This is a genomic window from Micromonospora sp. NPDC049645 (assembly GCF_040675155.1).
Lineage (GTDB): Bacteria > Actinomycetota > Actinomycetes > Mycobacteriales > Micromonosporaceae > Micromonospora.
In genome coordinates this window covers 1-54,921 of sequence record NZ_JBFAOI010000022.1, presented here as the reverse complement: position 1 = coordinate 54,921, position 54,921 = coordinate 1, and the positions used below count along the sequence as shown (strand labels likewise).

Here is a 54,921-nt window from a genome sequence, read left to right as displayed (position 1 = left end):
CCCAAATTGCCCTCGCGGAATACCGTTCGGCTGGAGCCGCGTCGTGCCACTCGCCGAGAGGCGACCTGCACACCGACGTCAGCGCCGCCCCCGGCTCACCGGCCGGGGGCGGCGCTGTCTGTCCCGCCTGTCGTCGGACGGCGGCGGCACAATGTTCGGGTGACTGACGTGCAGCCGTGGCCCGAGCAGTCGGGAGTACTCGCACTGCCCAGTGGCGTCGTGGTGCGTGGGCGCCGCATCGCTGCGGCGACCTCGCCCGCCGACTTCGCCGTGCTGTTGGCACCCGGCCCGGAGCCTGCCTGGCCGTACCGGCGGGTCCGGTGGCCCGATTTCTGGGTACCGCTCGACCGCGCCGAAGCGATCGATGCCCTGCGGGAGGCGCTGCGGCGGGCGCATGCTGGCGAACGCGTCGAAGTGGCCTGCCGAGGCGGGGTGGGTCGCACCGGAACGGCCCTGGCCGCGCTGGCGATCCTCGACGGGCTGCCGGTCGAGCGGGCGGTGCCGTGGGTTCGGGCCGGCTACCACCCGAAGGCGGTGGAGACGCCCTGGCAGCGGCGCTGGCTGCGCCGCGTCGCCTGACCGTCACCGCACCCCATCGCCGTCGCCGCAGCGGTGTCAGCTCTGGGCGGCCATCGCCGGTTCGTTGACGTACTCGCGTAGGTGGTTGGCGGTGAGGGTGTCACCGGTGGCGACCAGTTCGGCCGGGGTGCCGGTGAAGACGATCCGCCCGCCGTCGTGGCCGGCGCCGGGACCGAGGTCGATGAGCCAGTCGGCGTGTGCCATGACCGCCTGGTGGTGCTCGATGACGATCACCGTGTTTCCGGCGTCGACCATTCGGTCGAGCAGGGCCAGCAGTTGGTCCACGTCGGCCAGGTGCAGGCCGGTGGTCGGCTCGTCCAGGACGTACGTGGTGGCCCTCTCCGCGAGGTGGATGGCGAGCTTGAGTCGTTGCCGTTCCCCGCCGGACAGCGTGGTCAGCGGCTGACCGAGGCGGAGGTAGCCCAGCCCGACGTCGACCAGCCGACCGAGGATGAGATGCGCCGACCCGCTGGGGAAGAAGGCGTACGCCCCGGTGACGGACATGGCCAGTACCTCGCTGATGTTCTTGCCGCGCAGCGTGTACGTGAGCACCTCGTCGGTGAAGCGTCGCCCTTCACATCGTTCGCAGACACTCGCGACGCCGGCCATCATCGCCAGGTCGGTGTAGATGAGCCCGATTCCCTTGCAGGCCGGGCAGGCGCCCTCGGAGTTGGCGCTGAACAGCGCCGCCTTGACTCCGTTGGCCTTGGCGAAGGCGGCGCGGATCGGGTCGAGCAGCCCGCTGTAGGTGGCCGGGTTGCTGCGGCGTGAGCCACGGATCGGGGACTGGTCGACGATGACGACCCCGGACCGGCCGCGCAGCGACCCGTGGATCAGTGAGCTCTTGCCGGAGCCGGCCACGCCGGTGACCACGGTGAGGACCCCGAGCGGGATGTCCACGTCGACGTCGCGCAGGTTGTGCAGGTCGGCCCGGCGGATGGGAAGTTGCCCGGTCGGTCGGCGTACCGCCTCGCGCAGGGTCACGCGGTGGTCGAGGTGCCGACCGGTGAGCGTGTCGGAGCGGCGTAGCGCGGGGACGTCGCCGGTGAAGCAGATCCGTCCACCGTCGGTGCCGGCCCCCGGCCCGAGGTCGACCACGTGGTCGGCGATGGCGATGGTCTCCGGTTTGTGTTCCACCACCAGCACGGTGTTGCCCTTGTCGCGCAGCCGCAGCAGCAGGTCGTTCATCCGGGCGATGTCGTGCGGGTGCAGGCCGACGGTGGGTTCGTCGAAGACGTACGTGACGTCGGAGAGGCTGGAGCCGAGGTGCCGGACCATCTTCACCCGTTGCGCCTCACCACCGGACAGGGTCGCCGACTCACGGTCCAGGCTGAGGTAACCCAGCCCGATCTCGACCAGGGAGTCCAGCAGGTCACGGAGGTTGGCGATGAGGGGTGCCACGCCCGGGTCGTCGACGCCGCGGACGAACGCGGCCAGGTCGCTGATCTGCATCGCCGAGCAGTCGGCGATGGTGTGGCCGGCGATGCGCGAGGACAGGGCCGCCGCGTTGAGTCGGGTGCCGCCGCAGTCGCCGCAGGTGGTGAAGGTGACCGCCCGGTCGACGAACGCGCGGATGTGCGGTTGCATCGACTCGCGGTCCTTGGCGAGAAGAAGCCGCTTGACCTTGACCGCGAGGCCCTCGTACGTCCAGTTGTTGCTGCCCACCTTGATCTTCGTGGGCGGCTTGTGCAGGAGGTCCTCCCACTGTTGGGGGGTGAAGTCCTGGAGTTTGACGTCCGGGTCGAACAGGCCGGAGCCGACGATGGTCTGCCAGTACCAGGAGCCGACCGCGAAGTTGGGCGCGGTGATCGCGCCGTCGTTGAGGGAGCGCTCGACGTCCACCAACTCGTTGACGTCGAGGTCGGAGACCCGGCCGAGCCCCTCGCAGGTGGGGCACATGCCCTCGGGCAGGTTGAAGCTGAACGCCCCGGCACCGCCGATCGACGGTTGCCCGAGTCGGCTGAAGAGGATCCGCAGCATGGCGTACGCGTCGGTGGCGGTGCCGACGGTGGAGCGGGAGTTGGCGCCCATCCGCTCCTGGTCGACGACGATGGCGGCGCTGAGGTTGCGCAGCGAGTCGACGTCCGGCCGGTTGAGGTTCGGCATGAACGACTGGAGGAAGGCGCTGTAGGTCTCGTTGATCATGCGCTGGGACTCTGCGGCGATGGTGCCGAACACCAGCGACGACTTGCCTGATCCGGAGACACCGGTGAAGACGGTCAACCGGCGCTTGGGGATGTCGACCGAGACGCTGGCGAGATTGTTCTCCCGCGCCCCGCGTACCTCGATCATGTCGTGGCTGTCGGCGGCGGACCATGCTGGCTGCGACATGCGAACCCTTCACGGAATCGTGGCGGGACTTCTCCCGCCGAACACTGGCGGGTTCCATTGTCTCATTCATCCCCATGTAGAGAGTTTCGACGGAATCCCAGCGCGGACGGCAGCAGCGTGTCCTAGAAAGTCTCAAATCACGTCGTAAGCGCTAGGGTGCTCGGGTGGACGTCGCCCCGAAGGACCGGCTGCGCGCCGTGGACCTGGCGGCCACCGTCGGCATCTCGGTGCAGCAGGTGCGCAACTACGTCGAGCTGGGGGTCCTGCCGCCGGTGCGGCGCACCGCGAGCGGCTACCGGATCTTCACCGGCGAACACGCGCGGGCGCTGACCGTGGCGCGACGGATGGCCGAGGGGCACGGCTGGATCCGTACCCGGGAAGTCATGGCGGCGGTGCACCGGGGTGACCTGCCGGCGGCGCTGGCGGCGCTCGACGGCGGCCACGCCGAGCTGGACCGGGAACGCGCCGAGATCCGCCGGGTGCTCGGCGCCTTCGAGACCGTGCTGGCCAGCCCACCTGCGGCCCGGCCGGCGCCGCGCCACGACGCCCGCATCGGCGAGGTCGCCACCCTGGTCGGGGTCCGGACCTCGCAGCTGCGGCTGTGGGAGGAGCGCGGGCTGCTGCGCCCGGGGCGCACCCCGGGCACCAACTACCGGGTGTACGACGAGGCAGAGCTACGCGCCGCGCAGGTCATCGCGTTGTTGCGCCGGGGCGCGTACCCGTTCGAGATCATCGCGGCGGTGCTGGGCGAACTGCGGACCACCGGCAGCGCCCAACGAGTCCGCGCCGAGTTGGCCCGTCGCGAGCAGGAGCTGCACGCCCGCAGCCTGCGCCGGCTGCGGGGCAGCGCCGCCCTGCACGACTACCTGCGCGGTCGCGGCGACGCGGGTTGACCGGCATCCCGTCCCGCCGGGCGATCCTCCTGACTAGGGTCGGGCACATGAGAGCTGCGCTGCTTGCGGCCACGACGTCCGCCGTCCTGCTCGCTCCCGTGCCGGTGGGCGCGGCGGGAGCGTCCGCCGCGCCGACGGTGCGCTGCCCGCGGGTCCCGGCGCCAGCGGCGTCCCGCCCGCCCCGGCCCTCACCCCCGCCCGCCGTGCCCGAGCAACGGGTGGTCGGCGGCGCGGCACTGGACACGGCCGGCCTGGTCGTGCCGGCCGGCGTCGGCGCGCCACCGGGGGTCACCGCCACCTCGTGGCTGGTCGCCGACCTGGACAGCGGCCAGGTCCTCGGCGGCTGCGGCCCCCACGAGTACGGCACACCGGCGAGCGTGCAGAAACTCCTGCTGGCGGCCACGATGCTGCCCAGGCTCGACCCGAAGCAGACGGTCACCGTCACCGACGCGGACATGGACATCGAACCCGGCTCCTCGGCCGTGGGCCTGGTCGAAGGCGGTCGGTACACCATCGAGACCATCTGGCTCGGGTTGCTGCTCAACTCGGGCAACGAGGCCGCCAACGCGCTGGCCCGACTCGGCAGCGGCACGGACAGCGCCGCCGGCGTACGCGCCATGAACGAGAAGGCCCACCACCTCGGCGCGCTCCAGACACACGCGGTCACCCCGTCGGGACTTGACGGCAGGGGGCAGTTCACCAGCGCGTACGACCTGGCACTGATCGCCCGGGCCTGCTTCGCCGAGCCGACCTTCCGCCGCTACGCGCTGACCGAGCAGACGTCGATTCCGGCGCAGCCGGCGCAACGCACCAAGGGCTTCGAGATCCAGAACGAGAACCAGCTCATCTACCGGTACCCGGGGGCGCTCGGCGGCAAGACCGGCTTCACCGATCTGGCCCGGCACACCTACGTGGGGGCGGCGGAACGCGGCGGACGGCGGCTGGTGGTGACCCTGCTGGGTGCCGAATCGGCGCCGGTACGCGGCTGGGAACAGGGCGCGGCCCTGCTGGACTGGGGCTTCACGCTGCCCCGGGGCGCCTCCGTGGGCCGGTTGGTCGAGCCCGGCGAGCTGACCGCCACGCCGTCGGTGGCGCCGTCCGCGTTGGCGGCACCCGGCGCGCCCCGGCCGGCGGCGGCCAGTGGTCCCGCGCGGAGCGACTCGGGCTGGCTCTGGTCGGTGACCGCCGTCAGCGGCGCGGCGGTGCTGGCGTCGTTGGGCGGGCTGCTGTGGCGGCGTCGCCGTCGGATGCTCTGACGGATCGACATCGGGCGCCACCGTCCATAGACTCCGGTCTTTCTGGCACCACCAGTCCAGGAGGATCCCTGTGTCGAGTGAACCCGAAACGCGCCCCGCACCGGCGGCACCCCGCCGGCCGGTTCGCGCCCTGACCCGCCTCGCGGGCGTGACCGTGCTCGCCGGGGCGCTGGTCGTCGGCGCGTCCGCCACCGCGCTCGCCGCACCGGGCCCGTCGGCCGACGCGGTGCGCCTCTCCACCGCGCCGCAGAGCGCCGCCGTCGACACCGCCGCCCGGCCACCGCACACCACTCACGGCCCGTGCGCGTACACCGAGACGCCGGACGAGCCGGCCGCCCGGCCGGTGCCGCTGCCGCCCGACCCGCGCCGCACGCCGTCGCGGGGCACTGTCCGGGTGACCCTGGCGACCAACCACGGGCCGATCGGGTTGACCCTGGACCGGGCCGCCGCGCCGTGCACGGTGCAGAGCTTCCTGCACCTGGTCGGCAAGCGCTTCTACGACCGCACCCCGTGCCACCGGCTCACCGCGTACCCGACGCTGAGCGTGTTGCAGTGCGGTGACCCGTCCGGCACCGGCGAGGGTGGCCCGGGATACCGCTACCGCGACGAACTGCCGACCGACCTGCCGCCCGCGCCCACCGACCCGACCGGGGAGCGGCGCGTCTATGCCCGGGGTGTGCTGGCCATGGCCAACGCCGGACCGGACACCAACGGCAGCCAGTTCTTCCTGGTGTACGCGAACTCCGCGCTGCGTCCCAACTACACGATCTTCGGCGAGGTCGACGCGCCCGGCCTGGCCACCCTGGACCGGATCGCCGCCGGGGGAGTGGCTCCGACCGCCGAGGACCCCGCGCCGGTCGACGGCGCGCCCGCGTTGCCGGTGACCATCCGCAAGGCCACCCGCTGGCACCACCACCACTGACGGTACGGCGCGGTGGGTGACCGTCGGTCGCCCACCGCGCTGGCCGGAATTTTCGGGAACCGACCGGAACCGGTCCATCCGGTCTCCGCCGCAGTTCCGGCCGTCACGCCGGGTCGGGCGACCCGGTCGGCGGGGCGGCGGTGCTGTCCCGAACGACCAGTTCGGTGGCGAGTTCCACCCGGGGGGAGTCGATGCCCTCACCCTGGGCCAGGCGCAGCACGGTGCGAGCCGCCAACCGTCCCATCTCGACCAACGGTTGGCGCACGGTGGTCAGCGGCGGTGAGGCCCAACGGGCTTCCGGCAGGTCGTCGAAACCCACCACGCTCACGTCGTCCGGAACGCGTAGCCCACGACGCCGGATGGCCTCGTAGACGCCGAAGGCCATCTGGTCGCTGGCGGCGAAGATGCCGGTCGGTGGGTCGGCGAGGTCGAGCAGCGCGGTGCCGCCGGCGAACCCGGAGGCGTGGTAGAAATCGCCCGGGTAGATCAGCGCGTCGTCCACCGGCACCCCGGCGGCCTCCAGCCCGGCCCGGTAACCGTCGAGGCGCGCGCGGCTGCACAGCAGGTGCGTCGGCCCGGCCACGAAACCGATGCGCCGGTGCCCGATCGAGAGCAGATGCTCGGTCGCGGCGAGCCCGCCGGCCCAGTTGGTGGCGCCGATCGTCGGCACGTCCATGGCCGGCACGCCGGCCGGGTCGACCACCACCACCGGCACGTTGAGGCGACGAAGTTGCGCGTGCAGCGGCGGGCTCAGGTGCGAGGTCACGAAGATGACGCCGTCGGTGGCCCGGGTGCGCAGGTTCTGCAGCCACTGCCGGGCCGCGGTGGGCTGCCGGTGGATCGCGGAGACCACCGTGCCGACGCCCGCGCCGTGCCCGACATCCTCCACACCCCGGATGATCTCCACCGCCCAAGGGCTGTCCAGGTCGTTGAAGACCAGGTCGACCAGGCCGGCACGGCGAACGCTGCGGCTGGTGCGACGCCGGTAGCCGTGGTGGCGCAACAACTCCTCGACCCGCTCCCGGGTGTCCGGGGCCACATCGGAGCGACCGTTGAGCACCCGGGACACGGTCGGCACCGACACCCCGGCCTCCCGTGCGATCGCGGTGATGGTCACCCTGCGTCCGTCGTCCGCGCCCACCCGCGTCTCCTTCACCGAGCCGGAGGAACGACGACAGGTCGTCGTCCGCCGTGTGTCCCGAAACGGCGTGCCCGTTCCACGCGCCATCTTGCCTCACCGATGCGGGTTGACGACATGCGAGGTCGGCTGAAGATTCGCCGGAGTTGCGGAAAAGTTCCGGAAGCCTATCGGCTCCTTGTCGAGGTCCGGCTCGTCATCGGGCTCCCGGAGGTCGTCCGCCGAGCCGTGATCGACTCGGGTTTCCTGATGTCGGGCTGTCCGACGGCCCGGACACCCCGGAATCCCTGAAGCCGAGTGGATCATGGCCGAGGTGCTGATAGACAGGACTGGTGCGAATCCGGATCGCCGTCCTGCTCGCGCTCGTCGCGCTGCTCGGCGGATGCTCGCGGCCGGACCCCCGCCCCGCCCCGGCCGCGCCGCAGCCGACGCCGGTGCCGTCCACGCCCTCGCCCTCGCCCACACCGGTCGAGCGGTTGCCGGGGTTCGTGGTGCTGACCGACCTCGACCCGCGCATCCACGCCGACATCCGCTACGGCACCCCGCACAACTTCGTCGGCCGACCGATCACCGGCTACCGTGAGCCGCTGTGCCTGCTCACCCGGCAGGCGGCCGAGGCGTTGCGCCGCGTACAGGACGCCGCGCTGGCCGGTGGGCACAGTCTCAAGGTGTACGACTGCTACCGCCCGCAACCGGCGGTCGACGACTTCGTCTCCTGGGCGAAGAGCCCCGGTGAGCAGCAGACCAAGGCCGAGTTCTACCCGGACGTGCCCAAGACGCGGCTCTTCGCCGACGGATACATCGGGGCGCCCACCGCGCACAGCCGGGGCAGCACCATGGACCTGACCCTGGTCGACGAGCCCGCCGCCAGCCAACCCCCGTACCGGGTCGGGCAACCGCTGGTCGCCTGCACCGCGCCGCGGGGGCAGCGCTTCGCCGACAACAGCATCGACATGGGCACGGGCTTCGACTGCTTCGACCCACGGGCGCACACCGCCGACTCGCGTGTCACCGCGGCGGCGCGGGACAACCGTCGGCTGTTACAGCGGCTGATGACCGACGCCGGGTTCGTCAACTACGAGCGGGAGTGGTGGCACTACAGCCTGCGCGTCGAGCCGTACCCGGACACCTTCTTCGCCGCCCCGGTCGCCCGCTCCTCGGTCGGGTGATCAGGTCCAGTAGAGGATCCGGCAGGCTGGTACCCGGGCGGTCAGCTCGGTCGTGAACCAGTCCCGCAGCTCGGCCATCTGCTCGCGGGGGTAGACGTACTTCACCGCGCCGAACCTGCCGTGCTTGCGGGTGCGGGACTCCTCGTCCATCTCCAACCGGGTACGCGGGTACCAGCCGAGCAGCACCTCCTTGCTGCCCGGGGTGAACCGGTGGGTGATCAGCTCGGCGGTCAGGTCCAGATCCGGCACCCCGTCGACCGCCGCGCGGACCTGGTCCAGCAACTCGCCGTAGCGCTCCCGCCAGTCCGGCAACGCGATGATCGGCGCGATGGTGAGCCCCACCGGGTAGCCGTCGAGGGCGAGCCGGCGCAGCGCGGCGAGCCGGTCCGGCACCCGGGCGGTGCCGCCCTCGAACCGTTCCCCGACCGGGGCGCAGTTGACGCTGAAACGGACCCGGGTCCGGCCGGCGTGCGGCAGCCCGACGAAGGTGTCCACGTCCGCGTACTTGGTGGTCCAGCGCAACTGCACGGGCGCGTCCCAGTCGGCGAAGTGCTGCACCGCCCGTCGCCAGCTGCCGGTCAGGTGCTCCAGGGCGAGTGGGTCGGTGTAGCAGGACGCCTCGAAGGTGGTGCCCTCGTCGGCGCGTCGGGCGTTGCGGCTGGTCACCGTTCCACGCCCGGCGTACCCGCTCAGCCCGGCGAGGATGTCGTCGAGGTCCGCGTACACCCGGGTCACCGGTGGGCCGGACAGTGATCCGGCGAGGTAGCAGTACTGGCAGTGCGCCGGGCAGCCCTCGGCCAGGTCGACCCGCCAGTCGGCGCTGGGCGCGATGGGTTGCAGCACCCGTCGCGAGGGTGGGCTGACCACGATCGCCATGGTCGCCTTGGCGCGGGCGTAGGTCTCCCGGTCGGTCTGTCCGCGTACCCCGGTGAGCCGGTTGGAGCGCAGGTGTTCCACCTCGATGCCCAGTGCCCGCACCCGCTCGACGATCCGTTGGCCGTGCGGGTGGTCGAGCGCGGCGGGGGTGGCCACCACCCGGCCCGGGGTCCAGCGGCGCGCCGACCGGGCCGGCGGCGCGAGGCCGGCCAGGTCGCGGGTCGGTACCCGCTCGCCACTGGCGTCGTGCGGCGCGGCGGGTACGTCCACGGCGAGCGGCTGGTCGACGTCGACCGCATCCGGGCTGGTCATCCGGCCGGGGTACCCATTGCCGCAGGAATCCCACCCGATCGGCCGCCCCTCGATTGACGACGCCCAACCGGAGGCATAACCTCTCATCTATCTGTAAACCTTGTGAACAGATGCACATCGACGCGGCGGCGCGCGTCCCGACCGAAGGGACGATCAGGTGATCGCAGAACTCTCCACCCGTACCAGACGGATCCTGTCGTTGTTCGTCGCCCTGGTCGTCGCGGTGACCGCCGGTCTCGCGGTCAACGCCTCGCGCGGCGCGCAGGCCGCGCCGACGTTCAAGGTGCTGGCCTTCTACAACGGCACCTGGGACGCCGCGCACATCGACTTCGTCAAGGACGCCCGGGCCTGGTTCCCGCAGGCCGCCGCCCAGTACGGCTTCTCCTGGGAGGCCACCAACAACTGGGGTCTGCTGAACAGCGCCAACCTGGCCCAGTACAAGGTCGTCATGTTCCTGGACGACGCGCCGCCCACCGCGCAGCGGGCCGCGTTCCAGCAGTACATGCAGAACGGCGGGGCGTGGCTGGGCTTCCACGTCAGCGCGTGGACCGACAACCCGTCGAGCTGGAGCTGGTACTACAACAATTTCCTCGGCACCGGCTCGTTCCAGACGAACACCTGGGGACCCACCCGCGTCACCATGCGCGCCGACAACCGCACGCACGCCGCCACCCGCAACCTCCCGGCGACCTTCCCGTCGTCGATCAGCGAGTGGTACTCGTGGAGCAACGACCTGCGGCAGAACCCCAACATCGACATCCTCGCCTCGATCGACCCGTCCAGCTTCCCGGTCGGCACCGACCCCAACCAGTCCTGGTACGGCGGCTACTACCCGCTGGTCTGGAGCAACCGGCAGTACAAGATGCTGTACGCCAACTTCGGCCACAACGCGATGAACTACAGCACCAACACCGGGCTGTCCTCCACCTTCGACAGCCCGCAGCAGAACCAGTTGCTGATCGACGGGCTGCACTGGCTCGCCGGCGTCGGCACCACGCCCCCGACGACGCCGCCGTCCGACGGCACCATCTCGCCGACCGCGTGGCACACCGTCGTCAACCGGGGCAACGGCAAGTGCGTGGACGCGCGGGCCGCGGCCAGCGCGAACGGCACCGCCATCCAGCAGTACGCGTGCAACAGCAGCGCCGCCCAGCAGTATCAGTTCGTGCCGACCAGCGGCGGCTACCTGCGGGTCAACAACCGCAACAACAGCGCCCAGGTGCTCGACGTGAAGGACCGGTCGACCGCCGACTCGGCGCCCATCCAGCTCTGGTCCTACAGCGGCGGCAACAACCAGCAGTGGCGGGCCGAGTCGGAGGGAGGCGGCTACTACCGGCTGGTCAACCGGCTCAGCGGCAAGTGCCTCGACGTCCCGGGGGCGTCCACCGCGGACAGCGTCCAGCTCGTCCAGTACACCTGCAACGGCACCGCGGCGCAGTCCTTCCGGCTGGTGCCACAGTCGTAGCCGCACCGGCACGCCCGCGCCGGGGTAGACAGTCACTCACCCCGGCGCGGGGCCGGCGGCACGAGCGAACCGGGCGGCGACGTCCCGGATGACGGCACGTAGCTCCGGCGGGTCGAGCACGTCGAAGTCGACAGCCAGGGTGCCGAGGAAGGCGGCGAGATTGCCCAGCGACTCCCCGCCGGTGTGCAGCAGGCAGGTCTGCTCGTCGATCGCCTCCAGCAGGCCCGCCGTGCTGGGCATCCGCCGCGCCATCGTGTCGGCCGACGCGTGCAGGCGTACCCGGGCGGGGTGTGGCCAGGCCGTGGAGCCGACGCCGCGCAGCACGTGCGCGACCGCGTCGCCACCTGGCGGCTCCCGGGGCGCGAAGCGCGGGCCGGTCGGCACCCGGGGCTGGAGCCGGTCGGCGCGGAAGGTCCGCCAGTCGCACCGGTCGGTGTCCCACCCCAGCAGGTACCACCGCCGCCCGGTGTAGACCAGCCGGTACGGCTCGACGTCGCGCACGCTGATCGTGCCGTCATGCCCGGCGTAGTCGAAGCGCAGCCGCTCCCGGCGGTGCACTGCGGTGGAGACGGCGGTGAGGGTGTCGGCGTCCACGGTCGGGCCGCCGCCGGCGGCGGAGACGGTCGCGGTGCGCAGAGCGTCCACCCGGTGCCGCAGCCGCGCCGGCAGCGACTGCTCCAGCTTGGCCAGCGCCCGCAGGGAGGTCTCCTCGATGCCGGTCACCGAGCCGCCGGCGGCTGCCCGCAGCCCGACGGCCACCGCCACCGCCTCGTCGTCGTCGAGCAGCAGCGGTGGCAGCGCCGACCCGGCACCGAGCCGGTAACCACCGGCGACCCCGGGGTGTGACTCGATCTGGTAGCCCAGCACCCGCAGCCGCTCCACGTCCGTGCGCACGGTGCGGGTGGTGACCGCGAGCCGGTCGGCCAGCTCCGCGCCGGACCACTCCCGACGGACCTGCAGGAGGGTCAGCAGCCGCAGTAGGCGCACCGAGGTCTCCACCATGTCCGCGAGTCTGCCCCACAACCGCCGCCGGCCAGGCTCGGGGCGATATCCATTGCGGACGCGCCGCCGCCCTCCTAGTCTCGTCGGTGCAAGTCAACCGATCACACCCCGAGGGGAGTACGCCGTGCCGCGACGCGACCGCACCGATGCCGCCTCGCGCCTGCTCCCCGCCGGTGCCCCTCCGCAACTCACCGCCAAAACCCGTGCCTGCTGCCCATTGCGGCGCTACCAGCCGGGGTGGCGCGACTGACGCCGACGCTGACGCGTCCGCCGGCCGCCCATCCCACCGGGATCGGGCGGCCCTTTCGTATCCGCACACCGCCGCTGGCGACCCCAATCTGATCATTAACGGTCACGGCACGACTGAAGGAGTCCACCATGGGATTCACCCCGCTCGCCGGTACCCGGGCACCGGTCCGGGTCTGGACCGACCCGTACGCCATCGAGCCGCAGGCCGCCAAGCAGCTGCGCAACATCGGCGCGCTGCCCTGGGTGCAGGGTGTCGCCGTGATGCCCGACGTGCACTTCGGCAAGGGCGCCACGGTCGGCTCGGTGATCGCCATGCGGCAGGCCGTCTCGCCGGCCGCGGTCGGCGTCGACATCGGCTGCGGAATGTCGGCGGTGCGTACCTCACTGACCGCCGCCGACCTGCCCGACGACCTGGCCGGGCTGCGCTCCGCGATCGAGGCCACCATCCCGGTCGGCTTCGCCCAGCGCACGGACGCGGTCGACCCGCGTCGGGTCCGGGGCCTCGAGCAGGCCGGGTGGGCCGACTTCTGGGGCCGGTTCGCCGGCCTGGACCGGCGGGTGGCGCAGCTGGAGACGCGGGCGCAGCGGCAGCTCGGCACTCTCGGCGGGGGCAACCACTTCATCGAGGTCTGCCTGGAGCAGGGCGGCGCCGACGAGGGGCGGGTCTGGCTGATGCTGCACTCCGGCTCCCGCAACATCGGCAAGGAGTTGGCGGAGCGGCACATCGGGGTGGCCCGGAAGCTGCCGCACAACGCCGACCTGCCCGACCGGGACCTGGCCGTGTTCCTCGCCGGCACGCCGGAGATGGACGCGTACCGGCGGGATCTGTGGTGGGCGCAGGAGTACGCGCGGCGCAACCGGGCGGTCATGCTGGCCCTGCTCTGCGGCGTGGTGCGTGAGCACTTCCCGCAGGTCGGCTACGACGAGCCGATCAGCTGCCACCACAACTACGTCGCCGAGGAGACCTACGACGGGGTGGAGGTGCTGGTCACCCGTAAGGGAGCGATCCGGGCCGGCCGGGGTGACCTGGGCATCATCCCCGGGTCGATGGGCACCGGGTCGTACATCGTGCGGGGTCGGGGGAACCCGGACGCGTACTGCTCGGCGTCGCACGGGGCGGGGCGTCGGATGTCACGGGCGCAGGCCAAGCGGACGTTCAGCACCGACGACCTGGCCGCGCAGACCGCCGGGGTGGAGTGCCGCAAGGACGCCGGGGTGGTCGACGAGATCCCCGGCGCGTACAAGGACATCACGGAGGTGATGGCCCAGCAGGAGGACCTGGTCGAGGTGGTCGCGCACCTCAAGCAGGTGCTCTGTGTGAAGGGCTGAGCGACCGCGCGGGCCGGGTCACCCGGCCCGCGCGGCACCGGCTCAGAAGCCGACGAAGACCCGGCGCAGGTCGTCGAGGGTCACCGGACCGGTCGCCTCGACCCCTTCGGGGGTGTGCTCGCGGCCCAGCCGTCCGGTGGCCAGCCGCAGCCACGCCTCGGCCGGGGCCGCCAGCTCCCCGTCGGGGCGCTCCGGCGCGTCGACGATTTCGACCCGCTCGCCCAGCCGCAGCCCGAACGTCCGATCGGGCGCGTGCAGCCGGACCAGCAGGGTGCCCTCCCGCCCGGCCAGCTCCTGCGGTCGGCTGGTCCAGGCCAGCAGGCCGCCGATCTGGTCGAGCAGCAGCGCCACCGCCCCCGGCGTCACCGCCGCGAACGGGTTGAACGCCACCTCGGTGTCCCACTGGTGCAGGGCGAACTCGCTGAGCCGGAACCGGGCCGCGGTCGCCACGTCGACCGGCTCCGGCAGGAAACCGAGGTCGATACGCATCGAGGCGCGGGTCTCGGCGTCCAGCGCCTCGTACGCCTGGACCAGCCGTTCGTTGGTGGCGAGGAAGCCGGCGGCGTGCTCGGCCGGGGACATCGCGTCCCAGCGTGCCCACACGCCACGGTTGAAGTCTCCGTCCGGGCCGGGCGCGCCGGTGCGGGCGGCGTCCAGCGTCGCCAGGTTGATCTCGGCGCCGCTGCCCAGGTGGCTCAGCACCTGGGAGACCTGCCACTCGCTGGCACCCGACGGCCGGAGCAGGTCGTCTTCCTTGAGGTCCCGAACGAGCGCGGCGAGCTCCTCGTGGCCCGCGCGCAGAGCTGTGATGATCTGGTCAGCAGGGGTCGACATGGGTCTCCTCAAACGGATTCTTCGACGATGGTCGGGACGTTACCGGACGTGGCCGCCGGCCCGGCCCACCCCACGGTCGGGGCGGGCCGGCCGGCGGCCAGGTCAGTCGGTCAGCTCAGCCCATGTGCACGGTGTTGCCGGTCGGGATGTCCTCCTTGCGCACCTTCACCAGGACCAGGGTGGCCAGTCCGGCCAGCACGATCAGCGCCGCGCCCCAGGCGAAGGCCACCCGGTAGCCGTGCACCAGCGCCTCGACCTGGTTCACCGGGTTCGGCGCCCGGCCGACCAGATAGGCGGCGACCGCGCTGGTGTAGAAGGTGTTCAGCAGGGCGGTGCCGAGCGACCCGCCGATCTGCTGGGTGGCGTTGAGCGTCGCGCTGGCCGCCCCGGCGTCGTGCTCCGGCACCCCGACCAGGGCGAGGCTGGACAGCGGGACGAAGGTGAAGCCCAGCCCGAGGCCCAGGATGACCTGTGCGGGCAGCAGGTGGGTGAGGAACGGGGTGTCCACGTCGATCTGGGTCAGCACCAGCATGCCCACGGCGGCGAGCGCCGCACCGGCGACCATCAGCGGCTTGGCGCCCAGCCGGGGCATCAGCTGGCTGGCGCCGCCCGCGGCGATCAGCACACCGGCGGTCACCGGCAGCGACGCGAGACCGGCTTCGAGCGGCTTGTACTGCAAAACCACCTGGAAGTAGAAGGTCAGGAAGAGGAACGCACCGAACAGGCCGGCGCCGATCAGCGTCGAGGTGAGGAACGCCCCGCCCCGGTTGCGGTCCAGGATGATCCGCAGCGGCAGCAACGGGTGGCTGGAGCGCAGCTCGATCACCACGAAGGCGGCGAGCAGCAGCACACCCGCGGCGATGAAGCCGAGCGTCACAGTGGCGTCCCAGCCGTCCTCGGCGGCCTTGGTGAAGCCGTACACCAGGGAGACCAGGCCGGCGGTCACCACGATCGCGCCGGGTACGTCGTAGCGGGTGTTGCCATGGGCCCGGCTCTCCGGCACCAACGGGAGCGCGAAGGCGATGGCGATGGCGGCGACCGGGATGTTGACCAGCAGGCACCAGCGCCAGTCGGCGTACTCGGTGAGCACCCCGCCGAGCAGCAGACCGACAGCGGAACCGCCGCCGGCGATCGCGCCGTACACCGCGAAGGCCTTGGCCCGCTCGGTGGCCTCGGTGAAGAGGACGGTGAGCAGCGCCAACGCGGCCGGGGCGAGCAGCGCGCCGAAGGCGCCCTGCAACGCGCGGGCGGCGAAGAGCATCCCACCGGTGGTGGCCAGACCACCCAGCGCGGAGGCGAGCGCGAAACCGGTCATGCCGACCAGGAAGGTGCGCTTGCGCCCCCAGTAGTCGGCGATGCGACCGCCGAGCAGCAGCAGACCACCGAAGGCCAGCGTGTAGGCGGTGATCACCCACTGCCGGTTCGCGTCGGTGATCCCCAGGTCGGCCTGGGCCTGCGGCAGCGCGATGTTCACGATGGTGGCGTCCAGGACGACCATCAGCTGTGAGACCGCGATGACCGCCAGCGCGATCCAGCGCCGCGGGTGCGGTGCGCCTGTCGACGCCCCGGCGCGGGGCGCGCCGGGTGCGGTCGAGGTGGTTCCGGGCATGGTGAAGCCTTCCGTGTTGCGGAATATTCGGTGATTTCAGGCCGGAGACGGACGGTCGTGCCGATAGCGGAGCACCGGGATCAGCACCTGGTCGACGACCTGGGTGAGGAACGCGTCATCGGCGGGTAGGCCGTGCGCGACGATGCGGGACATGGTGAGCGCGGGCGCCAGATCGTGGAACAGCTCCCGCTCGCCGGCCTCCGGGGGGATCTCCCCGCGGGCGGCGGCCCGGACCAGGATGGCGGTGCTGGCCACCCGCCCCGCCGGCAGCACCTGGTGGCGCACCAGACGTTCCAGCTCGGGATTGGTCCGCATGGCGAAGGTCAACGCCTGCATCAGGTCGCAGTCGGCCGTGCAGATCGCGGCCGTGGCCCGCAGCAACTCGATCAGGTCCCCGCGCAGGGACCCGGTGTCGGGCGGGTTGTGCACACCCACGTGCCGGTCGCGCAGGGCGGCGACGACCAGCTCGGCCTTGCCGTCCCAGCGCCGGTAGATGGTGGCCTTGCTGACGTGGGCGCGGGCGGCGACGGCGTCGATGGTCATCCGGTCGTAGCCGACCTCGCGGAGCAGGTCGATGACCACGGTGAACAGGTCGCCGTCGGTGCACCGAGGAGCCCGGGCGGCCGGCACCCCGGCGCCCGCGCTCACCTGCTGACCACCCAGCATCCCAACCCCCCGTTGAAACGATTTCGTACTGACCCTAGTTCGCGGTTGTCCGATCGTGCAGGCTTTCGTGAGTTCCGTCGCATGGAGTAGGCGAAACGATTGCGTTTCCAGCCGGAGTCCGTCGGGGAAACGGAGTGCTCAGGTGCCGGGGGCGAGGACCACCGGCACGGCCACCGTGTTGATCCGTGCGCCATCCCGGGCGGACACCTCGTACACCTCGACCCTGCCCTTCTGCTCGCGCAGCGCGCGCCAGCCCAGCACCACCCGGTAACCACCCCGGCAGCCGCTGCCGCAACTGGCGGTGCCGAAACCGGTGGCCACCTCCCGGCCGGCCGCGTCCAGCACCCGGACGCTCACCGTGGCCTCGAACACACCGGCGGTGCCGGTGACGACGAGCGGGGCGGAGACCCGCTCCCCGGGGATCGGGCCGGTGACCACGATCGGCGGCAGCAGGTCCGCGTAGTCCGCCCGCCCGAGCGGGGCCGCGCCGTCGAGGCGGACCTGACGCACGGTGGGGAACTGGGTGAGCGTCCACACCACCTGCGCCTCGCGCAGCCGTCGGGTAACTGGGTCGCCGACGGCCGGGAGCCGCAGCGTCGCCACGCCGTCGGCGATCCGGGTGACCTCGACGCCCGTCGGCAGCAGGGTGGTCATCCCGGTGCCGGCCTCGGCCGGGGTCGGCCCGGCGGCCAACTCGGTGAGCGCCAGCCTCGACGTCGCGACCGTGGCCGGTCGGGTACGCCGGGTCGGCACGAGCAACCCGGCGCGGACGTACCACAGCTCGATGGTCACCGGGTCCGGCCGGCGGGTGCCGGTGGACGCCGACGCCGCCGGACGCGGCGGTCGGTCGGCGGGCGGCGTCGTCGGCTCCGCGACCGGGGTCGGGGGCGGTTCCGCACCACCGGTGGGTGCGGCGCTCGACGGCGGCGCGGTGGGCGCCGGGCCCAGGTCGCCGGAGCGGGGAGTACCGCAGCCGCCGAGCAGGAGCACCGCGACGAGCACCGGTGCGCCCCACCACGCCAGGCGGCCCCTCATCCCGCACCCCGCCCGGCCGCGGCGGCTCACCCCGCACCGCCAGAGGGGCCAGCGGTACGCCCCGCGATGTCGGCGCGATCGGCTGGGCGCGGCACGTCGCGGCGCGACCCGGTGGGACCGTCGGCGGGCAGCTCCAGCCGGAACCGGGTGCCCTCGCCCGGTTCGCTGCGCACCCCCAGCACGCCGCCGAGCAGGACGGTGTGCTCGCGGGCGATGGCCAGCCCGAGCCCGCTGCCCGGCGCGGAGCGGGCGGGGTCGACCTGGTGGAAGCGGTCGAACACGCGGGGCAGGTGATCGGCCGGGATGCCGGGCCCCTGGTCGGTCACCTCGAAGACGACCAGCCGGCCCGCGCCGGTCACGCCGGCCGTGATCTCACCCGCGCCGTGCTCGACCGCGTTGGCCACCAGGTTGGCCAGCACCCGCTCCAGCCGCCGCGGGTCGGTGCGCAGCGCGACCGGGTCTCCGCCGACCCGCACCCGCGGCGACCAGCCGCGCGCCGCGACGATGCCGTGCAGGAGCGCCACCGCGTCGACCGGTTCGACGGCCAACCGCTCCCGCCCGGCGTCCAACCGGGAGATCTCCATCAGGTCCTCGACCAGCCGGCGCAGCCGGACCACGTCGCCGACCAGCAGCCGGGCGGCCGGCCGGGCGTCGTCGGGCAACTGGTCGAGGTGCTCACGCAGCAGCGACGCCGCGGCCACCAACGCGGTCACCGGGGTACGCAGCTCGTGCGCGACATCGGCGGTGAACCTCCGCTCGCGGGCCTGCGCGTCCGACAGCGCCGCGATCTTCGACTCCAGCGCCTCGGCCATCTCGTTGAACGTGGCCGCCCAGACACTGAACTCGTCGTGCCCGCGTACCGGTAGGCGGGTGGCGAGCAGGCCCTCGGTGAGCGCTCGGGCGGCCCGGCTGGCCCGGCCCACCGGCTCCAACGTGCGGCAGGCCAGCGCGTGACCCACCGCGGCGGCGAGCAACACCACGAGCAGCCAGCCGGCCACCAGCGCGGTACGCAGTTGACCCAGGTCGGTGGCGACCTCGTCCTCCACGGTGAGGACGTACAGCTCGGCGGTCGAGCCGGGGATGCGCCCGCCGACCACCAGCAGCCGAGGACGCTCCGCAGGTGCGGAGCGCTGATAACCGAGCCGCCCGTCCGCGACGTCGGCCCGCAGCCGGGCGCCCAGCACCGGGGCGTACGCGGGGTGCGAGGCGCGGGCCGGGCCGTCGACGAGCACCACGTGCCGCCCGCTGGCCTCGAAACTGGTGAGCAGTTCGGTGCTGCGCTGCTCGGTCAGCGGCAGGAACTGCCCGGCGAGGACGAGTTGGTAGCGGGCGTCGGCGGCGGCCTCGTGCAGCGACGCGTCCAGCCAGGACTGCCGCAGCAGGAGCCCGGTCCCGCCGGCGAGCAACCCGGCCGAGACGCCGGCGACCAGGACGAACGCGATCGTCAGCCGGCGCCGCAGGCGGCCTGGGAGCACTGCGCGTCCGGCCATCGCCGCCCCCCCCCCCGTCAGCCCGTCGACAGTTTGTAGCCGGCACCGCGTACGGTCCGGATCAGCCGTGGCTGCGCCGGGTCGTCCTCGATCTTGGCGCGGAGGCGTTGTACCGCGACGTCGACCAGTCGGGAGTCGCCGAGGAAGGCGTGGTTCCAGACCAGGTCCAGCAGCAGTTCCCGGGTGAAGACCCGACCCGGGCGGCGGGCCAACTCCAGCAACAGTCGGAACTCGGTGGAGGTGAGCGTCACCTCCCGGCCGTGCCGGCGGACCACGAAGCCGCCGGGGTCGATTTCCAAGCCGCCGACCTCGATGAGGCTCGACGGGGCTGGCACGTTCACCCGGCGCAGCACCGACCGGACCCGGGCCACCAACTCGGGCAGATCGAAGGGCTTGCGCAGGTAGTCGTCCGCGCCGCACTCCAGCCCGACGACCACGTCGATGGTGTCGGTGCGCGCGGTCAGCATCAGGATCGGCACCTGACTGGTCCGCCGGATCTCCCGACAGACCTCCAGACCGTCCAGTTCCGGCAGCATGACGTCGAGGACGATGAGGTCGACCGGATGGGCGCGAAACGTCGCCAGGGCCTGCCGCCCGTCGGTCGCGGTGTCGACCCGGAAGCCGGCTCGGCGCAGACCGAGGGCGGTGACCTCCCGGATCGAGGAGTCGTCCTCGACGACCAGCACACGGCCCTCCATCACCCGAGGGTAGACCCGCCGTCACCGGGCGCGGTCCTGGCGGAACGGTCGACGTCGACGGCCGGCCAGCCCCCTACCGGCACCGTCCAACCGCTACGGTCAGTGCCTCCGGCACCCCTGGACCAGCTCACACGAAAGGGCACGACGTGCAACGTCATGGCTGCGTGATTCGACTCCGCCCCGAACAGCGGGAGACCTACCTGCGGTTACACGCCGCCGTCTGGCCGAGCGTCGAGAAGACGCTGCGCGAGGCGAACTTCCGCAACTACACCATCTTCCTCCACGACGACCTGCTCTTCGGCTACTACGAGTACGTCGGGGACGACTACGAGGCCGACCTGCGGCTGATCGCCGCGGACCCGCAGACGCAGGAGTGGTGGAAGCTGACCGACCCGTGTCAGGAGTCGATCGCCGAGCCCGGCTCGGGTGACTGGTGGGCTCCGATGCGCGAGGTGTGGCACCTGACCGACGAGGCGGGTGCGACCCCGTAGACGTTGGTGCGCCCCAGCGGGGTGACAACTCGGCTTCCGCATTGAAGACTAGCTTCATCCTGTCATCTGGATTGGTCAATATCCTGCGGAGGAAGCGTGCTCACGAGAAGGAACCTGCTGGTCGCCGCCGGTGCGGCAGTGGTCGGCGCCGTACCGCTGGCCGGCTCCGCGGCGGCCGCGCTGCCGCAGCTGGACATGGAGGCGGTGATCAAGGCGGCGCAGATTGACCCGCGCCGGCCGGACACCGCGCTGACCGAGGGGGCCAAGGACAGCGTCCTGCTCGTGGAGCGCGCACTCCAGGCGCGAGGGCTGCTCTCGTCGGCGTACGTCGACGGTCACTTCGGCACCAGCACGATCGCCGCGTACGCCGCGTACCAGCGGTCCCTCGGCTACACCGGCCTCGACGCGACAGGTCTTCCCGGCCCGTCGTCGCTGCGGTCGCTCGGGGAGGAGCGGTACTCAGTGGTCCGGGCGATCTCGCCCGGCAGCGTGGTGACCCTGCGCGGTGTGCAGGTCAACACGCGCACCAGGTCGATGCTGTTCGAGGCCGAACGCCTGCTCGGCCGCCAGCTCGGCATCACGCAAGGCTCGTACAGCAGCGGGGTGGGTGCCTCCGCCGGCACGCACGACGGCGGCGGCGCGCTCGACCTCTCGGTCAGCGGCCTCTCCTCGGCGGTCCGGACGGACGTGCTGCGTCGACTGCGCACGGTGGGCTTTGCGGCGTGGCTGCGGACCCCGGATCAGGGGGACTGGGGTTACCACATCCACGCCATCGCGCTCTCCGACACCGACCAGTCGACCGGCGCGCAGAACCAGGCCGGCGACTATTACCTCGGTCGTAACGGCCTGGCCAACCGGGGCGCCGATGACGGACCGGCGGTCAGCCCGAAACGCACCTGGGAGGAGTACCAGCGCACGCTCTGAGGCCCACCGGTTCGGTGCCGGCTGGTCCCCGGCCGCCCGAGTGGCGAGAATCGCTGGTGGGGCCTCGTCCGTTTTGACCCGAGACTGCCTCGTTCCACGCCGGAGTCGAAAATCTTCGACAAAATCTTGGGCGTGTTGTCGATCGGGGTCGTTTCCATTCGTAGCCCTGGTGAGAGCCCGGCATCGCAACGGGCCGCACACCCACTGGAGGGCACGATGACCGCCACTGCGAACACGACCCCCGCCACCGCGTCGACCGTCGGTACGGTGATCCGGACCGGCGCCGCCGCCACGGTCGCCGCGAGCCTCGCCACCATGGCCGTCGCCGCCGCCGGCAACCTGGCCGGGATCAGCCTCGACATGGGCGGCGCCCCGATCCCGGTGACCGGGTTCGGCGTGCTGACCGCTGTCTTCTCGCTGATCGGCGTGGTCATCGCCGCGCTGCTGGCGCGTTTCGCCCGGCGCGCGCGGCGCACGTTCGTCCGCACGACCGTGCTGCTGACGGCCCTGTCCCTGGTGCCGGACGTGATCGCCGACGCCGCAACCGCCACCAAGGCGCTGCTGATGCTCACCCACCTCGTCGCGGCCGTGATCGTGATCCCCGCCGTCGCGCGCCGCCTGGCCGCCTGACCTGCCGTCATCCCACCCATCGCGCCAACCGGAGGATCATCATGAAGCAGTACCTGTTGTCCGTGCACTACGTCGAGGGCGCGCCGACGCCGTCCGACGAGGAGACGCAGACAATGTTCCGGGAGACCGGTCGGATCAACGACGACATGCAGGCCGCCGGCGCCTGGGTCTTCGCCGGGGGACTCACGTCACCGGACAGCGCCACCGTCGTCCGGGCCGACAACGGCACCATCACCATGAGCGACGGCCCGTTCGCCGAGACGAAGGAGCACATCGCCGGGTTCTGGGTCATCAAGTGCGCGGACCTGGACGCGGCGCTGGCCTGGGCCGAGAGGTGCGCGGCGGCCTGTGGCCCGGTCGAGGTGCGTCCCTTCGACGACCTGTCCCAGGCCTGACCGGGAGCCGGTCGCCCGACATGGACCTGGCGAACATCTACCGCGCGGAGTACGGCCGCTGCGTCGCCACCCTGGCCCGCCTCCTCGGCGACATCAACCTCGCCGAGGAGGCCGTCCAGGACGCGTTCACCACAGCGTTGCAGAAGTGGCAGACCCCGCCGCCGAACCCGGGCGCCTGGATCGTGACGACCGCACGCAACCGTGCCGTCGACCGGCTTCGCCGGGAGTCGACCCGCGAGGCCCGGCACGCCCAGGCCCTGCTGCTGCATCACCAGGACGAGCCCCAGGAGGTGGGACCGGTGCGGGACGACCAACTACGACTCATCTTCACCTGCTGTCACCCCGCGCTCGCCCCGGAGGCGCGAACAGCCCTCACGCTGCGCCTGCTCGGCGGCCTCGAGGTCCCGGAGATCGCGCGGGCCTACCTGGTCCAGGAGGCGACCGTCGCCCAGCGGATCGTGCGCGCCAAGAAGAAGATCCGCGACGCCGCCATCCCCTACCGGGTGCCCGCCGGACATGAGCTGCCAGACCGGTTGCCGCCGGTGCTCACCGTGCTCTACCTGATGTTCAACGAGGGCTACGCGTCCACCGCCGGTCCCTTGATCAGAACGGACCTGTGCGCCGAGGCGATCCGCCTCGCCCGCGAACTGGCCGCGTTGATGCCCGACGAGCCGGAGGTCCTGGGCCTGCTCGCCCTGCTGCTGCTGACCGAGGCGCGGCGTCCGGCGCGGCTCGACCCGACGACCGGCGAACTGGTGCTGCTGGCTGACCAGGACCGGTCATTGTGGAACCGGGCGCTCGTCGCCGAGGGGCACGACCTGGTCCGCCGGTGTCTGCGCCGCAACCGTCCCGGCCCGTACCAGATCCAGGCCGCGATCAGCGCGGTGCACACCGACGGCGCCGCCACCGACTGGCCGCAGGTGCTGGCACTCTACGACCAGCTCCTCGCGCTCGCGCCGACCCCTGTCGTCGCGCTCAACCGGGCGGTCGCCGTCGCCGAGGTGCACGGGCCCGCGGTGGCCCTCGCGGCGTTGGAGGGCGTCGACCTCCCGGGCTATCACCGGCTGCCCGCCACCCGGGCCGAACTGCTGGCCCGGCTCGGACGGGACGACGAGGCCCGAGCCGCGTACGACCAGGCCGCGGCACTGGCCACCAACGAGACCGAGCGGGCCTACCTGCAGAACCGTCGCACCGAACTCACCCGTGATCGGAGAGCATCATGACCGCCACCTACACCGTCGACGTCTTTTCCAGCCTCGACGGCTTCGGCACCACCACCGGGAACTGGGGCGGCTACTGGGGTAAGCAGGGCCCCGAACTGCTCGCGCACCGCCTGTCCGGCTACGACACCGAGCAGCGCATGGTCTTCGGCGCCAACACGTACCGAGTGTTCGCGCAGATGTTGGCCGCGAGCACCGAGGAGTCCGACGTGCGCGACGCCTGGGTGACCCGGATGAGGAACCTGCCGGCGACAGTGGTGTCGAACACGCTGGACGGCCCCCTCGACTGGCCGGACGCGACCGTCGTGCGCGGTGACGCCGTCGACGTCGTGGCCCGGCTCAAGGAGGAGTCCGAGGTGCCTCTGCGGTCGCACGGCAGCCTGTCGTTGAACCGGGCGTTGATGGCCGCCGGGCTGGTCGACTTCGTCCAGGTGACGGTCTTCCCGGTGATCACGGGACAGACCGGGACCGAACCGATCTTCCAGGGCGCGCCCGACTTCGACCTGGAGTTGATCGAGAGCCGGACCCTCGACGGTCGCACCCTGGAACTCACCTACCGGCCCACCCTGCACGTCTGACTCATGCCCGGTTGGTGCTCGCCTGGCCGTCCGCCCCACCTGGGGCGGACGGCCACGTGCGCCGGCCGGCTCCGATCACCACTGGTGGGCGACGTCGAGCACCACCCGGCTGTGGGTGCCGGGGCCGGCGAGCACGAGCACCCGGAACGGCAACCGGGCCCGTACGCCGACCGCGAAGGTGCTGTAGCCCTCGAAGCTGCCGCCGAAGACGACGTCGCGCAGGGTCGGGTAGCGCAGCAGGTTCGCCACGTGCTCGCCGACCGGGTAGGGCACGGTGCCCGCGTGGTCGGCGTCGTACGCCGGGGCCCGCAGCGAGACCCGCAACAGCGCGCCGCCGGCGGTGTACGGCGACAGCGCCAGCCCCTCACCCTCGGTCCACGTCTCGCCGTAGCCGATCGTGTAGCCGTCGACCGGGCCGGCGAACTCGAACACCACCCGGTCGTAGCAGTCGTGCCGGCCGGTGCGGACGTCGACCAACGGGGCGTCGCTCAGCGCCCCGGCCGACTTCTCCACGCTGCCCCAGGTGATCCCGCAGTACGCCGACGTGGTCGTGGTGCCCGCCGCGCTGCTGCCCGAGCTGGCGACCAGCCCGGCGAGGACGACCGCCAACGCGGTCAGTGCGCTCCTGATCCTCATGGTGTTTTCTCCGTTCGGTACCGGGGTCACGTCGCGGCGACGCTGCCGGTGACCCTCTGCCGCCACCGTCGTCCCGCCCTGGCACGGACACTTCGCTGCGACGTAACCGCTGCGTAACAGACGGTGGTGGGTCCGGCGGTCAGATCGGGGACAGACGGACCTCGGCTGCTGTCGTAGCCTCCACTTCGGACGCACCCCCTCGACCCGTGGCCACCGTCGAGAGTTGCGCTCCGGGTGCACCCGGGGTGACACGTGCGTTCAGCCACCGACGTCTGCCGTGCCGGGGGCAACCCGCCCTCGACCAGGCGACGTCCGGGCGTCCATCGACGACGAACGGGGAGAAGGACTGTGCGTGAATCCGGCGGGCGACAGCTCGCGACAGTACTGGTGATGACGGGCGTCCTCGCCATTCCGGGTGGGATCCCGGCCCAGGCCGCCGCGGCGGCTCCGGAGTGCCCGACGTCCACCAACCTACTTGCCGGCCTGCGGGCCGATCCACTCACCGACGAGGCGGCCGGGAATCCCATCGCCTTGGAGAGCGTGAGCTGTGCCCTGCCCTGGGCCACGGCGGTCGCTCCGGCGGAAGGCGAGTACGACGCGTCGTTCGTGCTGTTCCGCTACGAGGACGCGACGGAGCAGTGGAAGCCGCTCAACGTCGGCTCGGGCGGGGTTTGCGACGAGTCGGTGCCGGCCGAGATCGCGGCCCAGCTCGACGGATGCCAACCGAACGATCCCGGCGACGAGCTGCCCGACGACGATCCGGTGGACGAGACGGAGAATTCGTCGGCAACCCCGGCACCCGATGGTGGCGGGATGTCCACACTGGCCTCCGCGATCGGGGGGTCGATCACGCGAGCCGAGGTCATGCAGCGCGCCCAGGGTTGGGTGGACCATCAGCCCGGCCCGTACAGCCAGCGGGCCTTCTCCTGGGACCCCACCCACACCCGCAAGTACCGGCGTGACTGCTCCGGCTACGTGGGCATGGCCTGGCACCTGAATGCCGACCCCAGCACGCGGACGCTGCACCAGTTCTCCAGCCAGATCGGCAAGTCGGAGCTACAGGCCGGCGACATCCTCAACCTCGCGGGGAAGCACGTCGTCCTCTTCAAGAGCTGGAAGACCGACCGTCGGCACTTCACCTACTACACCTTCGGGTCGACGCCGGTGAAGATCCGTACGGCGGCGATCGACGCCGGGACCATCGACAGTCACCGGGCCACCAGTTACGTGGCGCGGCGGTACACGAAGATCGCGAACTCCGCCACGCCGCCCTCGCCGCCGAAGCCAACCGGACGGGCCGCCCCGACGGTCGCGTACGACCAGGGCGACGGCACGATGCGCATGTACCGCTGGCTGTCGGACGGTGATTCCTTCAACCGCACCGCTGACTACGACTCGGGGCCGTTCCGGCTCAGTGCGGTCGGCGACCGGATGGCGTCGGGTGACGTGGACGGTGACGGTAGGGACGACATCGTGATGGCGTACCAGCAGCCGGATGGCACGTTCTCGTACTACGTGTGGCGTAACGGCAACTCGGCCGCCCGGGTCTGGTACGACAGTGGGCCGTTCGGTCTCGGCCGGGTCGGTGGTCGTCTGGTGCTCGGCGACTTCAACGGTGACCGCAAGGCCGAGCCGGCGATGGCCTATGACCAGGGCGACGGCACCATGCGCATCTACCGCTGGCTCTCCGACGGTGATTCTTTCAACCGCACCAGCGACTACGACTCGGGAGCGTTCCGGTTGAGCGCGGTCGGCGATCGGATGGCGTCGGGTGACGTGGACGGTGACGGTAGGGACGACATCGTGATGGCCTATCAGCAGCCGGATGGCACGTTCTCGTACTACGTGTGGCGTAACGGCAACTCGGCCGCCCGGGTCTGGTACGACAGTGGGCCGTTCGGTCTCGGCCGGGTCGGTGGTCGTCTGGTGCTCGGCGACTTCAACGGTGACCGCAAGGCCGAGCCGGCGATGGCCTATGACCAGGGCGACGGCACCATGCGCATCTACCGCTGGCTCTCCGACGGTGATTCTTTCAACCGCACCAGCGACTACGACTCGGGAGCGTTCCGGTTGAGCGCGGTCGGCGATCGGATGGCGTCGGGTGACGTGGACGGTGACGGTAGGGACGACATCGTGATGGCGTACCAGCAGCCGGATGGCACGTTCTCGTACTACGTGTGGCGTAACGGCAACTTCGCCGCCCGGGTCTGGTACGACAGCGGGCCGTTCAGCCTCAGTAGCGTCGCCGGCCGCCTGGTGCTCGGCAACTGGTAGGCGCATCGACCCGGACATGTCCACGGTACGGCCTCCGGAAGGCTCTGCGGAGGCCGTACCGCGGTGCCAGCCGCCGGCCGCGCCGGTATGACTCTTCCGCTATGCCGGACATCGACCATCGCCGCTCTAACATTTACGTACTTCGATGACCGGTGGCCGATGGTCGCCGGACGACCGCAGGGGAGTGCGTGATGTTCCGACGACAACTCAGACGTGCGGCGCTGGCCATGCTGGTGGCGACCCTGGCGGCGGCCGGGGTGCAACTCGCCACCGGCGCGCCGGCCGCCGCCGTCCGGACCGTCTACTACGACGCGAGCCGGACCGGCGAGTTCCGCACCAACTTCGACCAGGCGGCGCAGATCTGGAACAGCCGGGTCAGCACCGTCCGACTCCAGGCCGGCACTCCGGCCAGCATCACCATCTACGTCGACGACGGGTGGCCCCGCGCGCAGCCGACCGGGCTCGGCTCGGGCCGGATCTGGATGGGTCGTACGGCCGTCAACCAGGGCTACGACCGCAACCGCATCGCCGCGCACGAACTCGGGCACATCCTGGGTCTGCCGGACCGGCGCACCGGTCTCTGCTCGGACCTGATGTCGGGCAGCAGCGCCCCGGTCTCCTGCCGTAACGCGAACCCCAGCGCGGCCGAGGCGAGCCAGGTGAACTCGCTGTTCGCCGGCACCGTGGCCGCGCCGGCCAGCACCACGTACACCTGGGACGGCGCCTCGGACATCGGCCCGACGGTGGTCGGTGGCCGACCGGCCACGGAGAACTACCCCTTCATGGTGTACGTCTCGGGCTGCACCGGCACCCTGATCAAGGGCAACTGGGCGGTCACCGCCAAGCACTGCCCGACGCCGTCCTCGGTGCGGGTGGGCAGCGTCAACCGAACCAGCGGCGGCACGGTGGTCGGGGTGATCCGCGCGGTCAACCACCCGAGCGTCGACGTCAAGCTGCTGCAACTGGCCAGTTCGGTCGGGTACGCGCCGGCCCCGATCCCGAGCACGTCAGGCGCGGTCGGCACCGCCACCCGGATCATCGGCTGGGGCCAGACCTGCGCACCGCGCGGCTGCGGGTCGGCTCCGGCGGTGGCCAACGAGTTGGACACGTCCATCGTGGCCGACAGCCGGTGCTCGGGCATCAACGGCCCGTACGAGATCTGCACCAACAACACCAACGGCAACTCCGGCGCCTGCTACGGCGACTCGGGCGGGCCGCAGGTGCGCCGGGTCGGCGGAGTGTGGAACCTGATCGGCGCGACGAGTCGGGCCGGCAACAACAACTCCACCTGCGCCACCGGCCCGTCCATCTACGTCGACCTGCCGTCGATCCGGACGTGGATCTCCACTCAGGTCGGTGGTCTGCCGGCCTGACCGTCAGGGACACCGCGGGCGGGGGAGGCGACAGACGTACCCCGCCCCCGGTGTGGCGGTGTCCCCCACGCGATCCCACAATGCGGTACGGTGCGTGGCATATCGGCACATCGGAGGTGGATTCATGCCTGCCGTCGTCGTTCTCGCGCTGACCCTCGCTCTCGCGCCGGCGCCGTCCCCGTCCCCGTCGGATCCGGTCGGTGACCTCCTCGGCGGCGTCGGCCAGATCGTCGACGATCTGCTCGGCGGTGGCGGCACGCCGAGTGCGTCACCGACGCCGAGCCCGCCTCCCACCGCGGCGTCCACGCCGAGCCGGCCACCGGTTGCCGGTCAGCCCGGCCCGGCGCGGCCCATCGCCGACCCCGCGCCCCCCGGGTCGGCGGCCGGTGCCCCCGGGCCCGCCGCCCCCGGTCGCCCCACCGCCGGTGACGGCACCGGCGCCCACCATGCCGCCGTGCCGCTGCTCGACGGTGACGCCCCCACGCCGAGCGCTCCGCCGGCGGTCGCCGAACCCTCCCGCGACGCCTGGCCACCCACGTCGTACCTGCTGGTCGTCGCGGTCCTCGCGGTCCTGGCGCTGCTGCTGGTGCGCCGCCGTACCCCGGCCCCCTCGGCCGCGCCCGCCCCGGGCCCCGGCCCGGTGTCGGATCCCGGCCCCCCACCGGACTCCGGCCCGGTTCCGGACAATGTCAGCCGGTTGCCGACCAGCCTCAACGCCATCTACGAGATGGGTCGGCTGGACGAGCGACTCGACCAGGAGCGGCGCCACCGGACCTGATGCGCGGCCCCGACCGTCGGGCTCAGTCCACCGGGTAGGCGCCCGCACGCCGCGGGATCTCGTCGTCGTACGCCCCGACCGGCCCGCTGTAGCGGACCCTGCCGTTCGGGAACGGCCAGGCGTTCGCGGTGCAGCCGTGCAGGCCCAGCGTCTGCTGCTGCATCACCGGCGCCGGCCGGCCCCGCCCGGGGCACCGTTCGTGGCCGTACCCGAGCTTGTGCCCGACCTCGTGGTTGACCATGTACTCCCGGTAGGAGGCAAGGCTCGCGCCGTAGCCCGGTACCCCGGTGACCCAGCGCGCCACGTTCAGCACGACCCGGCCGCCGTTGCGACAGGAGGTGTAGCCGTCCGGCACGTCCTGGCAGAGGGTGTCGCGGGTGCCGGGGGTCGCCAGGTAGATGGTGAAGTCGGTCGGGTCGCCGGGCCCCACCCGGCGGAGCCGCCACGCCCCGCCGGCCGTCCACCCGCGCGGGTCGTGCAACGTCGCGGTGATCGCCGTCGCGACGTCGGCCGCTGGCAGACCCCGGATGTCGCGCTCGACGGCGACCCGGTAGCGCAGCAACTGACCGCCGGTCGCCTGCCCGGGCGCCGTCTCGCCGGGCGCCACCGACCAGCGGTTACCGCCCCTGGCGGGGTAGCTCACCGCGATAGCGGGCGCGGAGCTGGGCGGGACAGCGACGACTCCGGTCGGCCGGCCGGTGGCCACGGCCGACCTGCTGGGCGGCGGTGCGGCAGCGACCGGTTCGGTGACGGGTTGCCCGGCGGCCGGTAGGCCGCATCCGGTGAGCAGCGCCACCACCAGCAGCGACACCGTCGGAGCGGAACGCCACCGGCGGGTAACCTTCGTCGACATGTCTCTCCCCTCGCGCGTCGCTCGGCGGCGGCGCGGAGGAGAAGACGGGTGAGCGTGGCAAAAAGTTGATGTGACCCGGGGCTCAACCTTTTGCCGGCCCTGCCCGTCTCTAGCTCTGTGGCACGGGGAGGGTTCGCGGTGGCGCGGGGTGACGCGGATTTCGTCGAGTTCGCGCGGGCGGCGTCCGCGCGACTGGTGCACGCCGCGTTCCTGATGACCGGTGACCACCACCAGGCCGAGGACGCCGCACAGACCGCTCTGGTGCGCACCTACGCGTCGTGGTCGCGGATCCACGACGACGATGCCTACGGGTACGCACGCCGCACCCTGGTCAACCATCTGGTGGACGGCTGGCGGCGGCCGATGCGGGAGTACCCGACCGACGAACTGCCCGAGCAACGGCGTGGCGACGTGGCCGACGACGTGGCCACCCGGCGCTGGCTGATCACCATCCTCGGCGCGCTCAGCCCCCGGGAGCGGGCCATCGTCGTCCTGCGCTACTACTTCGACCTGCCGGAGGCGCAGGTGGCCCGGGAACTTTCGGTATCCCTCGGCACGGTCAAGAGCACCAGCTCGCGAGCGTTGGAGAAGCTGCGCAGCGCGGCGCCGCGCACGGCCGACGAGGGGGCGCGCCGATGAACGAGCTGGAACGACTCCGCCACGCCATGCGGGTGACCGAGCGCCCCGACGCCGCGCTTGACCTGGCCGCCGTGCTGCGCGAGGGCCGTCGGTTGCGTACCCGTCGGCGCATCGCCGGAGCCGGGGCGGCGACCCTCGCGGCCGGGCTGGCCGGCGTGGTCGTCGTGGTGGCGGTCGGCGTGCCCCGGCCGGGAGGCCCGGCGCCGGGCGAGCGCCCGCCGCCGGTCGCCGTCGCGCCGCCCTCGGCCGGTGTCTCGCCGCCGGTCGAGAGGTCGCTGGAGCCCACGCCGCCGCCGACGGTGGCCCGCGACGTGCCGCCACCGAAGGCCCTGGGCCGGTTGGTCGACAGCGGGGTGCGGCACGGTGACGACCGGCGGGTCTACTACTTCGTCCGGGTCGCCGTGCCCGGTGTGCCCAAGGTGTCCATCGGGCTGGCTGCCGGTCGCCAGGCTCCGGACGGCTCGCTGACCACGGACATCCTGGTCAACGACGTCGAAGGCAGCGACCGCAGCGCCGGGTTCCACGAGATCGGCTACGACGAGCGCTCAGCTGCCGCGCCGGTGCCCACCTTCGGCTACTTCGTGGGCCCCGCCCAGCGGATCACCGGTGCGGTCGACGGTCGGCAGGTCGATGCGCGGCTGGCTCGGTGGAGCGTCGACAAGCAGGTGGTGATCTTCTGGTTCGAGCCGACTCAGCTCACCCCGGGGGAACGACTGGACGGCATCATCGCCCGCGACAGCAGCGGCCGTCGACTCTGACCGGTCGACGGCGGGTCGCTCACACCGGGTCAGGCCAGCCGACGCTCGATGGTCACCGTCGTCCCCTCGGCGGTGGAGACCAACCGCACGTCGCCGTAGGCGTTCATCAGCAGCGCGCCGCGCCCCCGGTCCATCGCCGGCCGGCGGTCCCGCCAGGTGCCGAAGTCCCGTACCGAGATCCGGATCAGGTCCCCACCCACCTGGATACGTAGGCGCACCTCCGGACGGCTGGGCCGCTGCGCGTGCTCGACGGCGTTGTTCACCGCCTCGGACGCGGCGAGCAGGAGATCCTCCAGCACGTCCGGGTCGACGTCGAGGTCGCCCAGCGCCTTCCGGACGTCCCGACGCATGGCCGCGGCGGAGGTGGGCGCGGACGGGTACGTCCACCCGACGTCCAGGAGGTCACCCAGCCCGTCCGGCTCGGCCGGCGCGCCCGCGACCACGGCGGTGTCGCGGACGGGTTCGCCCGCCGGGGCCGACGCGGCGGGGCCGATCGGGGCGGGTCGCGCCGACGGCGTCGAGGCCGGAACCGCCGCCGTCTCGCCACCGACAGCCGCTGGACGGGTGCGGTCGCGGGCTCGACGGATGCTGGCCCGGATCCGGGCGATCAGCTCGGCCGCGGCGAACGGTTTCACCAGGTAGTCGTCCGCGCCCAGGCTCAGGCCCTCCACGCTGGCTTCCCCTCCGGCGCGGGCGGAGAGCACCAGCACCGGCAGCGCTCGGGTCGCCGGGTCGGCGCGCAGCCGGCGCACCAGGTCGAAGCCGTCCAGCACCGGCATCATCACATCGGTCAGCAGCAGGTCCGGCTGCTCGCGGTGGATCTCGTCGAGGGCCTGCCGACCGTCGGCGACGGCCCGCACCCGCCAGCCCTGCGCGGTGAGCAGCCGGGCGAGGTACCCCCTCATGTCGGCGTTGTCGTCGGCGAGCAGGATCTCCGCCCCCGCCCACTCGTCCGTGGCCGCCCCGGAGGCGCGATCGGGCTCGATCAGCGCGTCGCCCGGGTCGGCGAGCCAGCCCATCGCCTCCTCGACGGCGGCGCGGGCCGCGTCGCCACGGCCGTTCACCGCCGGCCCGCTGACCGACGTGCGGTGCGCCGCCGACCAGGGCAGCGTCACGGTGAAGCTGGTGCCGACGCCCACCTGGCTGGCCACCCGGACGTCGCCGCCCTCCAGCCGGGCCAACTCGTGCACCAGTGCGAGGCCGATGCCCGTGCCCTCGTGACTGCGCGAGCGGGCGCCGCGCACCCGGTGGAAGCGTTCGAAGAGTTTCGGCAGGTCCCGTTCGGCGATGCCGATGCCGGTGTCCGCGACGGTGAGGCGCACCTCCTCGTCATCCGCGTCGAGGGTGACCCGGATGCGGCCGATGAACGTGTACTTCAGGGCGTTGGAGAGCAGGTTCGTGACGATGCGTTCCCAGTTGACCGGGTCGACCGCGACCGGTCGGGGCAGTGGCGGGCAGCTCACCTCGAGGGTCAGCCCGGCGCGCTCGACGGCGGCCCGGAACACGCCGGCCAGTTCGGCGGTGAGCGCGGCCAGGTCGACCAGACGGGCGTCGCTGCGGGCGCGCCCGGCCTCCAGGCTGGAGAAGGTGAGCAGGCTGTTGACCAGTGTCAACAGTCGGGTGGCGTTACGCCAGGCGGTCTCCGCCCGCTCCCGCTGCACCGGTGCCAACGGCGCGGTGGCGTCGGTGAGAGCGTCGGTCAGCGGGCCGAGGATGAGCGTCAACGGGGTACGGAACTCGTGGCTGACGTTGGCGAAGAAGTCGGTCTTCACCCGGTCCAGTTCCGCCAGTGCCTCGACCCGGCGCCGCTCCTCCTCGTACTCCTGGGCGTTGCGCAGCGCCACGGAGATCTGCTGGGCGAGGAGCTGGTGGAAGGATCGGTACGCCTCGTCGAGCCCTCGGCTGGGGCTGACCCCCGCGAGCAGGACACCGAGCGGCTGATCCTCGTCGGCGGAGGGCAGCGGCAGCGCCAGCGCGGTGCGCACCGGCTCCTCCCAGGGGCCGGCGGGCAGCGGCAGCCGGTCGGCGACGTCGGTGACCAGGGTCGCCCGGCCCTCGGCGGCGTCCGCCAGCCCCCAGGCGTACGCGGCCGGGCTCGGGTCGGTCAGCTCGACGGTCTCCGGGAGGGCCCCGGCGTGTCCCCGGTCGCCGCCGGTGCAGGCGACCCGTCGCAGCGTCGCGGCGTCACGCAGGTAGATGGCGCAGAACGGCACGTCCAGGGGATGGGCGCCGATCGCGTCGCTCAGTCGGGCGCCGGTGGCGTCCACGTCGACGGTGCGCCCGTCGCCGAGAACGGACAGGTCGCGCAGCAGTCGGAGCCGACGTTCGCCGACCACCTGCTCGGTGACCTCGCTGCACACGGTCAGCACGCCGACGGTGTTGCCGTCGTCGTCGCGGGCCGGGGCGTGCGAGACGCTGAAGTACGCCTCCTCGCGGTAGCCGGCCCGTTCCAGCAGCAGTCGCAGCGCGGGGACCCAACTGGCCACCCCGGTCGCCATGGCCTGCTGGATCAGCGGGGCGAGCACGTCCCAGCCCTCGGCCAGGGTCACCCGCACGTCGTCGCCGAGCGCGGCGGGGTGCTTGTCGCCGATCAGCGCGGAGTACGCGTCGTTGTAGAGCTGGGAGAGGCTCTCACCCCAGAGCAGCAGCATCGGGTACCGGGAGGAGAGCACCATCCGGACGGCGGCGCGCAGGCTCTGCGGCCACCCGGTGACCGGGCCCAGCGGTGTGTGGGCCCAGTCCAGTTCTGCCATCAACCGACCGGTGTCACCGCCGCCGATGAACAGGTCAGTGCCGGGTCGTGTCACGCTCGATCCGGCTCCATCGCAAGCCCCCGTTCCGGGCCTAACGACCCTGCCGCATTACCTACCCATCCTGACACCTCTACTCACCTGTGCCGACGCCGGTACCCATCGTCGAACCGGTGGCGGTTCCGGACGAACGACCGATGCTCGGTAGATCGATATCTGTAAGTCTCTCGGGTATCCCTCCAACCCCCGAGGAGCCCCCATGAGAGGCAGAACGCTGAGCGCGGGAGTCGCGCTCGCCGTGTTCGCCGCAATGACGGTGACGCTGGCCGCCCAGCCCGCGACCGCGTCACCCGCGACCGCGTCGACCGCGACCCGGCCGACCGCCGCGGCCGCCGCCGCGCTGGCGGCGCCGGACATCTCCGTCAGCAACGTCCAGGCGCACCTGACCCAGTTCAACGCCATCGCCACCAGCAACGGTGGACACCGCCGGGCCGGCTCGGCCGGCTACACCGCCTCACTCAGCTACGTGAAGACCAGACTCCAGTCGGCCGGCTACACCGTCAGCGAGCAGTACTGCTCCAGCTGCACGTACCCCTCGAACAACCTCATCGCCGAATGGCCCGGCGGCCCGGCCGACCAGGTGGTCATGTTCGGCGCACACCTGGACGGCGTCTCGGCCGGTCCGGGCATCAACGACAACGCGACCGGCTCGTCGACCCTGCTGGAGAACGCGCTCGTCCTGGCCGCGCAGAACCCGACCATGACCAAGCGGGTCCGGTTCGCCTGGTGGACCGACGAGGAGCAGGGCCTCAACGGCTCCCGGTTCTACGTCAACTCGCTGAACTCCACCCAGCGCGGCTACATCAAGGGCTACTACAACTTCGACATGGTGGGCTCGGTCAACGGCGGCTACTTCATCAACCGGGTCAGCTCCAGCACCGCGGCGCCGTTGAAGGCGTACTGGGACTCGTTGGGCCTGCAACCGGAGGAGAACGTCGAGGGTCAGGGCCGCTCCGACGACTACTACTTCCAGCAGGCCGGCATTCCCACCTCGGGGTACGCCGCCGGCGCGAGCGCCCGCAAGACCAGCTCCCAGGCGGCCAAGTGGGGTGGCACCGCCAACTCCGCGTACGACCCGTGCTACCACCGGTCCTGCGACACCACCGCCAACGTCAGTGCCACCGTGCTGAACCGGGCCGCCGACGGTGTCGCGTACGCGCTGTGGCAGCTCGCCGTCGGCGGCGGCACCCCGAGCTGCGTCGGCGGTCAGGTGGTCGGAAACGGTGGCTTCGAGAGCGGCAGCACGCCGTGGACCGCCTCCTCCGGCGTGATCACCAACGCCAGCGGTCAGCCGGCCCGGACCGGGTCGTACAAGGCGTGGCTCAACGGGAACGGCAGCACCCGTACCGAGAGCCTGTACCAGTCGGTGACCGTGCCGGCCGGTTGCGCCACCTACACGCTGTCGTTCTGGCTGCACATCGACACCGCCGAGACGACCGGCTCGACGGCGTACGACCGGCTCACCGTGCAGCTGGGTTCGAGCACGCTGGCGACGTACTCGAATCTCCACGCCGCCTCCGGTTACGTGCAGCGCAGCTTCAACGTGGCCGGGTTCGCCGGGCAGACGGTGACGCTGCGGTTCACCGGCACCGAGGACTCGTCGTTGCAGACCAGCTTCGTGATCGACGACGTGACGTTGCAGGCGAGCTGACCGCGTACCGGAGAAAGGGCCGCCACCGGTCTTCCCGGTGGCGGCCCGTCCCGGCGGGGGTCAGGGGAGCTGCGGGTAGAGCGCGGCGACGCCGCCGGCCAGCCCGGCCTGCACCTGGCGGCTGAGGTCGTCGGCGAGGATCTCGTACGCGTCGGCCTCGATGCCGTCCACGCCGATCCGGGCGATCGACGCCGGGTCGGACTTCGGGCCGGTGATGTCGGCGGCCATGTCGGTGTCCAGGTAGCCGACGTGCAGGCCGGCGACCCGGACGCCCCGGTCGGCGAGTTGGACGCGCAGCACGTTGGTCATCGCCCACTCGGCGGACTTGGCGACGCTGTAGGCCGCGTGGGTCGGGGAGCCGAACCAGGACAGCACGGAGAGCACGTTGAGGATCGTTCCGCCGCCGTTGCCGGCGATGACCGGCGCGAACGCCCGGATCGTCGACAGCGTGCCGAGGTAGTGGGTGTCCAACTCCAGCCGGGCGAGGTCCAGGTCGCCGTCGAGGAGGTCGGTCCGGGTGTCGATACCCGCGTTGTTGATCAGCAGGTTCACGCCGCCGGCCAGCTCGGCGGCGGCGGCCACCGAGGCGGGGTCGGTGATGTCGAGGCGGACCGGCGTCACGCCGGGCAGGTCGACGCTGTCGGGGTTGCGGGCGCCGGCGTAGACGGTGGCGCCCCGGGCGAGGAGTTCGGCGGCCAGGTGGCGGCCGAGGCCACGGTTGGCGCCGGTGACGAGGGCGGTGCTTCCAGCGATCTTCATGGCCGTCACGCTATCCGACCTGACTTCTGTTCAACAAAGTCAGCTATGTCACGACGGGGTTCGACCGGATCGGGAATACGACCCGGACGCGGCCACACCTCCGTCGGTGACGACTCGTATCCTTTCCGCGAACCTCCGCACGAGCCGAGACGGGAGACGGTGTGAGCAACCAGGTCGAAACGTTGGAATTCCAGGCCGAGGCGCGTCAGCTCCTCCAGTTGGTGGTCCACTCGATCTATTCGAACAAGGACGTCTTCCTGCGGGAACTCATCTCGAACGCGTCCGACGCGCTGGACAAGCTCCGGCTGGCCACGCTCGTCGACAAGGACCTCGTCGCCGACACCGACGACCTGCACGTCGCGCTGGAGATCGACCGCGACGCCCGCACCCTCACCGTGCGGGACAACGGCATCGGGATGACCCGGGACGAGGTCGTCCAGCTGATCGGCACGATCGCCAAGTCCGGCACCGCCGAGCTGCTGCGCCAGCTGCGGGAATCCTCCGACGCCCACGCCTCGCAGGACCTCATCGGCCAGTTCGGCGTCGGCTTCTACGCCGCGTTCATGGTCGCCGACCGGGTCACCCTGCTGACCCGAAAGGCCGGCGAGACCGGCGGCACCCGCTGGGAGTCCACCGGCGAGGGCACGTACTCGATCGAGGCGGTCGACGAGGCGCCGCAGGGCACCACGGTGACCCTGCACCTCAAGCCGGCCGACACCGAGGACAACCTGCACGACTACACCGCCGAGTGGACCATCCGCGAGATCGTCAAGCGGTACTCCGACTTCATCGCCTGGCCGATCCGGATGACCGTCGAGCGCCCCGGCGCCGATGGCGAGGCCGCCACCCGCGAGGTGCAGACCCTCAACTCGATGAAGGCGCTCTGGGCACGGCCCCGCGACGAGGTCGACGCCGCCGAGTACAACGAGTTCTACAAGCACGTCAGCCACGACTGGGCCGACCCGCTCGAGGTCGTGCACATGAAGGGCGAGGGCACCTTCGAGTACGAGGCGCTGCTGTTCCTGCCCAGCCACGCCCCACTGGACCTGTTCTCCCCGCAGGGCCGCCGTGGCGTCCAGCTCTACGTCAAGCGCGTCTTCATCATGGACGACTGCGAGGCGCTGATCCCGACCTACCTACGCTTCGTCAAGGGCGTGGTCGACGCGCACGATCTGTCGCTGAACATCTCCCGGGAGATCCTCCAGCAGGACCGGCAGATCCAGGTCGTCCGCCGCCGCCTGGTCAAGAAGATCCTCGCCACGGTCAAGGACCTCAAGGCCAACCACGCCGAGCGCTACCGCACCTTCTGGACCGAGTTCGGCGCGGTGGTCAAGGAAGGGCTGATCGACGACACCGACAACCGGGACACCCTGCTGGACATCCTGTCGGTGGCCTCCACCCACGACCCGGCCGAGCCCACCGACCTGGCCGGCTACGTGTCGCGGATGAAGGACGGCCAGAGCGACATCTGGTACGCCACCGGCGAGTCCCGGGCCGCCATCGAGAACTCCCCGCACCTGGAGGCGTTCCGGGCCAAGGGCCACGAGGTGCTGCTGCTGACCGACCAGGTCGACGAGGTGTGGGTCGAGCGGGTCGGCACGTACGACGGCCGGCCGCTGCGCTCGATCGCCAAGGGCGAGATCGACCTGGACACCGACGAGGAGAAGCAGCAGGCCGAAGCCGAGCGCGAGCAGCAACGACAGGAGTTCGCGGCGCTGCTCGAGTGGCTGGGGACCACCCTCACCGACAGCGTCCGGGAGGTCCGGCTGTCGTCCCGGCTGACCACCTCACCGGCCTGTGTCGTCGGCGACGCCCACGACCTCACCCCGACCCTGGAGAAGATGTACCGGGCGATGGGGCACGAGATCCCCGCGACCAAGCGGATCCTGGAGATCAACCCCGGTCATCCGCTGGTGTCCGGGCTGCGCAAGGCCCACGAGCAGGGCGGCGACACCGCCACGCTGACCGAGACCGCCGAGTTGCTCTACGGCCTGGCGGTGCTCGCCGAGGGCGGTGAGCTGACCGACCCGGCCCGCTTCACCAGGACGCTCGCCGACCGGTTGGCGCGCACCCTGTAGGAGGCGCAATCCGTCGCGGCCGGCGGGCCCCGCACAGTCGGGCCCCGCCGGCCGTCACCGGCCGGGAACCACCAGACCCGATTCATAGGCGGTCATCACCGCCTGTGCGCGGTCGCGCAGGTGCAGTTTGGCGAGCAGATTACCGACGTGGGTCTTCACCGTGTGCTCGCTGAGGCGGTGGTGGGCGGCGATCTCGGCGTTGGACAGACCGGCCGCGATCAGGCGCAGAACGTCCGTCTCACGGGCCGTCAGGGCGGTCACCGCAGCGGCCAGGGCCGGGTCCGGGTGACCGCGCCGGTGCAGCTCGCCGATCACCCGGGCGGTGACGACCGGGGCGAGCAGCGCGTCGCCGGCGGCGACCACCCGGACCGCGTTCACCAGGTCGGCGCGGGGGGCGTCCTTCAGCAGAAAGCCGCTGGCGCCGGCACGCAGAGCCGCGTACAGGTAGTCGTCGGTGTTGAACATGGTCAGGGCCAGCACCCGGCTCCGGGTGAGGGCACAGACTCGGCGGGTCGCGGCGACGCCGTCGAGGACGGGCATGCGCATGTCCATCAGTACGACGTCGGGACGGTGCGCGAGGGCGGCCTGCACGGCGGCGGCGCCGTCAGCGGCCTCGGCGACCACCTCGATGTCCGGCTCGGCGCCGAGGATCGTGGCGAACCCGGCCCGGAACAGGTCCTGATCATCGGCGAGCACGACCCGCAGCATCAGATCACCGCCGGTGCGGACAGGGGCAGGCTGGCGGTCACCGTGAAACCGTGACCCTCCGAGGCCGGGCCGGTGAGCAGCGTCCCGCCGCAGGCGTGGGCCCGCTCACGCATGCCGACGATCCCGTACCCGGGCCGGCCGTCGTCGGAAGCCCGGTCGCCCCGGCCGTCATCGGTGACCGACACCGTCAGCGAGTTCGCCGCGTAGTCCAGTCGGATGCGCACCGATCGTGCCCCGGCATGCCGGAGCACGTTGGTCAGGGACTCCTGCACGATCCGATAGGCGGCGACCCCGACGTCCGCGGGCGGTGCGAGCGGCGGGTCGACGGCACCTCCGCGGGACGAGTGGCCGCCGGATGCGGACGGCGGGGACGAAACGGTGAGGACGGCGTCGAGACCGGCGGCTCGGACGCGTTCGACGAGGACGGGAAGGTGGTCCAGATCCGGCTGGTCGAGAGGCTGGTCCGCCGGTTCGTACAGGCTGCCGACAGCGCGGCGGAGCTGCACGACCGCGTCCCTGCCGGTGGCGGCGATCGTGGCGAACGTGGCATCGGCGCGATCCGGCTGGTGACGGACCAGGAGGGGACCCGCCTCCGCCTGGACGATCATGACGCCGACCGCGTGGGTGAGGATGTCGTGCAGGTCGCGGGCGATACGGGTGCGTTCACGCAGCACCGCCGCCGCACGTTCACCGGCGAGGCGCCGATCGCGTTCGGCGAGGGCGACGGCCTGGGTCCGGCGGGCGCGGGCGCTGGTGCCCAACGCGTACGCGAAGAGGTAGGCGACCGAGAGGTAACGCAGCACCTCGACGTCCGGGCGGGGATAGAGCAGTGAGACCAGCAGGCCGGCGGCGGTGAGCGCGACGCCGAGCAGACGGACCGGCCGGGAGGCCCGCGCCGCGAACGTGTAGAGGCAGACCAGCGGGCCGACCGGCAGTAGCGGGGGCGCGCCGAACGAGGCGGAGACCGTCGTGGCGACACCCACGACGACGGCGACCGGCAGCAGGGCGCGGTCCCGCCACAACACCGGCACCGACGACGCGACCGCGAGCGGCAGCACCCACCAGTCACCTGGCCCGCTGGCCAGGGCGGGCAGCACGGTCGCGGCGACGGCGGCCACCGTGACGGCGAGATTGACGTACCGCTTCACGTCGGCAGTATCGTCCGGCCCGGCGCTCTGCCGCCTCCCTCCACGGGACCAGATCGATCCCGCTTCGCGCGGCGATCCGCCCCGGCCGTCCACGCCGCACGCTCGACACATGATGACGTTTGTCGCCGCGCTCCTGAGTGGCCTGTTCTGGCTCGGCGGCACCGGGCTGCATCCGGTCGCCGCGCTGACCTGGTTCGCCCCGGTCCCGCTGCTCCTCGCCTCGACGCGGGTACGCCCGAGGACCGCGCTCTGCGCGACTGCCCTCGCCTGGACGATCGGTCAGGGCAACATCCTCGGGTACTTTCTCGGCACCCTGCGACTACCGGTGCCCGTGGTCGCCGGTGTGGTCCTGCTCGGCCTCGGCCTGGCGGCCGGCACGGTTCTGCTCGCCCGCGTACTGCTGCTGCGCGGACGACCCGTGCTCGCCGTCCTCGCCGTGCCGTCGCTCTGGGTGCTGGGGGAGTACGCCGCGTCCCGCGTGTTGCCGGACGGCGCCTGGTGGAACCTCGCCTACACCCAGGCCGACATCCGCCCGGTCATCCAGCTGACCTCGCTCACCGGCGTCTGGGGCGTCACGTACCTGCTGCTCGCCGTCCCGATCGCCCTCGCCGCGCTGCGCACGAGACCACGTCCCGCCCTCACCTGTCTGCTCGCCCTCCTGCTCAGCGCCGGCGGGTGGTCGGCCTGGTCGCTGAGCCGTTCCCCGGACCCGGCCGAGCCGCTGACCGTCGGCCTGGTGGCCCTGCGGCAGCCCGAAGACGGGCTCCCGCTCGACGAGCCGCCCGGCCGTGACCTGCTCGCCCGTTATGCCCCGCGGGTTGCGGGTCTGGTCGCCCGTGGGGCACGGGTCGTCGTCCTGCCGGAGAAGGTGTTCGCCGTGACGGACGCGACGCTGCCACTGCTTGTGGACGCCCTTGAGCAGAGCAGGGCCCAGGTGGTCGTCGGCGCGGTCCTCCGACGCTCCGGCACGGCGAGCAACGTCGCGCTGGTGCTGAACCCGGACGGGACGGTCACCACGTACCAGAAACAGCACCTGATCCCGGGCCTGGAGGACTGGCTGACCCCGGGTGACGACGACGTCGTCGTGGACGGGCGGTTCGGCGTCGCGATCTGCAAGGACCTCGACTTTCCCGGCCTGGTCCGGCGGTACCGGGCGCGGGGCGCCTCGGTGCTGCTCGTACCCGCCCTGGACTTCACGTCGGACGGCTGGCTGCACGCACGGATGGCCCTGGTTCGCGGGGTGGAGAGCGGGCTCACCGTGGTCCGGGCCGCGGCGTCCGGCCGGCTGACGGTCACCGACCCCGCCGGCAGGACGTTGGGCGAGGCCACCGCCGGTGACGCGGAGCTGCTGGTCAGCGCCGCGCCGACGACGGGACGGGAAACGGTCTATTCGCGTACCGGAGACTGGTTTCCGTTCCTGTCCCTGATCCTGCTGGTCGTCTCCATCGTGGGGACCCGTCGGCGGTCACGGCCCCTCGGCGTCGGTGAGCCGACGACGGACGCGCTCCGCGTCCGGGTGCCCGAGGTCGTCGAGGAGGCGTAGCGCCGCCCGCCAGCTGCGGACCGCCCCGGCCCGATCGCCCGCGTCGGTCTGCGCCTCGGCCAGGTGCCCGAGCGTGTCGGCCTCGTAGTACCGGTCCCGGAACTCCCGGTACAGCTCCACCGCGTGCCGGTACGAGCCGACCGCCTCGGCCGGCCGCCCCGCGCGGTGCTGCGCGTACCCGAGGGTGTCCCAGGTCGGGGCCTCACCCTGGCGGTCGTCGAACTCCCGCAACAGCGCCAGGCCCTGCCGGCACGCCTCGATGGCGACATCGTGCTCACCCAGTTGGGCGCGGTACCAACCGATCGCGTTCAACGCCATCGCCTGCCCGTACCGGTGCCCGGCCGTGCGGTACAGCGTCAGCGCCGCCTCCGCGTGCTGGACCACCTCTGCGCGTCGGCCCTGCCGGTCGGCCATCTCGGCCAGGTCCAGGCAGGTGTGCCCCTGGTTGGCCGGGTCGTCAAGGGCCCGGAACAGCTCCAGTGCCCGCTGAAGCTGACCGGGTGCCTCGTCGAGCTGGCCCAGCCGGGCCTGGGCCCGGGCCAGACTGCGGTGCGCGTGCGCCTGCCCGGCCGGGTCGCCGCCGCGGAGCGCGGCGAGCAGCGCCGTACGCTGCACCGCCAGTTGGTCGTGCCAGCCGCCCCGCCGGTCCAGGAAGATGGTCAGACACCAGGCCAGCTGCCAGGCGTGCCGGTCGAAGCCGCTGGCCGCGCACCGCTCGACCAGGGCGATCAGGACCTCCCGCTCTCGGGCGAACCACGCCGTCGCCTCGTCGTGGTCGCTGACCTTCTCGGGCCGGACCCCCGCGACGACCGGCGGCAGTGCGATCGGGTCCCAGTGCGGGTGCAGCAGCACGGCAGCGGCGTGCGCGCTGTGCAGATAGTGGTCGAAGAGACGACCCCTTGCCGCGGCCCGGTCGCCGACCGGGTCCTGCTTGCCGGAAAGCTCGGCCGCGAAGGCCCGCAGCAGGTCGTGCATCCCGAACCGGTCCGCGCCGCGCTCCAGCACCAGGTGTGCGTCGGCGAGTTCGGCGAACGCCGCCCGGACGTCGCGTCGTTCGGCGCCGACGAGGCTGGCCCCGGCCGCCGTACTGAGCGTCACGTCCGTGCTGCCGCCGACCAACCGGAAGAGGCGGGCGGTCGGCCCGGTCAACAGGCGGTAGGACCAGGACAGCGCCGCCCGTACGCTGCTGGCGTGGTCGCCCGCGTCCAGCCCGTCCAGTCCGCCGTCGGTGCGCAACTGCGCGCCCAACTCGCTCAGGGAGAGCTGAGGCCGGACCACCGCCCGGGCCGCCACCACGACCAGAGCCAACGGCAGCCCATCGCAGAGGCCGACCAACTCGCCGACGGCGGCTCGCTCCGTCTCGGCCCGCACCCCGATCCGCGCGTGCAGCAGAGCCTCCGCGTCCTCGTCGGTGAGCAGGTCCAGCACCAGAGGCTCAGCGCCCTCGGTGGCCACCAGCCCGGTCAGCCGGTCGCGGCTCGTCACCAGCACCAGGCAGTGCGCGGACCCGGGCAGCAGCGGCCGGACCTGCGCGGCGTCCCGGGCGTTGTCCAGCAGCACCAGCATCCGTCGGCCGGCCAGCAGGCTGCGGTACAGCGCCGTCTGCTCCTGCGGGTCGAACGGCAGCTCCCGCGGCGACACCCCCAGTGCCGCGAGAAAACCGCGCACGACCTGCTCCGCGCTGCGCACCACGCCGCTGTGGCTGTAGCCCTCCAGGTTGGCGTAGAGCTGCCCATCGGGGAAATGCCCGACCACCCGGTGCGCCCAGTGCACGGCCAGCGCCGTCTTGCCCACCCCGGCCAGCCCGGAGATCAGCGCCACCGGCACCGCACCGGGACGCGACTCGGCGTTGGTCCGCAGCGCGTTCAGTCGGGCCAGCTCCGGCCCCCTGCCGGCGAAGCCCCGGACGTCGGAGGGCAACTGCGCCGGGACCGGGTGCGCCGGGTCCGGCCGTGCGGCGGGTCCGGCCGCGCCGCGCGTCGGCGCCGGTTCGGCGGGGGTTGCCGGCACGGTGATCTCACCGCGCAGGATGGCCTGGTGCAGCTGGCGAAGCTCGGCGCTCGGGTCCGCGCCGAGCGCGTCAACCAACTGGTCTCGTAAGCGGGCGTAGTACGCCAGTGCTTGTGCGCTCCGCCCGGCGGCGGCCAGCGCGTGCAGCAACGCGGCGGCGACGGTTTCGTCGAGCGGCTGGTCGTCGGCGAGCCGGGTCAACGGGTCGATCACGGCCTTCGGCTCACCTCGGCGCAGCAGGCTGCGGGCCCACTGCACGACGGTTTCGGCGTGCCGGCGGTTCCAGTCCTGCCGGACCCGGGCCGCCCACTCGCCGGGCAGTCCGGCCAGCGGCTCACCGCGCCACAGCGCCATCGCCCGGCGCAGCAGCTCCGCCCGCTCGGGGTCGTCGTCGGCCAGTTCGTCGGCCCGCTGCCGCAGGGCGTCGAAGTGCTGTCCGTCGACCGTCTCCGGCGGCAGGTGCAGCAGGTACCCGCCGGAACGGCGGATCAGCGCGTCCGGCGCCCCGGCGGTGGCCAGCACCCGGCGGATCCGAGCGAGGTAGACGTGCAGGTTGTGCCGGACCCGGGGCGGCGGGGAGTCACCCCAGACCCGATCCACCAGGGTTTCCGCGCGAACCGGCCGGCCCACGTCGACCGCCAGTGCGGCGAGGACCGCGCGTTGCCGGGCCGCCCCCGCGTCGATCAGCTGGCCGTCCGTCCACACCTCGACTGGTCCGAGAACCCGAATCTCCATGAACCGCCGCTCGCCCCGTGCCGCCGGTCGACCAACCCGGCCGGCAGGGCCGGATTGAGGTTCCGGCAGGAATCCGTCGACCTTCCGCGCAGATCATCGTAGGCACGACGACATCTGCCAATCCGATGTCGGCAAGTCGACTCACGGCCGACGCGGTCGTGACGATTCCCGGAGGTCACCCACGTGCGAAGCATTCGGCGAAGGCTCACGTCCGCTCTGGTTGCCGCGGTTGCCCTGACCGCCGCCTTCAGCGCCGCACCGAGCCCGGCCCAGGCCGCCAACTACGCCTGCCCCTCGAACCTGCTCTGCCTCTACGCCGGGACCAACTTCTCCGGTGACGTCTTGTACCTCGACGGGCCTACAACGGCTGCAACGACGTCACGCTGCCCTCGTACTTCCGCAACAAGACCCAGTCGATCAAGAACAATCGGGCGTCCGGCACCGTCTCCACCTTCTGGGACAACGCCAACGCCACCGGACTGCTCGGCTACCAGCACGCCTACGGCTACCGGGCGAACCTGGCGTACGACTCGGCCGCGATCGGCGGCACCTGGAACATGCGCATCGAGGCCGTACGGGTCTGCTGAGGCCGGCCTCTCCGGTGCGGGGAGGGACCGGAGACGCCACGACGGCGCCGGTCGGAACTCAACAGGGGATTCCGACCGGCGCCGTCACGTGGGTCAGCCCGGGTAGTAGCAGACGTTCGGGATGACCGGACCACCGTTGACCCCGAAGATCGCGAAGCCCATCCACGCCCGGGTCTGCGGGCCGTACTCGCCGTCCTCGGCGATGTCCGCCCACGCCCAGGTGGCGTTGATCTTGCGCTGTGCGTACAGGACGGCGTTGCGGGTGTTGGTGCCGTACTGGCCGTCAAGCCTCAGGGACTGGGAGTAGCAGTTGTTCAGCGCCTCCTGCAACACCTTGACCGCGCTGTTGGAGTTGCCGTACTTCAGGTAGCAGGTCTTGTTGCCGTCCTGCCAGCCGACGGTGGGCACGTGCATCTCGGCGCCACCCGGGTAACCACCGACGTTGTAGTAGGTCAGGCTGGTGCAGGTGGTGGCCGCCTGCGCGGCGGTCGGCGCCAACGCGGCAAGTCCGGCGCTGGCCAGCACGGCCAGCAGGGTGGCGGCGGCGCTGCGGCGCCCGACGCGGTTCTCGTGGATCGACATGTTCTCCTCCTGGGCGGGCTTGGCTGCTCGGGTCAACCCGGCATGCCCAGAAGCATCGCGACCGTCGATATACCGATTCTTGTGCGAACGTCAATTCGTCACCAGCGGTCCCCGGTGCTGATCGTCCCGGGGTCAACCGCTGAGTCTCTGACGGACGGCACGCGAACGCTCGGCCGGGTCGCCGGCCGAGCGTTCACGGGTGTCGCCAGCCGGTCGCGTCACGCCGCCGAAGCGGACGCCTTCGCCCCGCGCTGCGGTGCCACCGGGCCGGAGTTCCAGCCCCACCGGGATGCCGATACGACGGCCTCCCCGGGCCGAGCCCCGTCGGCCTCGTCACTGTCGATGGTCGTGTCGACCGACGCCGGGGTGTCGCGGGCCAGCCGCAGCGACTGCTCGGCGCTGGTGCGGGCGTTGCAGGGCCAACCCTGGCCGGCGCACTGGAGGTTGCGGCACTGACCCTCGCCGTCCGGCTCGTGTGCGCCCAGCACGTCGACCGCCAGTTGCCAGAGCAGCGGGTCGGTCACGTCGTGCGGGCGCTCGGCGGTGCGGCTCGGTCGGTTGCTGGTGTCGTCGGACATGGTGGGCCCCCCTCGTCAGGCTGTACCCCCCAAGGGTCACCCGTCAGCCGCCGGCTAAACCGCCGACCTGCTGTGATGTGTCTCTGATCGCAGCCCGACGAAAGGACGAGGCACGCAGATCGGTCAATCCGGCAGCAGTGGCATCTCCACGCCAGGCTCTCGGCCCAGCAGCACCGCCCGGGTGAGCGCCGCCGATCCGAACCGGTCGCGGACCGCGTCCACCGCGGCGTCCAGATCGGACCCCGGATCCGGCTGGAACGGCAGCTCCGGTTGCACCGGGTTGTCATCGAGGTTGCTCACCGAGACGCCGATCAGGGTGACACCACGGCGATCGATCTCGGGCAGCGCGGCGCGTAGCAGCGCACGCGCGGCGGCGAGCAGCGGCGTCGTGTCGGCGGTCGCCTTGCACACCGTGTGCGAGCGGGTCGCCCGGGTGTAGTCACCGAAGCGCAGCCGCAGCACCACCGTGCGGCCGGACCGCCCGGCGCCCCGCATCCGGCGGCTGACCCGGTCGACCAGACCGGCGAGGATGGCGTCCAACTCCTCCGAGGCATGCGGGGTACGACTCAGCGCGTGCTGCGCGCCCATCGAACCGCGCCGCCGCCCCACCTGCACCGACCGGGGGTCGCGGTTGTGCGCGAGCGCGTGCAGGTGCCGTCCGGCTCCCGCCCCGAGCAGCGACACCAACGCCGCCTCCCCGAGCCGGGCCACCTCACCGACGGTGCGAATCCGGCGTTCCCGCAGCTTGGCGGCCGTCACCGGGCCGACGCCCCAGAGCCGTTCCACCGGCAGCGGGTGCAGGAACGCCAGCTCGGCGTCCGGTGCGACCACCAGCAGGCCGTCTGGTTTGGCCACCCCGCTGGCCACCTTGGCCAGGAACTTCGTGCGGGCCACTCCCACCGTGATCGGCAGCTGGATCCGGTCGCGGACCTCCCGGCGCAGTCGCTCGGCGATGTCGGCCGGTGGCCCGACCAACCGCCGCAGACCACCGACGTCGAGGAACGCCTCGTCGATGGAGAGCCCCTCCACCAGCGGCGTGGTCTGCCGGAAGATCTCGAAGACCGCGCGGCTCGCCGCCGTGTAGGCCGACATCCGGGGCGGCACCACGATCGCGTCCGGGCACAGCCGACGGGCCTGCTGGCCGCCCATCGCGCTGTGCACCCCCCGTGCCTTCGCCTCGTAACTGGCCGCGAGCACCACGCCGCTACCGACGATCACCGGCCGGCCACGCAGGCGCGGGTCGTCGCGCTGCTCGACCGACGCGTAGAACGCGTCCAGGTCGGCGTGCAGGATGCTGGCGTCGGGCGACACGTACACATGTTCGCATGGCGCCCGGTCGTTGCGGCAGTGAGCTGGGCGAACGTTCGATCAGTCGAGGCAGAACTCGTTGCCTTCGGGGTCGGCCATGACGAGATGGCCGGCGCCCAGCGGGGGAGCGGGCTCGTGCCGGCTGAGTCGCTTGGCACCGTGCGAGACGAGCCGTTCGGCCTCCGCCTCCAGGGCCGCCATCCGCTCGGCGCCCTCCAGGCCCGGGGCGGCGCGTACGTCGAGGTGGACGCGGTTCTTCACCTGCTTGTGCTCCGGCACCCGCTGAAAGAACAGCCGTGGTCGCGAGCCCTCGGGGTCGACCACCGCCGACGCGTCGTTGCGGTGCTCCGGTGGCACGCCCATCGCCTCCAGGGCCTGGTCCCACGATGCGAAGTCGCCGGGCGGGGCCTGCACCTGATAGCCGAGCGCCTCGGCCCAGAACGTCGCCAACCCGGCCGGGTCGGCGCAGTCGAAGGTGATCTGCACGTCGCGGGTCACGGCGGAACCCCGCTTCCTGATCTCGTCGGTCATGGTTCCAGCCTCTCCCGAACAGCGGACAGAGTCGTTCCGCTATTCGTGCAACGATCGACGGGTGGCCCGTCGCCTCGCGACGATGGCCGGCGCGACGTCGGGGCGCAGCCGGTAGTGGCGCAGCGACACGGGGCCGCCGTCCGGGGCGGTCCACGCGGCCGTGCTGGTGCCAACGCACTGCCACCCGGTGCGTTCGTAGAGGGCGGCGGCCGCGGCGCTGTCCGCGGCCAGCTCCAGTACCAGGTCCGTGTCGCGTTCACTCGCCCATTGCCTGGCCCGGTCCAGCAGGGCGCTGCCCAACGCCAACCCACGGGCGGCCGGTGTCACGAACAGACGAGCCACCTCGGCCGTCGGCCGACCGAGCGGCCCACCCACCGGATCGGGGATCCGCTGCACCGCGACATGTCCGACGACGGCCGCGTCGGCGTCGACGGCGACCCAGGCCCGCGCGGGGTGCGGCTCGCGCAGCCAGCGGTGCGGGTCGGCGGGCCAGTTCAACGGGTACCGGTCGACCCGGTGGACCTCGGCGAGCGCCGCGACGCACCCGTCGAGATCGGCGGCGCGTCGCCGGCGGATGCGCGGGGGCGTCACAGGTCGCCGAACGGGCTCGCGTAGCGGAACTCGCCACGGATCGACTCGCGCCACGCGTGCAGCGGCCGGGCCATGAAGTACCGCGGCCCCCACGGCTGCGGTGGGGTGACGCCCAACTCGACGGCCGGCCGGAACCCGAAGCGCGGGTAGTAGCCCGGGTGCCCGAGCAGCACGACCAGCGGCTCGTCGCGTGCGTCGGCGGCGCCGAGCGCCGCGTGCATCAACGCGCTGCCGACCCCGCGCCGCTGCCAGTCGGGCAGCACGCCGAGCGGCCCCAGACCCAACGCCACCGGCTCACCGGCCACCAGGCCGCGGGTGGCCACCACGTGCCCGATCACCTGGCCGTCCGAATCGGTCGCCACCAGGGAGTACGCGGGCAGCCAGCCCTCGTCGGCGCGCAGCGCGTCGACGAGCGTCGCCTCGACCGGCACCCCGTCACCGTCGGCCTTGGCGAAGGCGGCGGAGTGCACCGCCCGGATGGCGTCGACGTCGACGGGTGTCTCGCGTCTGATCAGCACCGCGCCACCATAGACGGGGTGCGTCGCCGGCTCCACGCGTTTATCGCGCCGCACGACACCAGACAGGTTGGCGGTGAAGCCGGTGCCCAAACGGTTACCTCCCGACCCCGCCCCACTCCGGCACCAGCCCCACCGACCATGTCGCGAAAAGGAGTTATGCCTGTGAGGCATAGATATGACTCACAGGCATAACGCTCTTCGGCAACTTGCGTCGCGGCCCGAGGTTGGCCGGGTGCGGGGTCGGCCGCGCGTCGGAGGCCGAGGCCGGTGTGCGGCCGGGCCGGGCCGTCCGAGCGCAGCCTGCGTCGGCTTGAACTCAGCCGATGGCGGTGGCCGACGGCGGGGCGCTGCCGCCCTGGGGTGCCTCCGGGGTCATCAGCCGGATGATCTCCGCCTGGTCGGCAGGCGAGGGCAGGCCCCATCCCGGACGGTAGCCGTACACCTGGTGCAGTGGGGTGGAGCCGGTACGGCCGTCCAGGATCTCCACGGAGTCGGTCCCGATCAGGCCGGGGTGCTCCACCCCGCAGGCCTCGGCGACCTTGGTCAGGTCCCGGCGCAGCGTTGCCAGGTAGTTGGCCGCCCGGACCGACTTCAACGTCGGGTCCAGGCCCCGGGCGAGCCAGGCGTTCTGGGTGGCGACGCCGGTGGGGCAGGTGTCGGTGTGGCACTTCTGCGCCTGGATACAGCCGATCGACAGCATCGCCTCCCGACCGACGTTGACCAGGTCGCAGCCGAGCGCGAACGCCACGATGGCGTTGTCCGGCAGGCCGAGTTTGCCGCCGCCGACGAAGACCACCTGTTCGTGTAGGCCGTGCTCGGCGAAGACCTTGTACACCCGGGAGAAGCCCTGCTGGAACGGGAGCGAGACGGAGTCGGTGAAGATCAGCGGCGCGGCACCGGTACCGCCCTCGCCGCCGTCGATCGTCACGAAGTCCACGCCCCGGCCGGTGTCCCGCATCAGGGTGGCCAGCTCCTGCCAGAAGCCCAGGTCACCGACCGCCGACTTGATGCCGACCGGCAGGCCCGTCTCGGCGGCCAGCAGCTCCGCCCAGTCGAGCAGGCTGTCGCAGTCGGAGAACTCGGCGTGCCGGGATGGGCTGACGCAGTCCTGACCGGCCGGAATGCCCCGGGTGGCGGCGATCTCGGCGGACACCTTCGCCCCGGGCAGCAGCCCACCGAGGCTCGGCTTGGCCCCCTGGCTCAGCTTGATCTCCAACGCCCGCACCGGGGCCCCGGCGACCAGGTCCTTGAGCCGGTCCAGGCTGAACCGGCCGTGCTCGTCGCGGCAGCCGAAGTACGCCGTACCGAGTTGGAAGATCAGCTCACCACCGTTGCGGTGGTACGGCGACAGGCCGCCCTCGCCGGTGTTCTGCAGACAGCCGGCGAGCGCGGCGCCCTTGTTGAGCGCGGTGATGGCGTTGCCGGAGAGCGAGCCGAAGCTCATCCCGGAGATGTTGACCACCGACTCCGGTCGGAACGCGCGGGCCCGTCTGCGGGCCGCGCCGAGCACCTTGGCGCAGGGCAGCCGCACGTCGTGCCCGGCGGTCGGTGACGACGGCGGCACGGCCCGGCCGAACGTCCGGTGTTTGATGATCGGGTACCCGGGGGTGTATTCGATGTCGTTGTCGGTGCCGAAACCGAAGTAGTTGTTCTCCTGTTTGGCCGACGCGTACACCCAGCGGCGCTGGTCGCGGGTGAACGGCCGCTCCTCGTTGTTGCCGGCCACGATGTACTGCCGAAGCTCCGGCCCGATCGCCTCCAGCAGGTACCGGGCGCGGCCGAGCACCGGGAAGTTGCGCAACAGCGCGTGGTCACGCTGGATCAGGTCCCGCGCGGCGAGCGCCGCGACGGCGGCGGCTACGGCGGGTACGGCTCGACGGGCCCATGTCATGACCGGGAATCTTTCCGCCCTGGCGGCTGATCAAACCGCTGAGCTGGGGTGGCGGTGGTGCGGGTGCTTCCCGCACCACCGCCAGGGTTCAGCGGTGCCGGAACGACTCGCGGACCGACCCGCCGACGACCGTGCACCACGTGCTGGTGCTCACCTTGCCGTTGCGGGGCAGCCCGTGCAGCGCCTGAAGGTCCTGCACCGCCGTCCGGGTGGCGTGGTCGTACGCCCCGGTGACGGTGACCGCGTACCCCTTGGTGGCCAGGATCTCCTGCACGGCCGTGACCGGCGCTCCGGCCGCGTGCTGGTCCAACTCCGGCACCAGCGTTTCCCAGGTCGGCGGGGTGAGGGTGGCGTCCACGTCCACCGGGATGCCGTTGCGGGCCTGCCAGTCCTGCACGGCCGCCACGGTCGCGGCGTCGAACGTGCCGCTGACGGTCACCGGGTAACCCCGGTAGGCGAGCAGGTGCTGCACCACCCGGACCGAGGGTGAGTTGACGAAACGCCACAGGTCCGGCCAGCGGCGCGCCGGCACGTCACCGAGCGTGGTGCCGAGCGCCGCGTGCACCCGCCGCCGCAGCTCCGGGAACTGCCGGTAGAAGGCGGCGCCCGGGCACTCGGTGGTACGGAAGTCCCAGTGGCCGAAGATGTCGTGCGCGTGCAGCCCGTACTGCCGGCAGATCGTGACGCAGAGCCTGACCAGCGAGTCGGTCAACGCCTCCGGCGGCGTCTCGGTGACGTAGGTGCCCTCGTTCTCGATGCCGATGGCCCGGCCGTTCTCGCCCGGGCAGTGCGCCGAGATCATCTGCCGGTCGCCGGCTTCGAGCCGCTCCAGGCTGCCCCGACGGCCCTCCAGCACGTAGCCGCCCCGGCTCACCGTGAAGTGCTGGCCGGTGTCCGACCAGCCGTTGCCGTCGATGTGCAGGTCCTGGCAGTCGTGGGCCAGCTTGACCGCCTGCTCGCGGGAGTAGTCGGTGACGTTCGGGAACGCCATGTGGTGCACGATGATCTTGTTGGTGGCGATGGCGCTCACCGACAGCGGGTCCTTCGGCGGTCGGGCGGCCCACTCGGCACAGCTGATGATCCAGTCCAGGTCGGTGTCCGGGGCGGCCTGCGCGGCGCCCGAAAAGGCGAGTTCGCTCCCGACGACGGCGACCGTGGCGGCGCCGAGACCGGCCCGCAGCAGCGTCCGGCGATCCACTTCGGAATGGTCGACGTGCATGACATCTCCTCCTGCGGCCGACGGCGGGGGATGAAAAGTAGCTCCAGTGGCCGCACGCACCCCGGAGAATATTGCCAAAACTCGCCCGCGCGCTAGGGGGCCGGCAGGCCGGATGATCACATGAGTTTCCGCGCGTCGGGTCTGGGGTAGGTCGGGGTCGACCGTCCCGGCTGCCCCCTAAGGAATGACCAGATGAGTGACAACGTCAGCGACGCGGTGGGCGACGCGCTCCGCTCGGTGATGCTCTTCCTGCCCAAAGCCGTCGCCTTCCTGGCGATCCTGGTGGCCGGATGGCTGATCGCCAAAGCCGTACTGAAGATCGTGGAGAAGGTCCTCGAACGGGTCGGCTTCGACCGCGCCGTCGAACGCGGCGGCATTCGCCGCGCGTTGAGCCGCTCCCGGTACGACGCCAGCGACATCGTCGCGAAGCTCGTCTACTACGCGCTGCTGCTGTTCACCCTCCAGCTCGCCTTCGGCATCTGGGGGCCGAACCCGATCTCCGACCTGCTCGGCGCGGTGATCTCGTGGCTGCCGCGGGCCTTCGTCGCGATCGTCATCGTCGTGGTCGCCGCCGCCATCGCTAACGCGGTCAAGGACATCATCAGCGGCGCGCTCGGCGGCCTGTCGTACGGTCGGGTGCTGGCGACCATCGCCTCGGTGTTCATCCTCGGCCTCGGCGTCATCGCCGCGCTGAACCAGATCGGCGTGGCCACCGCGGTCACCAGTCCCGTGCTGATCGCCGTGCTGGCCACGATCGGTGGCATCCTCGTCGTCGGTGTCGGCGGTGGCCTGATCCGTCCGATGCAGAGCCGGTGGGAGTCGTGGCTTACCCGCGCCGAGCAGGAGTCGCGGCTGATCGCCGAACACGCCCAGGCGTACCGCGCCGGCCGTCGCGACGCCGAGGCGGAGCTGGCCCGCGCGTCGAGCACCACCGGCGACCCGGAGGCCACGCAGGTGGTGACCCGGCCCGCCGACGCGGACGCCACGCAGGTGGTGACCCGGCCCGCTGACGCGGACGCCACGCAGGTGGTGACCCGGCCCGCTGACGCGGACGCCACGCAGGTGGTGGGCGGCGTCGACCCCGACGCGACCCAGGTCGTCCGGGGCGGCCCGGACCGCGCGGTGCCCGGGCCCCGCACCAGCGACGACAGCGAGACCACCACGGTCATCCCGCCGGTCGACCGGCGCTGACCCCAGCGGTACGGCGGGGCGGGATCGAGCTGATCCCGCCCCGCCTCGCGCTGTCCGAAAGCGCTGGCCGGGGCCGGGCGGGTTGGCTAGCATCGCGGACATGACCTGGCGACATTGATCCAGCGGCGTAGGCCGATCCCGTGGGCCACCACGGACACCGCACGTCCGGTGTCCGTCTCCACCCCCACGGGAAGGCCCCATGAACCTCATCGCCTCGCGCGTGCCCGACCCTGCGGTCCGTCGGCTGACGACGACCCTCTACGGGTACTCGTTCCTCAGCGACCTCGTCCTGCTCTACCCGCTGTACGTGGTGTTCTTCGCCGACACCGGGTTGTCGGTGGGGCAGATCGCGTCGCTCTTCGTGATCTGGTCCGCCGCCGGCATCCTGTTCGAGGTGCCCTCCGGCGCCTGGGCCGACGTGCTGTCCCGCCGGCTGCTGCTCTGCCTCGCCCCGCTGGTGGCCGCCGCCGGGTTCGCGCTCTGGGTGCTGCTGCCCTCGTACCCGGCGTTCGCCGTCGGTTTCCTGCTCTGGGGCGCCGGCGGGGCGTTGGTCTCCGGTGCGCTGGAGGCGCTGGTCTGGACCGAACTGGACCGGCTCGGCGCGGTCGACCGGTACGCCCGGGTGCTCGGGCGGGCGCGCACGGCGGGTGTGCTGGGCGTGGTTGCCTCCGGAGTGCTCGCCGGCCCGGTGCTCGCCGCCGGCGGGTACCCCGCGGTCGGCGCGGCCAGCGTGCTCGCCTGCCTGGTCGCCACGATCGTCGCCACCCGGTTCCCGGAGCACCGGCCAGCCGACGGCGAACGCGACCCGGCCCCGGACGACGACGGCGACCTGGGATGGTGGGACACGCTGCGGGCCGGAGTCGCGCAGGTTCGCACCCGCCCGCCGGTACGGTCCGCCGTGTTCCTGGTCGCCGTGGTGGCTGCCGACTGGGGCGCCCTGGACGAGTACACCCCACTCCTCGCCCTGGACACCGGCGTCGGGGCGCAGGCCGTACCCCTGCTGCTCCTGCCGCTCTGGGCCGGGGTGACCGTGGGCGGGCTGCTCGCCCCGACGGGGGAGCGGCTGGGCCGCCGAGGGTAC

48 protein-coding genes and 1 pseudogene are annotated in these 54,921 nt (G+C 72.1%); 24 read left to right on the top strand and 25 right to left on the bottom strand.

What is annotated here, in order from left to right:
- Positions 1 to 159: 159 nt before the first annotated feature.
- Positions 160 to 579 carry a protein-tyrosine phosphatase family protein gene (locus tag AB0J33_RS29450; RefSeq protein ID WP_363618095.1) on the top strand — a complete coding sequence of 140 codons (420 nt, stop codon included), beginning with the start codon at positions 160 to 162 and terminating at the stop codon, positions 577 to 579.
- A 36-nt stretch (positions 580 to 615) separates the two neighbouring features.
- Here the strand turns inward: AB0J33_RS29450 and AB0J33_RS29445 are convergent, their stop codons facing one another.
- A complete protein-coding gene (locus tag AB0J33_RS29445; RefSeq protein ID WP_363618093.1) occupies positions 616 to 2,910 on the bottom strand; it encodes an excinuclease ABC subunit UvrA in 2,295 nt (764 codons plus the stop codon).
- Positions 2,911 to 3,074: 164 nt separating this feature from the next.
- Here AB0J33_RS29445 and AB0J33_RS29440 point away from each other — a divergent pair, with 164 nt between their 5' ends.
- From AB0J33_RS29440 to AB0J33_RS29430, 3 genes are all read left to right on the top strand, one after another.
- The gene (locus tag AB0J33_RS29440; RefSeq protein WP_363618091.1) at positions 3,075 to 3,803 is read left to right on the top strand and encodes a MerR family transcriptional regulator; all 729 of its coding nucleotides are present in this window, start codon (positions 3,075 to 3,077) and stop codon (positions 3,801 to 3,803) included.
- Between the two features lie 47 nt (positions 3,804 to 3,850).
- Positions 3,851 to 5,059, top strand: coding sequence for a D-alanyl-D-alanine carboxypeptidase (locus AB0J33_RS29435; protein WP_363618089.1), 1,209 nt, complete (start codon positions 3,851 to 3,853; stop codon positions 5,057 to 5,059).
- A gap of 70 nt (positions 5,060 to 5,129) precedes the next feature.
- Positions 5,130 to 5,981, top strand: a complete 852-nt coding sequence (locus AB0J33_RS29430; protein ID WP_363618087.1) for a peptidylprolyl isomerase — start codon at positions 5,130 to 5,132, stop codon at positions 5,979 to 5,981.
- Between the two features lie 103 nt (positions 5,982 to 6,084).
- Here the strand turns inward: AB0J33_RS29430 and AB0J33_RS29425 are convergent, their stop codons facing one another.
- Positions 6,085 to 7,122, bottom strand: a complete 1,038-nt coding sequence (locus AB0J33_RS29425) for a LacI family DNA-binding transcriptional regulator (protein WP_363618085.1) — start codon at positions 7,120 to 7,122, stop codon at positions 6,085 to 6,087.
- A 329-nt stretch (positions 7,123 to 7,451) separates the two neighbouring features.
- Between AB0J33_RS29425 and AB0J33_RS29420 the strand changes: the two genes are divergently transcribed.
- Positions 7,452 to 8,288: a M15 family metallopeptidase gene (locus tag AB0J33_RS29420; RefSeq protein ID WP_363618083.1), complete on the top strand. Its 837-nt coding sequence runs from the start codon at positions 7,452 to 7,454 to the stop codon at positions 8,286 to 8,288.
- Here AB0J33_RS29420 and AB0J33_RS29415 read toward each other — a convergent pair whose 3' ends face one another.
- On the bottom strand, positions 8,289 to 9,476 hold the full coding sequence (locus AB0J33_RS29415) for a spore photoproduct lyase family protein (protein WP_363618081.1): 1,188 nt from the start codon (positions 9,474 to 9,476) through the stop codon (positions 8,289 to 8,291).
- Between the two features lie 157 nt (positions 9,477 to 9,633).
- On the opposite strand from AB0J33_RS29415, the gene AB0J33_RS29410 reads away from it, so the two are divergent.
- A complete protein-coding gene (locus AB0J33_RS29410; RefSeq protein WP_363618079.1) occupies positions 9,634 to 10,941 on the top strand; it encodes an RICIN domain-containing protein in 1,308 nt (435 codons plus the stop codon).
- A gap of 36 nt (positions 10,942 to 10,977) precedes the next feature.
- Here the strand turns inward: AB0J33_RS29410 and AB0J33_RS29405 are convergent, their stop codons facing one another.
- A complete protein-coding gene (locus AB0J33_RS29405; protein WP_363618077.1) occupies positions 10,978 to 11,943 on the bottom strand; it encodes a YafY family protein in 966 nt (321 codons plus the stop codon).
- 378 nt (positions 11,944 to 12,321) lie between these two features.
- Here AB0J33_RS29405 and AB0J33_RS29400 point away from each other — a divergent pair, with 378 nt between their 5' ends.
- The gene (locus tag AB0J33_RS29400; protein ID WP_363618075.1) at positions 12,322 to 13,521 is read left to right on the top strand and encodes an RtcB family protein; all 1,200 of its coding nucleotides are present in this window, start codon (positions 12,322 to 12,324) and stop codon (positions 13,519 to 13,521) included.
- Between the two features lie 42 nt (positions 13,522 to 13,563).
- On the opposite strand, the gene AB0J33_RS29395 is transcribed toward AB0J33_RS29400, so the two are convergent.
- From AB0J33_RS29395 to AB0J33_RS29370, 6 genes are all read right to left on the bottom strand, one after another.
- Entirely contained in the window at positions 13,564 to 14,355 is a 792-nt protein-coding gene (locus AB0J33_RS29395) for a maleylpyruvate isomerase family mycothiol-dependent enzyme (RefSeq protein ID WP_363618073.1), read from the bottom strand.
- A 115-nt stretch (positions 14,356 to 14,470) separates the two neighbouring features.
- Positions 14,471 to 15,964, bottom strand: coding sequence for a DHA2 family efflux MFS transporter permease subunit (locus AB0J33_RS29390; RefSeq protein ID WP_363618071.1), 1,494 nt, complete (start codon positions 15,962 to 15,964; stop codon positions 14,471 to 14,473).
- Positions 15,965 to 16,000: 36 nt separating this feature from the next.
- Positions 16,001 to 16,630 (bottom strand): TetR/AcrR family transcriptional regulator, encoded by a 630-nt coding sequence (locus AB0J33_RS29385; protein ID WP_363618069.1) that lies wholly within the window; start codon positions 16,628 to 16,630, stop codon positions 16,001 to 16,003.
- A gap of 138 nt (positions 16,631 to 16,768) precedes the next feature.
- Complete coding sequence (locus AB0J33_RS29380) at positions 16,769 to 17,665, bottom strand: Gmad2 immunoglobulin-like domain-containing protein (RefSeq protein WP_363618067.1); 897 nt, start codon at positions 17,663 to 17,665, stop codon at positions 16,769 to 16,771.
- Positions 17,666 to 17,691: 26 nt separating this feature from the next.
- Positions 17,692 to 19,155, bottom strand: a complete 1,464-nt coding sequence (locus tag AB0J33_RS29375) for a HAMP domain-containing sensor histidine kinase (protein ID WP_363618065.1) — start codon at positions 19,153 to 19,155, stop codon at positions 17,692 to 17,694.
- 17 nt (positions 19,156 to 19,172) lie between these two features.
- Entirely contained in the window at positions 19,173 to 19,853 is a 681-nt protein-coding gene (locus AB0J33_RS29370; protein WP_363618063.1) for a response regulator transcription factor, read from the bottom strand.
- Between the two features lie 164 nt (positions 19,854 to 20,017).
- Between AB0J33_RS29370 and AB0J33_RS29365 the strand changes: the two genes are divergently transcribed.
- From AB0J33_RS29365 to AB0J33_RS29340, 6 genes are all read left to right on the top strand, one after another.
- Positions 20,018 to 20,344, top strand: a complete 327-nt coding sequence (locus tag AB0J33_RS29365; protein ID WP_363618062.1) for an L-rhamnose mutarotase — start codon at positions 20,018 to 20,020, stop codon at positions 20,342 to 20,344.
- A gap of 96 nt (positions 20,345 to 20,440) precedes the next feature.
- On the top strand, positions 20,441 to 21,268 hold the full coding sequence (locus AB0J33_RS29360) for a peptidoglycan-binding domain-containing protein (RefSeq protein ID WP_363618061.1): 828 nt from the start codon (positions 20,441 to 20,443) through the stop codon (positions 21,266 to 21,268).
- Positions 21,269 to 21,484: 216 nt separating this feature from the next.
- Complete coding sequence (locus AB0J33_RS29355; RefSeq protein ID WP_363618060.1) at positions 21,485 to 21,898, top strand: DUF6069 family protein; 414 nt, start codon at positions 21,485 to 21,487, stop codon at positions 21,896 to 21,898.
- Between the two features lie 41 nt (positions 21,899 to 21,939).
- On the top strand, positions 21,940 to 22,293 hold the full coding sequence (locus AB0J33_RS29350) for a YciI family protein (RefSeq protein WP_363618058.1): 354 nt from the start codon (positions 21,940 to 21,942) through the stop codon (positions 22,291 to 22,293).
- Between the two features lie 20 nt (positions 22,294 to 22,313).
- Positions 22,314 to 23,516 (top strand): sigma-70 family RNA polymerase sigma factor, encoded by a 1,203-nt coding sequence (locus tag AB0J33_RS29345; protein WP_363618056.1) that lies wholly within the window; start codon positions 22,314 to 22,316, stop codon positions 23,514 to 23,516.
- Positions 23,513 to 24,091 (top strand): dihydrofolate reductase family protein, encoded by a 579-nt coding sequence (locus AB0J33_RS29340; protein WP_363618054.1) that lies wholly within the window; start codon positions 23,513 to 23,515, stop codon positions 24,089 to 24,091. Before AB0J33_RS29345 ends, AB0J33_RS29340 begins: the two co-directional genes overlap by 4 nt.
- Before the next feature lie 75 nt (positions 24,092 to 24,166).
- Here the strand turns inward: AB0J33_RS29340 and AB0J33_RS29335 are convergent, their stop codons facing one another.
- Complete coding sequence (locus AB0J33_RS29335; RefSeq protein WP_363618052.1) at positions 24,167 to 24,727, bottom strand: hypothetical protein; 561 nt, start codon at positions 24,725 to 24,727, stop codon at positions 24,167 to 24,169.
- 390 nt (positions 24,728 to 25,117) lie between these two features.
- On the opposite strand from AB0J33_RS29335, the gene AB0J33_RS29330 reads away from it, so the two are divergent.
- The 3 genes from AB0J33_RS29330 to AB0J33_RS29320 all read left to right on the top strand — a co-directional run bounded on the left by AB0J33_RS29330 (position 25,118) and on the right by AB0J33_RS29320 (position 29,152).
- Positions 25,118 to 27,001, top strand: coding sequence for an FG-GAP-like repeat-containing protein (locus AB0J33_RS29330; protein ID WP_363618050.1), 1,884 nt, complete (start codon positions 25,118 to 25,120; stop codon positions 26,999 to 27,001).
- A 191-nt stretch (positions 27,002 to 27,192) separates the two neighbouring features.
- On the top strand, positions 27,193 to 28,374 hold the full coding sequence (locus AB0J33_RS29325) for a snapalysin family zinc-dependent metalloprotease (protein WP_363618048.1): 1,182 nt from the start codon (positions 27,193 to 27,195) through the stop codon (positions 28,372 to 28,374).
- A 124-nt stretch (positions 28,375 to 28,498) separates the two neighbouring features.
- Positions 28,499 to 29,152, top strand: a complete 654-nt coding sequence (locus AB0J33_RS29320) for a hypothetical protein (protein WP_363618046.1) — start codon at positions 28,499 to 28,501, stop codon at positions 29,150 to 29,152.
- Between the two features lie 22 nt (positions 29,153 to 29,174).
- On the opposite strand, the gene AB0J33_RS29315 is transcribed toward AB0J33_RS29320, so the two are convergent.
- On the bottom strand, positions 29,175 to 30,005 hold the full coding sequence (locus AB0J33_RS29315) for a DUF3152 domain-containing protein (RefSeq protein WP_363618044.1): 831 nt from the start codon (positions 30,003 to 30,005) through the stop codon (positions 29,175 to 29,177).
- A gap of 138 nt (positions 30,006 to 30,143) precedes the next feature.
- Between AB0J33_RS29315 and AB0J33_RS29310 the strand changes: the two genes are divergently transcribed.
- Positions 30,144 to 30,644, top strand: a complete 501-nt coding sequence (locus AB0J33_RS29310; protein ID WP_363618042.1) for a SigE family RNA polymerase sigma factor — start codon at positions 30,144 to 30,146, stop codon at positions 30,642 to 30,644.
- Positions 30,641 to 31,402 carry a hypothetical protein gene (locus tag AB0J33_RS29305; RefSeq protein ID WP_363618040.1) on the top strand — a complete coding sequence of 254 codons (762 nt, stop codon included), beginning with the start codon at positions 30,641 to 30,643 and terminating at the stop codon, positions 31,400 to 31,402. The genes AB0J33_RS29310 and AB0J33_RS29305 overlap by 4 nt, the downstream gene beginning before the upstream one ends.
- 29 nt (positions 31,403 to 31,431) lie before the next feature.
- Here the strand turns inward: AB0J33_RS29305 and AB0J33_RS29300 are convergent, their stop codons facing one another.
- Complete coding sequence (locus tag AB0J33_RS29300) at positions 31,432 to 34,209, bottom strand: ATP-binding protein (RefSeq protein WP_363618038.1); 2,778 nt, start codon at positions 34,207 to 34,209, stop codon at positions 31,432 to 31,434.
- Positions 34,210 to 34,411: 202 nt separating this feature from the next.
- On the opposite strand from AB0J33_RS29300, the gene AB0J33_RS29295 reads away from it, so the two are divergent.
- Complete coding sequence (locus AB0J33_RS29295) at positions 34,412 to 35,863, top strand: M28 family peptidase (RefSeq protein WP_363618036.1); 1,452 nt, start codon at positions 34,412 to 34,414, stop codon at positions 35,861 to 35,863.
- A 60-nt stretch (positions 35,864 to 35,923) separates the two neighbouring features.
- On the opposite strand, the gene AB0J33_RS29290 is transcribed toward AB0J33_RS29295, so the two are convergent.
- Positions 35,924 to 36,622 carry an SDR family oxidoreductase gene (locus tag AB0J33_RS29290; protein WP_363618034.1) on the bottom strand — a complete coding sequence of 233 codons (699 nt, stop codon included), beginning with the start codon at positions 36,620 to 36,622 and terminating at the stop codon, positions 35,924 to 35,926.
- A gap of 161 nt (positions 36,623 to 36,783) precedes the next feature.
- Between AB0J33_RS29290 and htpG the strand changes: the two genes are divergently transcribed.
- The gene (gene htpG / locus AB0J33_RS29285; RefSeq protein ID WP_363618032.1) at positions 36,784 to 38,700 is read left to right on the top strand and encodes a molecular chaperone HtpG; all 1,917 of its coding nucleotides are present in this window, start codon (positions 36,784 to 36,786) and stop codon (positions 38,698 to 38,700) included.
- Positions 38,701 to 38,754: 54 nt separating this feature from the next.
- Here htpG and AB0J33_RS29280 read toward each other — a convergent pair whose 3' ends face one another.
- Together AB0J33_RS29280 and AB0J33_RS29275 are read right to left on the bottom strand one after the other, a co-directional pair.
- Positions 38,755 to 39,408 carry a response regulator transcription factor gene (locus AB0J33_RS29280; RefSeq protein WP_363618030.1) on the bottom strand — a complete coding sequence of 218 codons (654 nt, stop codon included), beginning with the start codon at positions 39,406 to 39,408 and terminating at the stop codon, positions 38,755 to 38,757.
- Complete coding sequence (locus AB0J33_RS29275) at positions 39,408 to 40,556, bottom strand: sensor histidine kinase (protein ID WP_363618028.1); 1,149 nt, start codon at positions 40,554 to 40,556, stop codon at positions 39,408 to 39,410. Before AB0J33_RS29275 ends, AB0J33_RS29280 begins: the two co-directional genes overlap by 1 nt.
- A 109-nt stretch (positions 40,557 to 40,665) precedes the next feature.
- On the opposite strand from AB0J33_RS29275, the gene AB0J33_RS29270 reads away from it, so the two are divergent.
- Positions 40,666 to 42,099, top strand: coding sequence for a nitrilase-related carbon-nitrogen hydrolase (locus AB0J33_RS29270; RefSeq protein WP_363618026.1), 1,434 nt, complete (start codon positions 40,666 to 40,668; stop codon positions 42,097 to 42,099).
- On the opposite strand, the gene AB0J33_RS29265 is transcribed toward AB0J33_RS29270, so the two are convergent.
- On the bottom strand, positions 42,022 to 44,844 hold the full coding sequence (locus tag AB0J33_RS29265) for a BTAD domain-containing putative transcriptional regulator (protein WP_363618024.1): 2,823 nt from the start codon (positions 44,842 to 44,844) through the stop codon (positions 42,022 to 42,024). The two genes, AB0J33_RS29270 and AB0J33_RS29265, sit on opposite strands and share 78 nt — an antisense overlap.
- Positions 44,845 to 45,027: 183 nt before the next feature.
- On the opposite strand from AB0J33_RS29265, the pseudogene AB0J33_RS29260 reads away from it, so the two are divergent.
- A pseudogene (locus AB0J33_RS29260) lies at positions 45,028 to 45,165 on the top strand (hypothetical protein); the annotation flags it as partial.
- Positions 45,166 to 45,524: 359 nt separating this feature from the next.
- Here AB0J33_RS29260 and AB0J33_RS29255 read toward each other — a convergent pair.
- The 8 genes from AB0J33_RS29255 to AB0J33_RS29220 form a co-directional block, all read right to left on the bottom strand.
- Entirely contained in the window at positions 45,525 to 46,013 is a 489-nt protein-coding gene (locus tag AB0J33_RS29255) for a peptidoglycan-binding domain-containing protein (protein ID WP_363618022.1), read from the bottom strand.
- Between the two features lie 218 nt (positions 46,014 to 46,231).
- Positions 46,232 to 46,591 (bottom strand): hypothetical protein, encoded by a 360-nt coding sequence (locus AB0J33_RS29250; RefSeq protein ID WP_363618020.1) that lies wholly within the window; start codon positions 46,589 to 46,591, stop codon positions 46,232 to 46,234.
- 123 nt (positions 46,592 to 46,714) lie between these two features.
- Positions 46,715 to 47,902, bottom strand: a complete 1,188-nt coding sequence (dinB, locus tag AB0J33_RS29245) for a DNA polymerase IV (protein WP_363618018.1) — start codon at positions 47,900 to 47,902, stop codon at positions 46,715 to 46,717.
- 57 nt (positions 47,903 to 47,959) lie between these two features.
- Positions 47,960 to 48,430, bottom strand: a complete 471-nt coding sequence (locus AB0J33_RS29240) for a VOC family protein (protein WP_363618016.1) — start codon at positions 48,428 to 48,430, stop codon at positions 47,960 to 47,962.
- A gap of 39 nt (positions 48,431 to 48,469) precedes the next feature.
- On the bottom strand, positions 48,470 to 49,021 hold the full coding sequence (locus AB0J33_RS29235) for a GNAT family N-acetyltransferase (RefSeq protein WP_363618014.1): 552 nt from the start codon (positions 49,019 to 49,021) through the stop codon (positions 48,470 to 48,472).
- Positions 49,018 to 49,539, bottom strand: a complete 522-nt coding sequence (locus AB0J33_RS29230; protein WP_363618012.1) for an N-acetyltransferase — start codon at positions 49,537 to 49,539, stop codon at positions 49,018 to 49,020. Before AB0J33_RS29230 ends, AB0J33_RS29235 begins: the two co-directional genes overlap by 4 nt.
- Positions 49,540 to 49,855: 316 nt before the next feature.
- Complete coding sequence (locus tag AB0J33_RS29225; protein ID WP_363618010.1) at positions 49,856 to 51,430, bottom strand: FMN-binding glutamate synthase family protein; 1,575 nt, start codon at positions 51,428 to 51,430, stop codon at positions 49,856 to 49,858.
- Between the two features lie 88 nt (positions 51,431 to 51,518).
- Positions 51,519 to 52,649: an N-acetylmuramoyl-L-alanine amidase gene (locus AB0J33_RS29220; RefSeq protein ID WP_363618008.1), complete on the bottom strand. Its 1,131-nt coding sequence runs from the start codon at positions 52,647 to 52,649 to the stop codon at positions 51,519 to 51,521.
- A gap of 192 nt (positions 52,650 to 52,841) precedes the next feature.
- Between AB0J33_RS29220 and AB0J33_RS29215 the strand changes: the two genes are divergently transcribed.
- Together AB0J33_RS29215 and AB0J33_RS29210 are read left to right on the top strand one after the other, a co-directional pair.
- Positions 52,842 to 53,840, top strand: a complete 999-nt coding sequence (locus AB0J33_RS29215) for a hypothetical protein (RefSeq protein ID WP_363618006.1) — start codon at positions 52,842 to 52,844, stop codon at positions 53,838 to 53,840.
- A gap of 199 nt (positions 53,841 to 54,039) precedes the next feature.
- The coding region (locus AB0J33_RS29210; protein WP_363618004.1) for an MFS transporter at positions 54,040 to 54,921 on the top strand (882 nt) is incomplete at its 3' end.

Bases quoted from the DNA above. Each gene is read 5' to 3' on its own strand.
- AB0J33_RS29445 (WP_363618093.1), bottom strand. From the start codon at position 2,910: ATGTCGCAGCCAGCATGGTCCGCCGCCGACAGCCACGACATGATCGAG.
- AB0J33_RS29435 (WP_363618089.1), top strand. From the start codon at position 3,851: ATGAGAGCTGCGCTGCTTGCGGCCACGACGTCCGCCGTCCTGCTCGCT.
- AB0J33_RS29415 (WP_363618081.1), bottom strand. From the start codon at position 9,476: ATGACCAGCCCGGATGCGGTCGACGTCGACCAGCCGCTCGCCGTGGAC.
- AB0J33_RS29405 (WP_363618077.1), bottom strand. From the start codon at position 11,943: ATGGTGGAGACCTCGGTGCGCCTACTGCGGCTGCTGACCCTCCTGCAG.
- AB0J33_RS29400 (WP_363618075.1), top strand. From the start codon at position 12,322: ATGGGATTCACCCCGCTCGCCGGTACCCGGGCACCGGTCCGGGTCTGG.
- AB0J33_RS29395 (WP_363618073.1), bottom strand. From the start codon at position 14,355: ATGTCGACCCCTGCTGACCAGATCATCACAGCTCTGCGCGCGGGCCAC.
- AB0J33_RS29390 (WP_363618071.1), bottom strand. From the start codon at position 15,964: ATGCCCGGAACCACCTCGACCGCACCCGGCGCGCCCCGCGCCGGGGCG.
- AB0J33_RS29385 (WP_363618069.1), bottom strand. From the start codon at position 16,630: ATGCTGGGTGGTCAGCAGGTGAGCGCGGGCGCCGGGGTGCCGGCCGCC.
- AB0J33_RS29380 (WP_363618067.1), bottom strand. From the start codon at position 17,665: ATGAGGGGCCGCCTGGCGTGGTGGGGCGCACCGGTGCTCGTCGCGGTG.
- AB0J33_RS29375 (WP_363618065.1), bottom strand. From the start codon at position 19,155: ATGGCCGGACGCGCAGTGCTCCCAGGCCGCCTGCGGCGCCGGCTGACG.
- AB0J33_RS29370 (WP_363618063.1), bottom strand. From the start codon at position 19,853: ATGGAGGGCCGTGTGCTGGTCGTCGAGGACGACTCCTCGATCCGGGAG.
- AB0J33_RS29355 (WP_363618060.1), top strand. From the start codon at position 21,485: ATGACCGCCACTGCGAACACGACCCCCGCCACCGCGTCGACCGTCGGT.
- AB0J33_RS29350 (WP_363618058.1), top strand. From the start codon at position 21,940: ATGAAGCAGTACCTGTTGTCCGTGCACTACGTCGAGGGCGCGCCGACG.
- AB0J33_RS29345 (WP_363618056.1), top strand. From the start codon at position 22,314: ATGGACCTGGCGAACATCTACCGCGCGGAGTACGGCCGCTGCGTCGCC.
- AB0J33_RS29340 (WP_363618054.1), top strand. From the start codon at position 23,513: ATGACCGCCACCTACACCGTCGACGTCTTTTCCAGCCTCGACGGCTTC.
- AB0J33_RS29335 (WP_363618052.1), bottom strand. From the start codon at position 24,727: ATGAGGATCAGGAGCGCACTGACCGCGTTGGCGGTCGTCCTCGCCGGG.
- AB0J33_RS29330 (WP_363618050.1), top strand. From the start codon at position 25,118: ATGACGGGCGTCCTCGCCATTCCGGGTGGGATCCCGGCCCAGGCCGCC.
- AB0J33_RS29325 (WP_363618048.1), top strand. From the start codon at position 27,193: ATGTTCCGACGACAACTCAGACGTGCGGCGCTGGCCATGCTGGTGGCG.
- AB0J33_RS29320 (WP_363618046.1), top strand. From the start codon at position 28,499: ATGCCTGCCGTCGTCGTTCTCGCGCTGACCCTCGCTCTCGCGCCGGCG.
- AB0J33_RS29315 (WP_363618044.1), bottom strand. From the start codon at position 30,005: ATGTCGACGAAGGTTACCCGCCGGTGGCGTTCCGCTCCGACGGTGTCG.
- AB0J33_RS29305 (WP_363618040.1), top strand. From the start codon at position 30,641: ATGAACGAGCTGGAACGACTCCGCCACGCCATGCGGGTGACCGAGCGC.
- AB0J33_RS29295 (WP_363618036.1), top strand. From the start codon at position 34,412: ATGAGAGGCAGAACGCTGAGCGCGGGAGTCGCGCTCGCCGTGTTCGCC.
- AB0J33_RS29290 (WP_363618034.1), bottom strand. From the start codon at position 36,622: ATGAAGATCGCTGGAAGCACCGCCCTCGTCACCGGCGCCAACCGTGGC.
- AB0J33_RS29280 (WP_363618030.1), bottom strand. From the start codon at position 39,408: ATGCTGCGGGTCGTGCTCGCCGATGATCAGGACCTGTTCCGGGCCGGG.
- AB0J33_RS29270 (WP_363618026.1), top strand. From the start codon at position 40,666: ATGATGACGTTTGTCGCCGCGCTCCTGAGTGGCCTGTTCTGGCTCGGC.
- AB0J33_RS29265 (WP_363618024.1), bottom strand. From the start codon at position 44,844: ATGGAGATTCGGGTTCTCGGACCAGTCGAGGTGTGGACGGACGGCCAG.
- AB0J33_RS29255 (WP_363618022.1), bottom strand. From the start codon at position 46,013: ATGTCGATCCACGAGAACCGCGTCGGGCGCCGCAGCGCCGCCGCCACC.
- AB0J33_RS29250 (WP_363618020.1), bottom strand. From the start codon at position 46,591: ATGTCCGACGACACCAGCAACCGACCGAGCCGCACCGCCGAGCGCCCG.
- AB0J33_RS29240 (WP_363618016.1), bottom strand. From the start codon at position 48,430: ATGACCGACGAGATCAGGAAGCGGGGTTCCGCCGTGACCCGCGACGTG.
- AB0J33_RS29225 (WP_363618010.1), bottom strand. From the start codon at position 51,430: ATGACATGGGCCCGTCGAGCCGTACCCGCCGTAGCCGCCGCCGTCGCG.
- AB0J33_RS29220 (WP_363618008.1), bottom strand. From the start codon at position 52,649: ATGCACGTCGACCATTCCGAAGTGGATCGCCGGACGCTGCTGCGGGCC.
- AB0J33_RS29215 (WP_363618006.1), top strand. From the start codon at position 52,842: ATGAGTGACAACGTCAGCGACGCGGTGGGCGACGCGCTCCGCTCGGTG.